Genomic DNA, 57671 nt, shown 5'->3' with positions numbered 1-57671 from the left:
GCTGGTTGCACCAAATACATAAATTTTCTCTTTTGCAGCGGTATTTTATTTCACATTGTCATTTATATCGATATCTGAATCTATCTTTGTATTTTCGCAGGCCCTCTGCAGAAACCTGATAAGGATGCATATTCCATTTATTAAATACCAGGGTACCGGAAATGATTTCATCTTAGTTGATGACCGTTCAAGGATATTTCCTGACGATGTGACTTTAATCAGTCATATGTGCAACAGGCATTTTGGAATTGGTGCTGATGGTTTATTGTTGCTAAGAAACAGTGATTCTTCTGATTTTGAGATGGTATATTTTAATGCCGATGGAAGTCCTGCAACATTTTGCGGTAATGGAGGCAGATGTATTGTAGCTTTTGCCCAAAGTCTTGAATTGATAGGTTATTCAACATCCTTTATTGCTGCCGATGGCATGCATATGGCACAAATTCTTGAAGAGCAGGGTGCTTCATCGGAGGTAAGTTTAAAGATGAAGGACCCGGAAATATATGAGTTTAATGATGATTCCTGTTTTCTGAATACTGGCACTTTTCATTTCGTGAAATTTGTGGATGATGTATCTCAAATCGATGTCCATGAAGAGGGAAAAAGGATACGGAATCTTCCAAAATTTGAACCTGCTGGTACGAATGTAAATTTCGTGCAGATCTGTGAAGGATATCTCAAAGTGAGAACTTATGAAAAAGGTGTGGAGGCTGAAACTTTGTCATGTGGCACCGGTGTGACCGCTTCCGCCATTGCCGCCTCACTTAAGTCAGGTGGGACAGATTTTCAGATTCAAACTCCAGGAGGCAACCTGAAGGTGACTTTCAGAAGAGATGGAACCAGGTTTAGTGAAATTACCCTACAGGGAAATGTATCACGAGTTTTTGAAGGTCAGTTTAGCTTTTAACAAAATGATAGGAACGCATATTTCACTTCGTGCCCCTGAACCAGCCGATATAGATACACTCTATAAATGGGAAAATGATCCAACTATATGGCACCTGGGGAATACACTTTCTCCTTATTCAAGATTTGAAATTGAACAATTCGTGCTGAACTCCAGTCATGATATCTATTCTTCAAAGCAACTAAGGTTTATGATTGACTGCCTTGACTCCAGCACCAAACAAGAACCAGTAGGCAGTATTGACCTGTTTGATTTCGATCCACACCATCGAAGAGCGGGAATTGGTATCCTCATCGATGAGAAATACAGGAAGAATGGTTTTGCTACAGAGGCACTGGAGCTACTTTCCGCTTATTGTTTCAACACCTTAAACCTGCACCAGCTTTATTGTAATATCGAGAATACCAATCAGGATAGTATCCGGCTTTTTACCAGGCTTGGTTATAAGACTTGTGGTTTGCGAAAACAGTGGCTTCTTAGAAACCAGGAATGGACCGATGAACTTATGCTTCAGTTGATAAATCCAAACGAGTCGATCAGTAAAACAATCCAGCGATCCCTGTTATAATGACAAATTATTATTCTTCAGTTATTCATAAGGAGCAGCGAAAAGCGCGCCTCAAAAGATTCTTCAGGTTCGGCATCCTCCTTGTACTTTTAGCATTCGGAGCCATTGCATACTTAGGCTATACCATGCTATACAAATCCAACGTCTGGCTGAACGGGCAGGAATCTTATGGCTTGAAAATAAGCTCCACGGAAAAATGGGAACAGTTAACAGACCATTTATATAAAAATGGACTCATTATCCATCGCAACTCATTTGAGTTTGTGGCCAACCTCATGAAATACCCTGATCATGTAAAGCCCGGATACTATCTGATTAAACCCGGAATGAGCAATCACCAGCTATTATCGAAGTTAAGGGCAGGAAGACAAGACCCTGTTAAACTTGTATTCAATAATATCCGTACAAAAGAAGACCTTGCCGGTCATATTTCGGAACAAATTGAAGCCGATTCCGTTTCGTTAATCAAACTCTTGAGTAACCCGGAAATAACCGGGAAGTTTGGCTTTACTCCTGCAACCATTTTAACGATGTTCATTCCAAATACTTACTCAGTGTATTGGAATATCAGTCCGGAAAAATTCCTTGACAGGATGTTCAAGGAGTATAATTCCTTCTGGAATGAAAAAAGAAAAAAACAACTCACTGACATTGGACTTACCCGCTTAGAAGCGATGACACTGGCCTCCATTGTTGAAAAGGAAACGAACCGGAATGATGAAAAGCCTGATGTTGCTGGTGTTTACATGAACCGAATTAAACAGGGATGGCTACTACAGGCTGATCCTACACTGGTATTTGCTTTAGGGGATTTTTCCATTAAAAGAGTTTTAAACATTTATAAAAAAATAGATTCTCCCTATAACACTTATATGTATATAGGACTTCCGCCCGGCCCTATATGTATGCCCTCCGTTTCTTCTATTGATGCCGTGCTTAATTACAGACAACACAATTACATGTATTTTTGTGCAAGGGAGGATTTTTCCGGGTACCATAATTTTGCGGTCACACAGCAAGATCATGAATTGAATGCCCAACGGTATCAGCAAGCACTGAACCGACAGGGAATAATGAAATAAGTTATCATTTCAGGCATAGCACTTTTTTCAGGATCCTTATTGTATCTTTTCAAGGAAATATGGAATTTTGGAACTATTAATCAGTGTGCTTATGTTTGATCTGTGGCTTCAAATGTTTCTTTGACTCTTAAGTTTAATTTCCATCCCGTGGCCAGATTCAAAACGATATTTTTGACCATAAATATCCTGTTACTGTCATTTGCTTTGCATGCTCAGCATGACACGGTGATTCAACAAGAATTACCGTCTAATGCAAAGAAACTGAAGGCTGTTATCATCTCTGAAAGTATATTGGGAATTGGCTGCCTTGGCGGGTTATATGGACTTTGGTATGCTGATTATCCCCAATCCTCTTTCCACTTCATTAACGACAATGATGAATGGTTGGGAATGGATAAAGCAGGCCATATGATGACATCCTATTATATGGGGAAGGTTGGCTATGAAAATCTAAAATGGGCCGGAGCAAAAGAGAAAAATGCCATCTGGTATGGAGGCCTGACAGGTCTTGCTTATTTAACTACTGTTGAAGTTTTCGATGGATTCTCAAAAGAATGGGGAGCATCCCCCGGTGATATGCTGGCCAATAGTCTTGGAAGCGCTTTATTTATAAGCCAGCAAATGTTTTGGTCGGAGCAGAAGATCATACTCAAGTGGTCCTTTCAATTAACAGATTACGCTCAGTATAACAAAGCCCAATTAGGCTCAGGAACGGCACAACGAATGCTGAAAGATTACAATGGTCAAACGTACTGGTTATCAGGAAATATCAAAAGCCTGGCAAACATGCATTCAAAATTTCCGGCCTGGCTTAATGTTGCTATAGGTTATGGTGCCGATGGTATGATTGCACCTAAAACGAATCCAGACCAAATCCAGGGAATTCCGATCCCTGATTTTAAAAGAAAGCATCAGTTCTATCTAGCGCCTGATATTGATCTTACCCGTATTCCAGTCCGGTCAAAAACCTTAAAACTGGTATTAAATGCCATTGGTTTTATTAAATTTCCGATGCCAGCCCTTGAGATAACTAATACAGGGATCAAGTTTCATCCCCTTTATTTTTAAGCACTTATAAAAGCAACAAATGACATCTCCCGGATCAAAATTCTTCCTGAGTATTATCCTGATGACAGGAATTAGTTATTCCTCGATCGCACAAAATCAGGAACTTAATAAAAAAATTCAGTCCATTGTAGAGGGTAAGAATCTGAAAGCAGGGGTTGCTATTAAACTTATAGAAACAGGTGATACTATTTCTATAAATGCTGCTGATCTTTATCCAATGCAAAGTGTATATAAGTTCCATTTGGCACTTGCTGTTTATGACAAGGTGCAGAAAGGCGAATTTTCTATAAATGATTCAATTTATATAAAAAAATCCGATCTCCTTCCCAATACCTGGAGCCCAATCAGAGATCGCTACCCGGAAGGAAATATTAATATGAAGTTATATGACATTTTAGGCTACACTGTTTCTCAAAGTGACAATGTAGGGTGCGATATTTTATTCAGATTACTGGGTGGACCTGAATATGTCAACGATTTCATCGCCTTGAATGGGATAAAGGATATTTCAATCAAAGCTACGGAAGAAGAAATGCACAAAAGCTGGGATGTACAATTCATAAATAGCAGCACACCCTGGGCCGCAGTTTTACTCCTGGAGAAATTTTTTAAAGGTGAAATAATCAATGGGATAAATTACCAGCTATTGTGGGATCAAATGGTTAATAGTTCTACAGGCGTTATGAGAATAAAAAACCGGTTACCTGAAGGAACTATTTTAGCTCATAAAACGGGTTCATCAGGCACAAATTCAGAAGGTATCACTGCAGCTACAAATGATATAGGTATCATCTGCCTACCTGGGGGGCGACACCTTGTTTTGGCCGTCTTTGTGACAAATTCACGGGAAAACAGCAGTGTGAATGAAGCTGTGATTGCAGATATCGCTTATGAAGCATATTCCTATTTCCTGTCAAAATAGAGAAGAAAACAGGTTTTAAGGTTATACATTGAACCGGATATGGAGAATATCCCCATCTCCTACCACGTAATTCTTGCCTTCCACAAAGAGTTTCCCGGCATCGCGACAGGCGTGCTCTGTCTTATAAGTCATGAAATCATTATATTTCATCACCTCCGCCCTGATGAAACCTCTTTCAAGGTCGCTGTGGATCACTCCGGCAGCCTGTGGAGCAGTCATTCCTTTATGAATGGTCCAGGCCCTGACTTCTTTGGGGCCGGCAGTGAAGAAGGACTGTAGGTTCAGCAATTTATAAGCTGAACTTACCACTTTGTTAACACCAGGTTCAGATAATCCGGCATCAGAGAGGAAAATTGCGCGGTCGTCGGCATCTTCCAATTCTGCAATCTGTGCCTCCAGTTCAGCAGCAATCATCAGCACCTCTGCATTTTCATCCTTAACAGCTTCCAGGAATTGCGTATAATAAGCATTTCCGGTTGCTGCTGATCCTTCATCCACATTACATACATAAATAACCGGTTTGTCTGTAATCAGGAACATATCAGCAATATGCTTATGATCTTCAACATGCACAGGGGCTGTTCTCGCTGGCTTAAACTCTTCAAGATGGGCCTTATAAACCTGGAGTACCTCCATCGTTTTCCTTGCATCCTTATCTCCGGCTTTGATGAGTTTTTCTGTTCTCTGGATTTTCCTTTCCACCATCCCCAGGTCTCTGATACAGAGTTCAAGATCAACGATTTCTTTGTCTCTCACAGGATTTACATTGCCTTCAATATGAGGGATCGTATCACTGTCAAAACAGCGAATCACATGAATCAGTGCATCAGTCTGTTGAATATCAGCCAAAAACCTGCTGGATCCACTCTCTGCCTGACCTGATCCTTTAGTCAGACCTGGAATATCTACAAGGTCAACAGTAGCAAAAACTACTCTGACAGAACGGATGAGTTTGTCAATTTCCAGTAATCGGGAATCCGGTACATTGATCTGACCAATATTTGCTTTTTGAACACCCGGTTGATTATGAACCTTAGTATTCGCTACACAGTTAAAAAGAGTGGTTTTACCCGTATTGGATAAACCAATGATGCCACATTTTAATCCCATAATTACCTTAAATTTGAGTGCAAAGGTATGAACTAAGCAAGAAGGAAGAAAATAATACCTGACAGGTTATCTAAAAAGGTTGAGATTATACCTTTCTTCCACAAACTTAAAATACCAATACAACCGTCTGTTGAGTTCCAAATCATAGATAACTGAGGTGCGATAATCAATATAGGATTCAACAACCCTCGCATACCTGCCGGTTGTAAAATAATAATTCCAATTGGATACAGCCCTGCCATTATAAGCCTGGTAAGTATCATTGGTTCTGTCAAGTGCAGGTGAATAATGCAATTCATACCATAAGTCAAACTCAGGATCAATGATTAGCAGATCATATTCTGTACTATCCTGGATATTTGAAACATCAGTTTTCACTGAAACTGAAGAATGATGAACCGGAGAGCATGCCCAAACCAGCATTATCATAAAAACTAACTGGAGTATCCATTTCATATTGATATTATTTATCTTCTTGTTGGTATTCATGAATACATTCCGGGCTTGAAATTTTGCAGGCTGATAATTTTCATTCAATGATAATCCTAACAAGTACTACAGATTCCACAGGGCATTTGTTCAAGCCTATGTTAACTACAAAGTTACTACCAGAATCCCGCGGAATCCAAACTTTTCAAAAAACACCAGCATATTTGTAATTATCAGATAAAAGTGACTTTTACGTAAATATCAGTATTTCTTCCTTTATCATCGCAACAGGATATCTTATTCATCCCTGCAACAGGGGTAAAAAACAGTGTTTCTGAAACACTGGCATCTTGTAGAAATTTGTTATTAATATACCAATAAACTTTCGTGACATCTACCCCTGCAGAACAAGCCAATTGCAACTTCTGATCTGCATCAGCATATAGAATATATTCCTTATTTCCATTAAGAGAAGTGATTACCGGATCCTGGTCCTGGTAGACACGATTACAGGATGAATTATGAGGAGGTATCCTTTTGTAAGGAATGCGTTCAAGGTTATAGAATGTTAGTAACTGAGGCCTGTAATTGGGATAGAAATCACTCCGATAACCACTGGCAGGAAGGCAACTCCTGCAATATGATTCTGTGCCTGAAGGATTGGTAAAAACTTCCAGCATGTGATTACATTTCCGATTGGAAGAAACAGCCGGGATGTAGTAATCCATCACAATATTCTCGCAAAAGTCGTTGGGCGGCAGACCTGATTCAGAGCATACCAACCTGAAATCAACACCTTCTGGCTGTTTAAACCATTTAGGATTTTTTTTGTATGTTAATTGATTAAATATTTTGAATAAGATGGGAGCAGCTGTCTCTGATCCTGAAAGATCTGCGATGCCGGTGCCATCAAAATTCCCTACCCATACCCCTACAGTATATTCAGGATTATATCCAATGCTCCATGCATCCCTTCTACCATAGGATGTGCCGGTTTTCCAGGCAATATGGGGTAAGTGAACGGAGTTTTCAAAGTAATTTGGCAAATCCGGCCGTTTGAGATTGGTCAGCATCTCTGTTATCATCCAGGAGGATTGCGGACTAAATAAAGTGTCTGTTCGGATTTGCTTATCTTCTTTACAGTATTGGAGGGGATAATGCCTGCCATCCCTTGCCAGAGAAGAATAAAGGTTAGTTAGTTCTTCGAGTGTAACTCCGCAGCCACCCAGGACAACTGAAAGTCCAAGTTTATCTTTTCTTTTTGAAATCCAGCGTAGCCCTCCCCTCCCAAGTTTCTCAACAAATAACTCCACACCCAGCCTGTTTGCCAGGTCCACAGCAGGGATATTTAGTGAAAGCGCCAGAGCCTGAGTAGCCGTGAGTTGTCCCCGGTATGTTTCATCATAGTTTGAGGGCTTATATCCTCCAAAATTAATGGGAACATCTTCCAGCATACTTTTTGGAGTTATCAATCCTTTATCAATTGCCATTGCATAAAGAAAGGGTTTCAAAGCGCTGCCTGGCGACCTCAGTGAAGAGACTCCATCCACCTGTCCAGAATACAATGATTCTTTAAATCCTGCAGAACCGGCATAAGCCAATACTTGTGAAGTTGTGTTTGAGATTACGATTACCGCACAGTTGGTAATACCTTTCATCCTGAGGCTGGCAATCTCAGTAGCCATTAATTTCTCTACCTGATCCTGCAGATTACGGTCAATAAATGTATTCAGTATCAAATGCTCCGGGAACATTCTAACGAGTTTCTCGGCATAATGAGGAACAAGGCGTGGTGCGGGTAGCCTGTGTGCAGTAAGAGGTTCTGTTAATGAAGCGGTTAATTGAGATTCATTAATCCATCCCTGTCCGGATAATCTTACCAACCAATGATTCCTCTCTTTCAGAATCCTTTCATTATTTATACCCAGCCGAAGGTGATGGGGATTATTGGGAATAATTGCCAGGGTTACAACCTGGGCTGTACTTAAGGTATAGGGTTTCTGGCCAAAGTACAGGAAAGATGCGGCTTTAATGCCTTCAATATTACCTCCGTATGGCAAAAGATTCAGATACATTTCAAGAATCCGGGATTTGGAATAATGCATTTCCAATTGTACCGCCCTGAATATTTCGATTACTTTGCTTAGGTATGTGCGCTCCCGGCGTTCCAACAACCTGACCACCTGCATTGTAATGGTGGATGCTCCTGATATTCTTTCACCCCGGCTAAAATTTTGCCAGACAGCCCTGCCGATTGAAAATATATTCACACCGGGATGATACCAGAACCACTGATCTTCTTTCTGAATGATCGTTTTTACCAGGATTGGGTTGACTTCCTCAAGTGAACAATTCATCCTCCATTTCTGGTCAGAAGAAAGAAAGGCATGGAGAAGTTCCTTGTCACGGCTGAGCACCTGGCGGGAATAATCAATCCTGACAGTAAAGGGAAAACAAAGGTCCAGGAAAAAGAAAACAGCAAATGCTATCAGGACAATACCCACTCCTGATTTGAACCAATGAGCGATACCCTTCTTTTCGGCACTGATGAATGAAATCGCTGATCCCCTGAACCTGATCATTTTAATGCGGAAATAATGCCTTCATTACCTTGCACAATTCGTCCGATGACTGAAGCATTGAGCACCTTTTTCGCATGAAGTGCATCGATGAGTGCCGGAGCAGATTCTTCAGGTATTGAAATCAACAGGCCTCCTGAAGTTTGAGCATCACAGAAAATATAACGTTCGAATATATCCAACTCATCTGACCACTGAATCCATGTAGAATAATATTCAACATTCCCTTTGGTCCCCCCTGAAACAGCTCCATCTTCAGCATACTTATAAATTCCTTCCATGAGAGGCAACTTACTGAAAAAGACTTCTGCATTCACTTTACTTCCCCTGGTCATTTCACTCAGGTGACCTAAAAGTCCAAATCCGGTCACATCTGTGCAGGCATTCACAGGAAAACCGGATATCACTTCCGCAGCCATCTTATTCAAAGTCTTCATACTTTCTACAGCTTCTTTCCTTGAATTATCAGTAGAGATTTCCTTCCTGATGGCAGTAGATATAATTCCAGTACCCAGGGATTTTGTGAGGATCAGGACATCCCCCGGCTTTGCGTTACAATTCATCAGAATTTTTGCAGGATGAATAATCCCTGTGACAGTCATACCAAATTTGGGTTCTTCATCATCGATGCTGTGTCCTCCAAGTATACTGATGCCGGCTTCTGCTGCTTTATCTGATGCACCTCTCAGTATGGCTTCCAGCACATCTCCGGATAATTTCTTAGAGGGAAATGCAACTACATTCAAAGCGAACAAAGGCTTTCCTCCCATTGCATAAATATCACTCATGGCATTAGCTGCAGCTATTGCTCCAAAATCATAAGGATCATCTACTATTGGGGTAAAAAAATCAACGGTCTGCACGATGGCCTGCTCATCATTAATTTGATAAACGGTTGCATCATCGGAGGTTGAGGTCCCTACCAATACAGCTGGATCAAGCGGAACCGGGAGATTTTTCAGTATTTTCTCCAGGTATTGTGGTCTCATTTTGCATCCACATCCCATTCCATGTGAAAAATGAGTGAGTTTTATAGTTTCATTATGATCTGCGTTCATGGATATTCATTTGTGACTTAGTAAAATCAAGAATTTTCCTGGCATTCATTTTCATATCCGGCGAATCCAGCCGGATTTCAAAGACCTTTTTAAATGGCCGTTTTTTCAATGCAAACTCATAGGTCTTGTCATAATATTGCAGCACAATCTCTGCCACCTCTGACAATTTTCCACTTTCCAGGGCTTCAAGTGCCAGTTTATTCTGATAAGTACCCATCCCCTGGCAGATATGCAGAATTGACTCCTTTAACAGGGATTTATCGAAATGGGAGTATTCATTCATAAGTCGGGAGACCCTGATTTCCAGTGGCAATATCAGCCGGATTAAGGTTCCGTTCTGCATGCTTGCCCTGAATGTATCAGGAAGGTAAACTGTCCCCACTTTATGGCTCTCATGCTCAATCCATAACGGTTGCTGATTGTTTTTTTGTGCCCAGCAAACGTAAAGATCATTTTCAAACTGCTCTGTTGAGGGTTGGACGGATTGCCCGAGATGGCCGAATGACGAACCTTTATGGTGAGCCATTCCTTCAAGATCGATGGTTTGTTCTCCAATCTTCTCTAATTCGCCTAGTATTTCAGTTTTCCCACTACCGGTCATGCCTCCCAGCAAAAATATACCAGGAGAGGTCTTGAAACTTGATCTGATGAATTTTCGATAAGCCTTATATCCACCTTCAAGGAGAAAAACCTCATAACCCAGTTTTTCGTAAAACCAGGCCAGGCTTTCACTTCTCATTCCCCCTCTCCAGCAATGGATTCCAATCTGTTTAGCTGTAGTAATTTTTTCAATTTCCGATATAAAACTTCCAAATTTCAAACCGACGATTTCCATACCTTGTTTTACAGCGGGATCCTTCCCTTGCTTTGCATACAGAGTCCCAATAATGGCCCTTTCATCATCTGTAAAAAGAGGCAGGTTAAAGGCTCCTGAAATATGTCCGATAGCATATTCCCCTGGTGACCTGACATCGATGACAGGCCATTGATTACTGAATGAAAGAAATTCTTTCGGGTTAAGAATCCGGGGCATTTCTATTAAAATTTGACATACATTATGCAAGGAATAACTGATCGATTCACCCTGCCTGATAGACCTATTCTACAATCCTGACATCAACCTTTTCATCATCAATATAAACCAGGTACTTCATGATATTTCGGTAACCCATATCACTCAAGGCATCAGCATAACGTTGAATTTGTTTCAGATGATCTTCAAGAGGTTTGCCAGTCTTAAATTCCAGCAGGCTTACCTTTTCATTGTCAATAATGACCTGGTCAGGACGAACAACAGCTCCATCCGGCAAAAGTACACCTCTTTCGGATTGAATGGAAGCTTTACAAGCAAACAAGGGGCTTAAAAGTTCATGATTCAGTACAGTTCTCACCTGCCGGTTGAGTCGCTGTGCCTGACTTTCGGTAAGTTGCGCATTCAGGCAAATATTTTCTAATGTCTTGTCGATATCCTTTGATGCACTCACTTTTGAGAGTGAATCATGCACAAGTTCTCCCCATGCTTGTTGATCACCTGCATTAACCCCTTCCCATATTTCAGGTGCCCTTTTTGCAATATTGATCCGTCCATGCCATGAGTTGGAAATAAAGTTATCAATAGTAGGAACCGCAACTCTTTCTATATTTTTTTCCTTTTTTAGAAAATCTTCTTCTCCATAATGGTAAATATTTCCACTTACTGCCCAATTCTTATTCGAAGCAATTAAGTAGTCACGAAGTAGTCCCGGCAGCGACATTGATTCCGATTTATTTTTCGAAGGGAGTTTTGAAAGCACATACAAGCGATCTACCGGCCGTGTAAATGCAACATAAATCATATTTATCATGTCCAGAAGTGATTTATTACGCTCAGTTCTGTACTCTTCACCATATCCAACAGATTCAAGTTCCGATATCACAGGTAACAAAGCTACTGGTAAGCCAGACAATACCGGGTTTGTTGGCTTGATCCATACTTTATCCATTGTAGTCTTTAGAAATTCTGTTGCAAAAGGCCAGATAACAACCGGAAACTCAAGACCTTTTGCTTTATGGATTGTCATGATACGCACGGCATCAATACCTTCCGGAACAATCACACTTAATTTTCCTTTATTCTCATTCCATGCTAACAATAAATCCTGCAATTCATAGGTTTCCTTCTGGGAATAGCGGTTCACAAATTCAAGGAAAAACTGAATGTAGGGGTCATAGGGTGCCAGGTCCATTTCAAATACTCTGAGAACCTCCTCACACATATCATATAAAGGCAATCTCAAGAGTAACTTACGTGAAAATACAATCCCAGAATTTAGCAATACCTGTTCAAAATCATTTGATTGAATGAGTGAACCCAATTCCTCCGGTTCGTGCTTCAATTGTTTATTTAAGATGAGATATATCAGGACCGAAGAGGTGGAAATCATATCCCCGGGATTAGAAAGCATAGTAAGAACTGAAACAATAAAATTCACTTTTGGTGAAGAAGACAATAATAAAGCTTCCGTAGAAACCACGCTGATACCCTGGTTCATCAGGAATCGGGCTACTGCACATCCCTGTGCATTGGAGCGGGTGAGAATTACCTGATCAGAATAAGAATAACCTTTCAGTTTTAAATCATTGATAATCCCAAGTATCCTGTCAAGAGTCATTTCCTTGAAACTCTGTGCATCACCGGCTTCCAGGAAATCAATACTTACAGTTCCCCCGGATCGGCCTGGCACTGGAATTTGTTCCTGTTTGTCGTAGATGGAACGAAGTGAATCATCAAGTTTTTGAGAAACAAACTCAAAAAACTCATTGTTGAACTCAATAATTGCTGGCAATGACCTGAAATTACTATTCAACAGTTTCTCATCATAATTGTTCCTGAGTGCATGCCTGGCATCTGCAAATACTTCCTGATCATAAGCTGCAGGTAAATTGGGCAAGAGCATAAACTGCTCCACTTGTCCGTTCCTGAAACGATAGATGGCTTGTTTCTCATCGCCAACAACCAGGTTAAACTGTGCAGTAGCAAGGGAATTGGTAATTAAAGGGAGCAGGTTTTTCCACTGGAGTTCCGAAGTATCCTGGAATTCGTCCACCAAATAATGCTTATATTTTTCACCTGTTCGCTCATAAATGAAAGGCACAGGCTCCCTGATGATAATATCCGTTATCAATTTGTTAAATTCAGATACATGCAGAACATTCCTCTCTTTCTTAACCTCTTCCAGCTCTTTTTCAATTGCACTGATCACCCCTAACTGATATAAGTTCCGGCTAACGAGTTCCAGTAATTTAAAACTACTATACTCCTTGTCAAGCAATTTTTCAATCTGCAAATATTTCTCAAGCAGATCCGGTTTGATTCTTTGGATTGCTTCACACTGAATGATATCTTTTTTATTTCCGATCCATGAATCCTTTTGAATTGTATCAACAACGCGACTGTTCGGAAGCTTCACCTGACCATTGGCAATCGCACTGAAAAATGAGCCTATTCCCTGTCGTCCGAAATAAAAGGATTCAATTTCAACATGATTATTTTTAATGATCTGTAATGCTTCTTTAGCCGGGGAGGCAATGGATTCCCTGAATTCCGCATGGAATTTCCTGACCTCCCTGATAATGATCAATACCTTTGCAGGGGTTATTTCCTTGAGTTGAGAAGCAAATTTGTACCCATCTTCGGAGAACAGACTTTTACCAGCCAGCCTGATATCAGTTTCAATGTGCCAGTTTTTTTCATCCTCAGCTTTCGATTCAGTGAACTCAATAAGGATACGAGTCAATTCAGGATCAATACCTGCCTTAGCGATCAACCTATCTGTGGCATCAATCAGAAGTACATCCTGATCCATCTCAATCTCAAAATCGACCGGGAGGTGAAGATCATGAGCAAACGTCCTGATAATTCTTGAAACAAAACTATCGATCGTCCTGACAGCAAAATCGTCATAATCATGCAATAATGCGGATAGCACCTCCCCTGCTTTAAGAGCAACCTGTTCCGGCAGAAAACCAGTTCGTTCAGAAAGGTCAGGCAGCATAAATCGTATGGCTGCTGAATCATTGAATTTCTCCGGGTTACTAAGATGCAACAGGCTGGTTACAACCCTGTTCTTCATTTCATTGGCAGCCTTGTTTGTAAAGGTAATGGCCAATATTTGCTTGAAATAAGATGGGTATGAAATAGCCAGAAAAAGGTACTCCCGCACAAGCGTGTAAGTCTTGCCTGAACCTGCTGATGACTTATATACTATGAAATTTTTCATAACCGGATAATTCCTAAAAGTAGAAAAAAAAGCATTGCCATTAATAGCGGGTAATTCCAATTCAATGTTTTCATTCCATATGAAAACCCGGACAATCAAAAACCAAAATAGAACAATGGAAATAACATTTATAGTTCGATGAATAAAAAAAGTGGGTTAATACCCACTTCTCCTTGAAAAACCAAACCACTTAAATTTTAATGAAGGAATATCTTCTTTAATCTGAAAACATTATTGTTTTCCTTCATTCTTTTACTATTCGTTCTTTTTTGTTCATTTCGAGGGAAACGGCCCCAGGCTCCTCATTACTTTTGAAACTTATTGTATAACAGGATGGTGAAGATTTCAGATCATTACCGGCAACATTCTGAAATGTGAATGTGATAACCTCCTTACCGTTTGAGAGATGATCCTTGATCACAGCTGTAAGCTTTTCAATCATTAAAGCCAGGTCCTTTTCCAGGTTTTCAGCTTTATACTGAGAAGAAACTTCTCCAAAAGTGATATTTTCCCCTTCAACTTTGATCAGGTCTGAAGGAAGTCTGGTATAGGTGGTATTTCCCGGGATATTCTCGCTGACGGTATTAGATTTATTCCTGTTTTCATCATCTTTAGCGACAAGTGTAGTATTCACCGGAATATCATCAATATACGCTTCTTCAGGCATTTTACCAGCCATTATGCTATTTGAAAGCAAGTTGGCTTCTGCAATTTTATAAGTATCGAATGGGATGTCACTAATATAAGCTTCATCAATCATTGCTTTGGAAGTCGAAAAAAAAGCTGCCGTTTCCAGGTAGCTTTTATATATAGTTTCAGTATTGAAAGGGATGTCGTTAACATAGGCTTCATCCACCATTTTGGTAATAAAATTTGGTTCAGCTGCAAAAAGGGAAGAATTTACGGTGAAGAAACCAACAAACATTAAGAGGCTAATTGTTTTCATGGTTATATGTGTATTTAGTGGAAATTCTTTTGGTTAAAAATCGGATATATGACGTGACCTATTTGGAATAGTTACATCAAAACACCTCACAAGAGATGTTAAATTAAAACTCAATATTGAAATTGATTATTTGCCGGTGGCAGCCTTGCGTTGCATTCCGAAGAGTTCGCGCAGGTTATCGAAATCTTTACGATAAAGGATACCTACTCCTTGAGTATAAGGAGCTTGACCTGTATAGAGGTCAATAGAAGTATTGGTTCTATTGAAAGCTTTAACCCTGAATCGGCCATCCTCAGTTATTTTCACTTCCACATTCACATCTCCAATCCATTGATTGGAGCTTTGGCTGTTAGCGATGGTATTAGAGGTTGTCATCCCAAAGGTACCATCAACAACTACTCTATCGTTGAAGAATTGTGTAGACAAAGCAAGTTCCAGTTCCTGGGCTGACATTTGGTCTCCTGGCCGATAATTCACACCAACATCAAAATCTTTAGAAATCTGTGACAGCCAGTTATTTAGTTGATTGCTGATGATACTGAAGGAAGAGATACCCAGTCCTGTTGCCGTAATATTTGAGGACTCACCTGAAGAAGTAAAACTGTTCAGAAGCAGCAGTGATATCATTTGTTGATTCATTGCCACTGAATTGGAAGTATCAATTGCACCAAATACCCATCGTTGTGTTTCCGCATCAGCGTCGGGCATAGCAATACTAAAATGAATGTCAGGATTATACAGACTGTTGGTAAGGGAGATGACACAATCGACCGGTATTCTTTTACTGGTGGCTTCAAGCGGAACAGTACTTAATCCAGCCAGGTTCGTCTTGATTTTATAAACGGCCTGCAAGTTAATATCGGCATCGTATGGGCTTCCATTAAAAGTAATGGTACTTCCTTTCCTGATCTCAAAAGTTCTGCTGAATATATCCTGGAAATTAAAAAGGAAGGAGCCTTTATCCATCACATATTGCCCATGCATTGAATAATTCCCTTTACTATCGAGTCCCATATCCACAGCTCCGTCACCTTTAACCTTAATATTTCCCATCCTGTATGGCAGTATGAGCTCAAGGTTAGCATCTTTTGAAACATCCAACTCCAGGTGAAGACTTAAATTGGAAGGTTCCGGAGGTGGACCTGCTTTTGGATCGTCTTTACTTTCCGTGTTGACGTAATAAATGTAATCGTTCTCCGCAATAGTTACATCTGTATTGATAGGAATAAAGACATCAGTTCCTTTAACCGATCTGGCCTGTACCGATAGTTTAAGGTCGTTAACAGGCCCTTTCAATTGCATTTTACCATTAGCCCGGGCCTTCCCATAGTACATTTCAGCGGGAGAAAAAGTAGTATTTAACACCGTTAGATTATTGGATACTACATCGATGTCAAGAAACCAATCTTTAAAGGCATGATGGCTGATTTTTCCTGATGTTGAACCGGTATTTCCAACAGAATCGGCAACATTAATATTTTCAAACCACATCAGGTCCTCGGCAAAATTGAAATCACCAGTGAAAGAATAGCTGGTTCTCAGATAATCAATCATCAACTCGGAACGCATAAGTTTGACTTTCCCGGTAAGGATCGGGTTCTCAAATGCACCGGTGAGAGTAAGATCTCCGGAACCGTAGCCTTTCATTCGTGAAAATAGCCCTATAAAAAAAGGCTGTAATACTTTCAGCTTTATGTTATCAACTTTCACACTGATATCAAAATTATTCTTAGATCGTTCAGTATAAATTGCCCCTTTAGCAAGCAAAGGATAATGAACTCCTGCATTCCCCTGGTAAACAATTCGGGTATCCAACATAATGGCTTTCTGGGTATTATCCCATGAAGAGTTAATTTCGGCATCACCAAGGGCTTCATGGTTAAATCCCAGCTTATTTACCAATAAGGATGCCTTTATGAGAGGAATATGGAAAACATCTGATAATGCAAGCGTTCCATTCACATAACCATCAAAATCGATTCCCCATGGCCTGGTATACAAATCCAATTGTGATATGTTGAAATGGTCTAACCTGATAAAGAGCTGGTCAAGAGGGTCATCTGTAATCCTGCCATCAATTGCTATAGATTGATATTTACTGGCAATTTGTAAATCCATTACCTGAATGGATGTAGTATCTATCAGAATTTTATTACCCGCTTTAATGCTCCATAGTGTATCGTTAATATTTATCCCTGCCGAATCAAGGCTTAAGGCAAGCATGGGGTAAGAACTAAAGCTGAGAGATCCTCCAAAATCAGCCCTGTTTTTATCAGCAGTATCAACATCATTCCATACCACTCTGAATTTTATGGTATCATTTTGAGCAGTCGAGAATAGTTTAAATTGCTCAAGGTGCGCATCAGGCGTTTCTTCGTCATCATCCGAAAGAAGGGTAATATCACGGCAGTTCATTTCAACTCCCAATTTCCCACCTTCGGAAGCACCTTGAAGAGACCAGTCCTCGAAAGTGAATCCATTCAGCCGGATTGAAGGGGATCGTCCATTTACATTGACCAGGCCTTTAGATGGGTCAAAGCCGCCAGAAACTACAGTATTGGGATCAATTTGCAATCCCGGTACAAAAATATCTGTCAAAGGTTTGGTGTTCCTGAGTTGAATGGTATAATCGAAACTCCCTTTTACTTCACGGGGGAGTGATGGGGAAACCAGTGCAATGGCAGGCAGATAATCCGTAAACACCAGGGTGAGATACTCAGTAAGGTCATCAAATGTATATTGACCGGAAAATACTGCATCGGCAAAATCTGACTTAAGTGTCATCCTTTTCCCATTGTTACTCAATGATTGAGTAAGCAGCATCAATTGATTCATTACAATGGTATGTTTATTTTCTACATAAACGGTATTCTCAAAATTCAGCGAGCCCATTAAATTATCCAGTGTATTGCCCCTGAAATCCAGATTCATATGTGTAGATATCATGGAACTTGAATCTCTCTCCCAGAGATTTAGTTTAGTCAGCATGGCATTTCTCAGGTCTGCCTGAAAATTAAAAACCGGCAAAGAATCAGAAATATCAACCATTCCATTGAAATCAAGGTTGATCAATTCATCCTGCAGCAATATCTTCCCGCTGAATTTCTGGCTATTGAAACTGCCGTCGATAGAGAGTTCATCAAGTTCGTTGCCTATAAGCCAGAACTGATCCACCTTACCTTTTACTGTTAAATCAGCTGTTTTGGCAGAAAATCCTTTACCATTCACGGAGGCATTCAGATTCAATGTCCCAATTTCTTTTACATTAAAAACCTTACCCAGGTCAAATCCAGCTGCCTGAAGATGTCCGTCATATTCGATCCTATTATCTTCATGATTTTTGCTTAAAAGAATATCGGTTGTTATGACACCTGCATCAGTATAAAAAGTAGCATTAGAGACAAAATCGTTAAAGAAGCCGGTAAATTTCCCGACGATTCTAACTGAACCCAGTCTTGTTACTTCAACCGGTACTTTAATGGATTCTAATCCACTGGAATAGGGAAGTGTAAAAGACTGAACATCCTTGTAGTCTGTTTTAAATTCATTCATCCTTAAATGAATGAATGTCTCTTCTATATGTGGCAGTCCGGTCATTTTAAGGCTCCCTGAAAAGGCAGTTCCTTGTCCATAGGCAAGTAATATTTCCTTACCGTTGAACGATGAAATAGTCCCATTAAATTTCCCGGAAAGTTTCACTGATTCATCCATTCCATCCAGTTCGGGGGCAAAGCAAACCAGATCTCTCAGGTCAAGTTGTGCCTGTTTGATATTAGCCCTGATATTCACACTATCAATAAAATCGTTGAACCCATTCCAGTTATGATATTGCAATTTAAGGTCAAGTGAAAGTTTGCTTTTATCAGTTGTAATCAGAAGGCTATCTGCGATAATTTCCCGCGATGTTACAAGTACGCGGGTTGAGAAGTCTTCCAGCGAAAATCCGCATTTCTCTTTGGCTGTCAATTGCTTGATTTCTGCTGCAATAGAATCTCCATTAATATTCAATCCCCTGATGTGAAGGTCAATTCCGGCGATATCCAGATCATCATAATCCATGCCTTTTCCCGGAGAAATCCTTTGTTCATTCCTATAACGAAACCGGGTATCCCTGATATCAACTTTTTTACAGCTAAATACCCAGGGTTTGGAAGCAGTTGAAATCGTATCCTTGGAAGAGAAATAATCCAATAAGAACTGCAAATTCAGTTCATTGGAATTCTCATAATAAACCAGGCGGACATCAGCCCCCTGCAGATTGACTGAATTAAGTTTAATCCTGTGTTGTTTCAGATCAAAGTCAGGCATCCCTGTTGAAAGGCGATGGAACTTTATAACCGGCATTTTTCTTTTGTCGAGAATATTCACATCAACCAGGACAATCCTGAGAAACCAGCTGATATCAAGTCCTCCCACCTCAACTGTTGTATTCAATTCAGTGGAAAGGTAGGAAGCAACGCGGCTGGCAATGTAGGTCTGAACAGGGGTTGTACGAAATAAGGCATAGAGGAATACAGGCAGTAAAACAACTGTCAAAACAATCCAGGTCGCTATTTGCTGTGCTTTTTTAATAATTTTGCAGCTTAAGATATCTGAGGATAGGCTAAAATGAATGCAGGTTTATCCTTTCACAATGTCCAATAATTATGCCTGTCTATATACTGGGAATAGAATCTTCTTGTGATGACACTTCAGCCGCTGTGTTAGATGGCACTGTAATGTTATCGAATGTCATTGCCAATCAACAGGTTCACCAGGACTTTGGAGGAGTTGTACCCGAGCTTGCATCGAGGGCTCATCAGCAAAACATCATACCAGTAATAGATAGAGCACTTAAGACTGCAAATGTACATAAAGAACAGCTAAGTGCCATTGCTTTCACGCGTGGTCCCGGACTTCTTGGGTCATTATTGGTTGGAACATCCTTTGCCAAGGCGTTATCCCTGGGGTTGAACATTCCATTGCTTGATATCAATCATTTACAGGCACATATTTTATCTCATTTTATTCAACCAGGTCATGAGCAAAAGAAGGTTCCTGCATTTCCTTTTCTGTGTCTGACAGTTTCAGGTGGTCATACGCAAATTGTGGAAGTAAGCGACTATTTTGAGATGAAAATCATTGGAAGTACTATTGACGATGCAGCAGGTGAAGCTTTTGATAAAACAGCCAAAATATTAGGACTCCCTTATCCAGGGGGGCCATTTATTGATAAGCATGCCAGGGAAGGAAATCCTTCTGCCTATAAATTTTCAAAACCAGTCATTCCCGGCCTTGACTATAGTTTCAGTGGATTGAAAACTTCGTTTTTATATTTCCTCAGGGATCAATTGAAAAAGGATACGGATTTCATTACGAATCATCTGGCTGACCTATGTGCTTCCATTCAGTCAACGATTATTGAAATTCTCCTGGAAAAGTTAGTAAAAGCCTCAAAAGAAAGGGGAATCAGGGAGATTGCAATTGCAGGGGGTGTCTCTGCCAATTCCGGTTTGAGGAAGGCGCTGCTGGATCTTGGAGAATTAAAGGGCTGGAATGTTTACATCCCTGAATTCCAGTTCACTACGGATAATGCAGCTATGATAGCCATAGCCGGCTATTACAAATTCCTCACAGGCCATTTTACCGATCAATCTGCTACGCCCTACTCCAGGGGAGGGATTTAATACTATTAGCGGTAAATACAGAGGTATGATGTATCAGAATCACATCGTACTTCAAATGAAACACCTTTTGGAACGATGAATTCTTCAAAAGGTTTATAAGCCTTCCATTCAATTTCACCAGGTAATTTCACCCACAATTCCCCGGAAGTGATCGTCATATATTCAATGGATGAAGTCCCGAAAGTGTATTCGCCTTTTGCCATTACTCCAATGGTTGCTGGATCTCCATTAGCAATGAAAGCTATTGACTTCACCTGACCTTCAAAATACTCATTAGTCTTAAACATAATGTCTGATTTTTAGAAGCTGCAAATCTATTAAAGCTATTGAAGACAGTAACAAAACTTATAATTATTTTATGTATTGATATAGCGCTACGATGGGGGAATCGCCGGAAAAACAAAATCCCCCTGGAAAAAACCAGGGGGATCTGAACTAAAAGAATATAAAAAAATGCAAAAAAGTAAGGATGTTGAGTATATTGTGTTGGTAATTACATTTTTAACAGAAAAAAAATCTCCAAATAGAATTGAATTAATTAATGTAAACGGATCGCCGGGAATATTAAATAGCCGGGCAAAATATGAACCTTTAAATTCTCTTACAAGAAGAGAAAAATCAGGAACGGAATATTAACAATTCGATAAGCAGTGTTCTGGAAGAGAAACTTATCATACGCCGGCGATACCGTTTATTCCAAAAACCAACTCATCCTATTGGAAAAATATTTTCTGTAAGCAAGGAACGAAAAAATCAGATGCTTAATTAGTGCTGATTATCCACTATTTCATAGTATAAATTTAAGCAAGAAAGTTATGTTCCCTACTTTGAAAGCGGGAACTTTATTATTCTGTAATAAATTAGGGAGATTCTGTTAAATGCAGGTGAAATTCCGTTTTGAAAATAGATGAATTTCAGATAATACCTGAGAACATATCAAGGATATCCTGCTTTCTGTCCCTTGCAATGGGTAAAACTGTCCCATTTGACATGATGATTTCACTGGGAATTTTCCTGATTTTGGATACATGGGCTTTATTGACAAGATAAGATTGATGGATTCTGATAAAGCCGAAAGATTTCAGTTTTTCTTCGAAATATTTGAGATTATGGGTATCTGTAAACTTCATCTCAGCACTTCTTGGGTCTAATTGAAACAAGTCAGTATAATTCCCATCAGCTTTGCAGTATAAGATCGATTCCACATCCACAAGTTTATATTCATTGTGTTCTGTAACAAGTATCTTATTATTCTTTTGGAAACTATAGTCTGATATTAAGCCTAATCTGCGTTCATTATCAATAATCTGGGCCATTGCCCTCTCAATAGCTTTACTCAATTCAACTCCATCCACTGGTTTCATCAGGTAATCCACGGCATGAACCTTGAAAGCCTGAACTGCATATTTATCGAATGAGGTGATAAAAATGATATGAAGATCCCGATATGGCAATTTCTGTAGCATCTCAAAGGAGTTCATATCTTCAAGTTCAATATCCAGGAAAAGGATATCAAATTTTAAGGTTGGGAGGTGTATCAGCGCTTCTGTTCCTGAAAAAAATTCTGCTACTACCTTGACTTCAGGGCAGTAAAGTGACAGATTCCTTTTGAGGATATCATGATGAATCGATTGATCATCAATAATGACAGAATGAATCATGGAATTTAGAAGAAATTTTATCAAAAATAAGCAATTTCCGCAACAGGATACAAACCTTTATTTAATGACTTCAAATCGTTCAGGGAGTCCTTCTTCAATGGAATTGAATATCCTGTTATAATGCATCTCCCTTCTTGGATTTTCGGTATCCTTGATGTTTCTTCTTATGTAATCATTCATGAAGTAGTCGAATAGCATATCCGCAATTTTTTTAGCAGAACCGGATGCCATAGAATAAATATCTTCAAGACCGATTTTAGCCCTGTCATCATTAAAATAAAATTGTCCCCTGTAATACTCTAGTGCTACGTTCATATTCTGCTCATCTTCGATGAAGCCACTTAAAAACAGTAATTGCCTGGCTCCGAGAACGGTATTCACCGGACTTACTTCCAACCAAGAATTCAAAGAAACTGTGTAGACCGGGTATTGCATGCTGTATTCCTCATCATCATCGTTGTATCCATAGACAACCGAAGAGGAATAATCCTCTTCTATCTGAAGTTGTGCCAGGGAAACGACCCATGAGGGCTTTGGGGAGGAAAGGAATTGATCAAGTTCTTTATCAAGAGATACCTGATAACCCATTTTGAATAATTCCTCAAGTAAAGAATTGGTAAATGCTGACAGAAATACTGAATCAGAAATATACTGAACGAATGTGGAGGAAAAATAAGCCACGGAATCTTGCTGTTCCGGGTCAGGGTACAAAGACTCATTAATATAAGCCCCTGAATTCAATTTATAGAGAAAATCAGTAGGTGATACCAATACGCCTTCCCCCTTATGATTCCTGATGTACTGGCGTGCCAGTTTATGTTCTGCCGTACAGGAGGACAGCAAGTACAATAAAATCAGGAATACCAGAACATTACTGTTCATTGATATCTGCAAGCATTTGTTCGGCAAATGCCTTTCCATATTCAACACATTGCTTACTACTTTCCCCATGAGGTGTAAACTTAACAAATACACCCTGTCGGAAGTATTTTAACTTCAGGTTCAGGAGATTTGATTCCATCATTTTAGAAGCCTCACCACTCCATCCATATGAACCAAAAGACCCTGCCAGCTTTCCTTTATCACGCAATGGGTTAATGGCTGCAAATAACTGGTATACCGGCATCAGAATATTCTGATTTATGGTAGGAGTACCAACAATAACTCCCGTGCAATTCATCATATAATATTCGATTTGCTCATATGACATCTTTTCAATATCATGCATTTCGATGTGGATATTAGCAACCTCCCTGACTCCATCAGCGATTAGAGCAGCCATATCCCTTGTGTTATGATAGGCACTCACGAAAGGGATGAAAACCATGGGTTTCTCACCTAGTTTAACTGCATCGAGCGCCAGTTGTTCAGTCCAGTCGACATATTTTTTCCAGTGTGATCTGAGGATCGGGCCATGGCCAGGGAGTACGGCATTAATTTCAAGAGGCCTGATTTTGGCAATGGCTTTCAGCATAAAACGGCTGAAAGGTTTAAGGATCACATCAAAATAGTATTTGAAAGCGTCATTCCAATAACCAACCTGATCATCATACATTCGGCTGTCACAATAATGTGCCCCAAATGAATCGCAGGTAAATAGCAATTTATCTTCTTCAAGGTAGGTATAAATGGAATCAGGCCAGTGGAGATTTGGGGCACCGATAACGCGGATATGCTTATCCCCCAGATCAATCACATCCCCATCCTTAACCTGAATATGAGGGAAATCGTGACCTAACATATGGCCCAGGTACCTGATGGCATTGCCGCTGCCTACTACTTTAGCGTTGGGGGCAATTGCCAATAACTTCTTTAAGCCACCTGAATGATCAGGTTCAGTATGATTCACGATGATAAATTCCAGCTCAGAAGGGTCACAAAAGGTCTTAAGTTTTGCAAGAAATATGTCGAAGTATTTATCTTTTACGGTTTCAACTACGGCTTTGCGGGTAGCGTTAATAAAGTAAGAATTATAAGTAGTTCCGTAGGGTGTATGCATTACGATATCAAAAGTTACCAGTTCGCGGTCTAATACACCAATCCAATGAACATCCTGAGAAATGGGTAGTATCTTATTATCATTCATAATTGTCTATTTTTTTTATTTCCTTAATCAGTTTTACTCTAATTATGGCCATTTTTAAAAAAGTGTCATTTGCACAGGGGTGCCTGAGTCATCCTCTTCATCATCGGGGAAGTCAGGAGGTGGTTTAATGGAACTTTCATCAATCGGACCCGGGACCAGGTGAGTTTCATCTTCATCAGCCTCAACTATCTCATCTGCTTCCTGTATATCAAGAGCTTCATCTTCGTCTTCATCAATTTCATTATCTGTTTCTACAGGCAAAGGTTCAAGCCATTCAAATGCCAGCAATGGTGCATTTCCGATCCGCTTTCCTTTTGCTTTCACACCCATAAGGTCAACAAAGGTCTCCAGCTCAATGGTTACAGGGGTTTCAACAGGTTTCTTCAAGCCTTCATTATTGAAATCAACTTTAAGAACAGGGCGATGGACGGTGACTACTGCTTCCATTCTTATACCCTCTTCTTCAGGGAGGAACAGCGTTTTTTTATCAGTCGCTTCAACAAGGAATCGTTTTGCGAACCAAGCATTTTTCGAAGGGCTGAAGTAGATGGCAGTGACAGGTTTTTCGGGGATGAACTTTTCAATGATGATCATATCTTCATCGAAGTGGTTCGAAAGGTCAAATGTCATGAGCCTGAAGTGCCCTGTTCGGGTAATTACGAGTATGCGGTCATCTTCCTTGAAGGCTCCAAGTTTCTTCCCCCTCATATCTGTATTGATGCGCATCACTGTATCATCATACCATATATCCCTGGCTCCCAGTGTTGAAAATCCTTTTTCAGCCTGGATAATCTTTTTCACCGCATTCTTACTCAGGATATTCCCCTGGGAACTCCTGCCTTTTATTGTGAGTTCAGCAAAGTCGAAATCAAAATTCAGTTTCTTTAATCGGGGTTTAGGTTTAAGAGTAACCCTGATTACTTCTGCCTCACCGTTTTCGTTTGCAGTAAAATAAATGATTTTTGAACCAGCAGTACCTTTGGTGATGGCGTATTCCTTATCGCGAACGATGCCAGTAACTGCAAAACGTTTTACGTAGATTGCACCCATCCTGCCATCCTGATAAGCTACATTATAAGTGGTTCGGTCATCATTTTTCTTGAAAACATCGATATGGATAACATTCTTACCCACGAAGACTTTTTCAGCCACTTTAGATACGATAAAGGTACCGTCTTCTCTGAAAACGATAATGTCATCAATATCTGAACATTCCCTTACGAATTCATCCTTTTTCAGGCTATAACCAGCAAAACCTTCAAGCCGGTTGACATACAGTTTCTGAGTAGCGGCGGCAACAGCAGCAGCTTCTATTGATTCAAAATTCCTGATTTCCGTTTTCCGTTCTTTTCCTTTCGCATATTTTCGTTTAATTTCCTCAAAAAATGCGATGGCAAATTCAACAAGATGTGCAAGGTTGAAACGAACTTTCCGGATTTCATCCACAAGATGCATCATCTGTTCATCTGCTTTTTTCACATCGAAACGGGTGATATTGCTCATTGGCTTATCGATGAGGCGCTTGTAATCCTCATTTTCAATAGGCCTGTAAAACTCACTGAAGTAAGGCTTGAATAGCTTATTCAATACCTTACAGACATTTTCAAACGAATTTGCATTTTCATAATCAGGATTTTTGTACATACCATCCTGTATGAAAATTTTCAGCAAGGAACTGAAGAAAACTTTCTCTTCAAGTTCTCCCAGTTGAAATTCAAGTTCTGTTTTAAGAATATGGACCGTTTGCCAGGTGGATATTTTCAGTATTTCTGTTACGCCAATAAAAACTGGTTTACCATCCATAATGACACAAGCATTCGGAGATTCCGAGCGCTCGCAATAGGTAAATGCGTATAATGCATCAATGGTTTGATCAGGGGATACACCAGGCAGAAGATGAATCAGAATTTCAACAGTACCGGCTGTATTATCATCAATTTTCCTGATTTTTATTTTCCCTTTTTCATTGACTGCGATAATACTTTCGATAAGATCTCCGGTAGTCGTTCCAAATGGGATTTCAGAAATAACCAGTGTTTTTTTATCCAGCTGGCTTATTCTTGCACGAATTCTGACCCTTCCCCCACGCAACCCATCATTATACCTGGAAAAATCCGCCAATCCGCCGGTAGGAAAATCAGGCAATATCTCGAATTCTTCCCCTTTAAGTACACAAATGGAGGCATCGATGAGTTCAATAAAATTATGGGGCAGTATTTTTGAGGCGAGACCTACGGCAATCCCTTCAACACCCTGAGCCAGCAGCAATGGGTATTTAACAGGTAATGTGACTGGTTCCTTATTTCTGCCATCATAGGAAGCTTTCCATTTCGTGATTTTAGGATTAAAGGCTACGTCCAGTCCAAATTTTGAAAGTCTTGCTTCAATATATCGGGGAGCAGCGGAGCTATCCCCTGTTAAAATATTTCCCCAGTTCCCTTGGGTATCAATCAACAGATCCTTTTGCCCCAACTGAACCATAGCATCACCAATAGAAGCATCACCATGTGGATGGTATTTCATGGTATGCCCGATTACATTGGCTACTTTGTTATAACGTCCATCTTCAAGTTCATACATGGAATGCAGGATGCGACGCTGAACCGGTTTTAGTCCATCTAATACTTCAGGGACAGCCCTTTCAAGAATTACATAGGAAGCATAATCCAGAAACCAGCTCTGGTACATTCCCGGCAAGTAAGTAATATGATGCAATGCCCCGACCTCTTCTACTTCTGGTGCAGGGAAATCATCCAAATCCTGGTTATCCTGCGACAACTCCGGATTCGTTTCTTCAGCTTCGTTTTCAATTTTTTCGTCTTCTTCCATGATGAAGAAAGGATAATTTAATTATGTAAGCGGTTGTTGATTATAAGCTATGCTGTATTTTCATTTTCACATCATTTTTGCATCCAGTTACTTCCTCCAAAATCGGAGTAAAAGGATCTCTGCAAGCAGGAAAGCCAATGCAGCAAACACAAAGTATTTCCATAGCCGGGTTCCGAAATTCATTTCTTCAATAACTTCATTCAGAGGCTTATGAGCAGATTTCAATAGGTTAAAGGATGCAGGTCCGATCCTGGAAAATGAAGCTTCAATTTCATCATTGGACATACATTCAGGGTTGCTTTCATCCCGGTTATAGTTAAAAGCAATTGCGCTAATTGTATCTGACTGATTGATAAGCAGATAATGTCCTGCAACTTTCACCTGGTCATTAATAAAAATATCGGACGATGAACCTGCGCGCTTTTGTTCAGGGATCATTTCAAATTTGCCATTCCAGGATCTGATTTTGAACACATTATCTCCATCAAGAAAGGCCATGTTCAGATGAATGGCATCATTTCTCCCTATTGTATAGGATAACTTCATTGGTGGCCTGCTGATAAGTGCTATATTATAGAGTGTCGGGACAAATAAAGCCTGTTTTGGGAAATTGCTGAAGTCACTATTCAGTGTAGTGGCAAACTGAAAAACTTGTCCGGATAAAGTTTGTGTAACAGTCAGAAAATCTCTTCCGTTCAACATTTTCATTAAGCTCTGAGTTGCATTGGCAGAGGATGTGACAATCGGGAAATGCTTTGACACTGAAGGCATTTCAGTATTTTCGGGCAAGGACTTTACCCCGGCAGAAGTTTCAAACACATCTCTATAAACCGGGTGGTCCTGGTTGAGCCTGGTTACCATAGTATTTACAGTATCCAGAGCAAGATATGAAGGGCATTTTAGAGATGACAGGAATGAATTATATGAATTCAGGTCAGGAGAAGATGCCGGAATGATAGCAATTGACCCTCCGTTTTGAATGAATCGGCTTAATTCCTGCATCAATCCGCTGGAAAAAGCCGGTAATTCATTAAGAATAATCAGGCTATAGCTGGAAAGCTTTGCGTAGTCAAGTGTTTTCTCCAGGATATTTGTTAGTAGAAGCGTCGAATCCTGTGAAAAAAGTGTGTTAATAAACTTATTTTCATCTTTGCCATTAATGGAAAGCACACTCAACGAGGATGTTACATTGAAAGAAAAGAAGAACTGATCATCATAGGTAAGTGGGTAATCCACAATTTGAACAATTCCATAATGTAAACCGGCCGCAGAATTATTGAATGGTATCCTGAGGTTCCCGGAAGCACCAGCTTTCAGATCAATACTGGCAACAGCTCTTTGTCTCCCGTCAATGTCAAGTTTTACCGGTATTTTTTCAAGATCTTTCCCTGATTTATTGATAATTCTGGTGTTAAGGATGGTGGCTTGTCCAACTTGCTGGAGTGGCAGGTCGAACCAGCAGGAATCGATAAAAACATTAGATTGAATATTTGCATTCACAGGTACAAAATACACATTCAAGGCAGTGTCGGATACTGAACCCATTTCTTTGTAAGAAGACTTTTGGAAATCAGAAATGATAAATGCATTTTTTCTATCTGTATTTCTTTCAGTGAAAACATCCTGTTGTCTGCTTAAAAGCTCCGCTATTTTTCTGGAAGATGGAGAAGGTTTAACTTCTTCGAGAAGGGTGAGGAATTCATCACGAGTCATGAACCGCTGATGACGGCCTTCGAAATCATTTGTAAGTAATTGAAAATTATCCGAAGCTTTATATGCTGCAACTATTTCTTTAGCTTTCTGTTTTGCCTCATCCAATAAAGTTCCGTTACTTCCAACGGCTTCCATGCTGAATGAATTATCAACAAAGACACTTATGTCATTTTTAGCTGCAATGGCATTATTATCAGGAGAATGAGGGATATAAGGCTGGGCAAAAGCAAGAACCAGTGCAGTAATTGCAAGAATTCGCATCAACAGAATAATCAGATGCCTCAATTGGGAACGTTTCTGGGTTTCCTGTTTGAGTTGCTTTATAAACCTCACATTGGTAAAGTACACCTTCCGAAATCTTCGAAAATTAAAAAGGTGTATTACGATGGGAATACTAATGGCAAATAAACCAAATAGAAAGGCCGGGTTTACAAAATGCATCCTAAGTTGTTAATCACAATGAAGCATCAAATTTAGCGAATTCAGGCGCTTCAAAAAGGATTTGTGTATAAGTTTTGGGAACAATTCCATGAACATAAAGAGTACAGTTGATTTTTAGCTGGGTTCAATCCCAAAATCAAATTAGTTGTACAGGTATATGCCATGAAAATTGAGAAAGCCCTTGATCCTGAGTACAAGGGCTTTCGGCAGACGTAGAATGTTAAGGGTTACTCTTATCTAACCTTATTTTCATTCAATATTTAAAGATATCCAGTTCCTGTCACCTGACAAAAAATGATCGATGGATCACTCTGTTAATTTGGTGAAATTGCCTCAATGTACGTTGAAATCAATGATTCCATTTCACCGAATTATTGTGATCAGTAAAACTCCTGATGATGAAAAATTATCGCGGATTATGAATTGGAAAAGGCCAATAACGGCCTGGGATGCTATATTTTAATATTGAACAATTGTTATCAGCCCTTTTTTAAGGTAAAAGCGAATGTGGAACCCACACCAGGAGCTGATCTAACATTAACAGTCTGATCGTGGGCTTCAATGATATGTTTTACGATGGCCAGTCCCAGGCCTGAGCCACCCTGACTTCTGGAACGATGTTTATCTACCCTGTAGAACCTTTCAAACAGACGGGAAATATGCTCTTCTCTGATACCAATACCATCATCGGAGACTTCGATGAGTACATTTTCATCCATCTCGTAGAAACTCACCTTAGTGCGTCCATTTTCCTTACCATACTTGATAGAATTATCGATCAGGTTGCTTAAAACTTCACGAATTTTCTCCCTGTCAGCAAGTACTGAATATTCCCCATAATGATCATTACCAAGTATGAGAGAAATATTGGCGACAGATAATTTAGGTTCTAGAAACTCGAATACTTCTTTAGTTAGAGTAACCATATCGAAACGGGAGATAACAGGTCGGGCTTCACCAGATTCAAGTCGGGAAATAATTTCCAGATCCTCAACGATAGTGATCATTCGTTCAATATTCTTCTGTATTTTTTCGAGGTAATCCTGGTTAATTTCCGGATCATTCATTCCACCATCGATGAGTGTCAGTGTAAATCCTTGCAGGTTAAACAAAGGTGTTTTTAACTCATGCGACACATTTCCCAGGAATTCCCGGCGATAGGTTTCAAGTTTTTTTAGTTCATCGATTTCTTCACCTTTATCATGAACCCACATCATTACCTGTTCATTTACAGAATTGATGATATCCCCTTTTATTGAAGCACGCAGTTCTCTCTTTTCATCCTTGGTTCTTTTCAGGCTGTGTATTGATTTGAAGATGAGCTTAATCTTATTATAGATAAATGTTTCAAGGAAGTATTTGATGAGAAAGTACTGAGCAACAAAAAGCAGCAATTCTGAAATGATGAGCGACAACCAGGGTAAAGTCAGTCCGGTAGAAAACTCAATAAAAAAATAAGCAATGTTTGACAACAGCAGAATTGCTGCTGAAATAATCACTGCCAGAATCCTTGCATCAGAAGTCCTGATCATGGTATAAACTTATATCCAACCCCTTTTATGGTCCGTATATGATCGCTCCCTGTTTTCTCACGGATCTTTCGGATATGCACATCAATGGTTCTTTCACCGACAATAACATCGTCGTCCCAGACACGTGACAGAATTTCATCCCTGGTAAACACCTTATCAAGTTTAGAAGCCAAAAGGTACAATAATTCAAATTCTTTTCTGGCTAATTGAATTTCACTCCCATTTCTATACACCAGGTATTTTTCCTTATCAATTTGCAAGTCGCCTACATCCAGTATGCCAGATTCATCTTTAGCCTGCTGATGGCGTCTCATCAGGGAATTGACTTTGCTTATAAGCACAGCAGGTTTGATTGGTTTTGTGATAAAATCATCTCCCCCGGCATCCAGGCTGAGAATTTGGGTAAAATCTTCATTCCTGGCGGTAAAGAACACTATTAAGGTATCTTGCAAAGCAGCAATCCTTTTAAGTTCGCGACAGGTTTCAATACCATCCATTTCCGGCATCATGATGTCCAGTAAAATAAGCTTGGGAAGGTTTTGTTCTGCTTTTTGCACAGCATCGCGGCCATTATCAGCTGTGATCACTGTATAACCTTCTTTACGTAAATTATATCCTACAAAATCCAGGATATCAGATTCATCATCAACAAGAAGGATTGTATTGAGAATATTTGACATAAGACTAATCTTTGAAGTAATTTAATACTTTCCTATTTCTTTAATTTGCTGTGTTTTACAATAATGGCATCAAAATAGAAAATCAATTCTTCTGCAATATTGGTAATATGATCACCTGCTCGTTCAAGTTTTCTGATGATAGAAAAGGCATCCAGTAAAGTAGCAGCATCATCAGGTTTATTTTTTAACATTGTGCAGATAATTGCAGGGATTTCTGCATTCATTTTATCCAATTGTTCGTCTTTCCCGAACAATCCTTTAACCATTTTACGGTCTGCTTTTTCGAATGCCCCTAGAGCTTCCTGAATCATAGTCTGGGCTATAAAGAACATTTCAGGAATATGCGTCGTCTCAACAAGTTCTGCAGGCCACTCTTTATCAGCCTTTTCGGCTGTTTTAGCAATAGCATTTGCATAATCGCCTATCCTTTCAAGGTTATAATTAATTTTCAATACAGAGAGCAGGAATCTCAGATCGATAGCGACAGGGTTTTGCAACATGATTATATTTTCGCAATCCATATCGATTTTAAGTTCGAAGGCATCCACCATTTTCTCGTTGGCCCGAACTTCCTTTGCAAGGTCTTTATCCCCATTTATCAATGCCAGTCGAGCCATTTCCATCTGGCTAGATACAAGGTTCCACATCTGGATGAGGTCTTCTCTAAGTTGTGTCAGATTTGAATCTAAATGTGTCATGATTTTATTTCATTAAATTATCACTTTCATTATTTTACTGGTAAAAATCTACCAGAGCAAACCATTTTCCTGATCAACCAAATCTTCCGGTAATATAATTCTGGGTTCGTTCCTGGCTTGGATTCAAGAAAATTTTCTGAGTAAGATCGTGTTCGATGAGTTCTCCGAGGTAGAAAAAACCTGTATAATCGCTTATTCTTCCAGCTTGCTGAAGATTATGGGTAACAATCAGGATAGTGAATTCTTTTTTCAACTCAAATATGAGTTCTTCAATTTTCGCGGTGGAGATGGGATCAAGAGCAGAAGCCGGTTCATCCATGAGTATAAGTTTCGGCTCTACTGCAAGTGCGCGTGCTATGCAAAGTCTTTGTTGTTGTCCGCCAGAAATCGCCATGGCTGACTTTTTCAGATTGTCCTTCACTTCATCCCAGAGAGCGGCTTGTTTCAGCGAACGTTCGACTACTTCATCGAGTGTTCTTCTGTCGTTAACACCATTTACTCTTAAGCCGTAAGCAACATTTTCATAAATAGATTTAGGGAATGGGTTAGGTTTTTGAAAGACCATCCCGATTTGTTTCCTGATTTCATCGATTTTCACTTCACGTGAATAAATATTCTGTCCATCAACAGTGATAAGACCTTCGAGCCTAAAACTGCTGATCAGGTCATTCATTCGGTTAAAGAGTCTGAGGAAGGTAGATTTACCGCATCCTGATGGTCCAATGAGTGCTGTCACCGTATTAGGCTCAAAACTCATATTGATATCTTTCAATGCAAGATAATCGTCATACCATACATTCACTTTCTTTGCTTCAGCCTGTATCATTATTCTATTTTACTTTTATTTCTCTACAAATTAATTGCATCAACGCTGTTATAAAACTCTAAACCCAGATTTTTCCTATGGATTTTTATTTATTAATCCATTTTGACTCTTTTTTGCAAGCGGCGGCGAATAAAACTTGCCGTAGTATTAATAATAAGCACAATTGCGATCAGAACGAAAGCAGTACCATAGGCCATTGGCCTTGATTCTTCCATGTTTGTACCACTGGTTGACAGCACATAAAGATGGTAAGGCAGGGCCATTACCTGATCGGATAATCCGGTTGGTAATTTGGGCAGGAAATAGGCTGCTACCGTAAATAAGATAGGAGCAGTTTCCCCTGATACTCTTCCGATAGAGAGAATGAGCCCAGTAATAATATTTGGATAAGCTACTGGCAGTACAACCCTTCGAATTGTCTGCAGTTTTGTGGCTCCTAAGGCATAACTTCCCAACCTTAAAGAGTCATCCACTGATTTCAGGGCCTCTTCAGTTGTCCTGATTACTACAGGTAAGGTAAGAAGTCCGAGAGTTAGAGAACCCGCAATAATTGAGTCACCGAATTCAAGATAATTCACAAACAAAGCCATCCCAAAAAGTCCGAATACAATGGATGGAATGCCGGACAAGTTATTGGTCATAACCCTGATAAACCTTTTAAACCAGGAATCTTTCAGGTATTCATTGGTATAAATTCCACTAAGAACGCCAATTGGAAAAGCAAATACCATGGATCCAAGGACCAGGCATCCTGTTCCAACGATAGCAGGGAATATGCCACCCTTTGTCATTCCGTCTTCAGGCATAGACGTAAGGAATTCCCAACTGATAACGGAAATCCCCCTAACGGCAATAAACCCCAGGATTGAAAAAAGTATTCCTACGACAATGAGGCTTACCAATCCAAAGGATGTAAATGCCACTTTCTGTATTAATTGCTTCTTTGTCACTTTTTGTAATTGAAATTATTGCCTCAATATGAGTTAATTATAGTTTCAGCCACTATCTTTTTCTGTTACTGTTTTTAATAAACTCAACAGTGAAATTGATGATAATGGTAAAGATGAACAGTACGATCCCAAGAGCAAAAAGGGCTTTAAAATGTAGGCCCCCGTATGGTGCTTCACCTAGTTCGGCAGCAATGGTAGCAGGTATTGTTCTTGCTGGGACGAGGAAAGAGTGAGGAATATTGGATGCATTACCTGTTACCATGAGTACTGCCATGGTCTCACCGATGGCTCTGCCAATTCCAAGAATGATGGCTGTTGAAATTCCGGATTTTGCATAAGGGATTACCACCCTGACCAATGTTTGCCAACGGGTAGCACCTAAGGCAAGACTTGCTTCCTTTAGTGATTGGGGAGTTGTACGTATTGAATCTTCGGTAATTGTGATGATAGTTGGCAAAGCCATGATACCCAGAACAATACTTCCTGCCAGCACTGTTTCTCCCACTTCAAGTTTGAAAATTTGCTGAACCAGTGGAACAATAATGATTAAACCGAAAAAGCCAAAAACAACAGAAGGAATTCCAGCCAATAGTTCAACCACAGGTTTCAATAAATTCCTGACCTTCATACTGGCTACTTCTGCCATATATAAAGCAGTTGCAATACCTAATGGTATGGCAAACAATAATGCTCCAAGAGTAACCATAAGAGTACCCACGATCATAGGCCAAATCCCATAACTAGGGATAGGTTCAGAAGTTGGATACCATTGTTGTCCGAATATGAAATCCCTGAGTGATATATCTTTTACTTTTATTGTATGCCCTCCAAAATTCTCAGGAAGATTTTTTTCGGAGATGTACATGATTGCACCAGGGTTTTTCCTGATAAAATCGTCAAACTTCATTGGAAGAAATTCAAGATTGGCACCAAGTTCTTCTTCTGAATAATATGTAGTGATGTCAGATGTAGTAAAGAGGATAATACTGTCATTGTTTCCACCAACATCCTTCCAGTTAGTGATATCCTGGTTAAAGATTAATTTTACCTGGGTGGCATTTAGTTCCTTGATAGGATTTACTTCACTAACTTCAATTACAAAATTAGTCTCGAGGGGTGATGCCTGAAAGATCCCAATCCCTTCCCTGAAGAGGAAAACAATGATCAGGATGACTGTTAATGAAGTAATGGTGCTGCTGGAAAAAAGCACTCCTTCAATAAAATGTTCAAATACTTTCCTAAATTTTTTTCATTCTGCATCCTTCTCGTTCATTCTATTCAACCTTAACAAATAAATTTACTCCTTTTCAGTTTTGTATATGAACTAATACAAAAAAAATCTGGTTTTATTCTTTCTAACTAATTGCCACATTTTGATAAGAATAAAAAAGGAAGGAGTATACAATTAGTAATTCCTTCCTTTCAAACCTCAATTTATAAGCTATTTTTATCACACATATTATTTAACCGGCACATAGCCTTCATCCAACACTATTTTTTGTCCTTCTGCAGAAAGTATGAAATTCAGGAAAGGCAGAATAGTCTTTTCAGTTTTTACCAGGTAATAATAGTAAAGAGGACGGGTAATAGGATACTTTTTACTCTTAGCATTTTCAACACTTGGTTTTACAAAAGTTTTGCCTTTATCATAGGAAACATCGATTGCTTTTACACTTTTTTCAAGGTAAGCTAATCCCACATAACCAATGGCTCCTTTAGTCTGGCTTACACTCTGCACAATTGCACCGGTGGCAGGCATTAACAAGGCAGATGATGCATAGTTTTTCTTATTCAGGACATGTTCTTTGAAAAATTCATAGGTACCAGAACTAGTTTCCCTTGAATACACAACAATCTTGAGGTCATCCCCTCCTACTTGCTTCCAGTTTGTAATTTTGCCAGTAAAAATCCCCTCCAATTGCTCGCGTGTTAGTTTCGCAACCTTATTTGAAGGATGAACGATAGCTGCCAGAGCATCATAAGCAATAATGGTTTCCTTGAAGGCTTTACCGGCATCATTCAGTTTCATTTTCTCATCAAGTTTTAAGCTTCTTGATGATTGTGCTATATCAGTAGTTCCGCTTAGTAAAGCTGAGATACCAACTCCCGAGCCACCACCCGTTACCATGATTGAAGCATTGGAGTTTTTCTTCATATATACTTCTGCTTCTTTTGTGTCAGAGGCAAAACAGTGTCACTGCCTTTTACCTTAAAACTCACCTTTTGAGCTTGAATGGAGGTTGCAAAAGCAACTACCATCATAAACAAGATTAAATTTTTCATCGTCATTTTTTTTACAAATTACCTTCTATTTTATTATTTCAATCTTAAGCCAATGTTAATTTTATATTAACTCTGACTAGAATTTATACTGGACTCTCAGCGTAAAAATATTATCTTTCAAGTCCTTCGAGTAATTATTTACAGAATTTGTGCCAGAGATACCTGTAGTTTCGTTCTTAACAATTTCATAATAAGCCATTAATTTCACCTGGCTATTAAAACGATAATTCCAACCTAATCCTATTGTGGTGTATTGGATATCAGCATTGCTAAGTCCTGTAGATTTCCCTGCATCCGATTTACTTTTGATTTCATTACCGGAAACCTTAGTATTGGGATCGAGCCAATCATATTTAAACACGAACTGGTGTTTTGACTGTCCGATGGATTGAATAAAATACACATATCCCCGGTGAATTGCCTGACATAAGTATCATAATCAGGAGCGGTTCCCGAGGCTATGCTGTTACTGCTGGTTTTTCCTCCTGGTTGGTCGCCCATCAGGTATTCAGCACGGATGGTTGAAATCCCTATTACAGAGAAAAGGCTGAGTTGAAGATCAACCCCGGTATATTGTCTTTTTGCAAACTCAAATTTGTTGGAACTGGTTGAATCCACTAAAAACCCTAATGTTGAACCGTCGGTCATTGTTCCCGGGGTATAAATGAATTTAGTACCCTGGAGAACGCTTCCATTGTAATAAGAAACACCCATGCCATATTTAAATGTTTCGGCGCGGTTTGCTTTTGAAAATCCCAATCTGCCGATGAAATCCTTTTTCTTATCAAATTCACTGTTGATTCCATTTCCTACGAATAAACCTGCATCCAGGCGGATAAAATCGAATCGGCTTCCTTTCATAGGCTGTAAAGTGATCTTAGCACCTAAATCACGTTCACCCGGGAAAAGTGTTTGGAATATCCTGGCACGCTCCGGTGTTTCGCGGGCACTGGAGGAATAAGTAATTTCATATCCAAACGGACGGTCGAAAACGCCTGCAGTTAAAGTAGCAAACTGGGCCCAGGGTTCGCGAACAGCAATATATGCATCTTTAATCGCAACTCCTTTTTCTGTTCCATCCAACTGTAATACATAGGTAGAGAATTCATTCTCATAGGAAAACTTTATTCTTCCTCTTCTAACCGCAAAGCGATTATCGCTATATTTTGGCATCGCACCACCCGAGAAAGCGGTAGAAGAACCGATTGTATCAGCAATTTGCCATTGTCCCTGGATATAACCGGTAATTTTCAATCGTTTCAGCATTTCCACATCTGACTTCACGGTCTCAATTTTCCCATTCAATGTATCAACAACCTCCGGAACGATAACTTCTTCCTGGGCTTTAAGGATCAATGAAGAGAATGAAAATAAGGTAGTTGCTACAATTAAAAGCAAGCTTTTCCTGCATAAAATATTCATACTATTGTTTTTTAGTGGTTTGACACTGCAAAGTAAAGTCGCCTATCTTACCTGTTAATTAATTTCGTATTACTATAATGTTAACTCCTTAAGGATATAGTAACAATTGCTTGATAATTGAAAAGCCACTTAAACTATGGGTATACGCTGATACCAGTTTAAGTGGCCGTTCATATCCTGAGAAGATCAGGAGTAAAAAAGTTCTATTGAGTTTTTAGCAGTTTGTAAGATTTCATTTTATTGCCGATTACAATTTGGGCGAGGTATATCCCGGGATTAAGAAAATCCACATTTAACGATTCATTTACCTGGTAATTGGATTTGCTGAGCCTTTGGATACCACTTACATCATATATGCGAATTTGATCAATTTGTTGCAGGCCCTCATCAGAATAGATTTGCAATTGATCTTTATCCATAAATACTCTAAGTGGAATACTTGAAAGTTCTTCCATACCAACCTCATAGAAGTGAATCACGAAACGGCCTGGTTCTGTAATACCATCTGAAACAAATATATAGGAATCGGAAGTTCGGATATTCATAAATGAACTCTCCACTTTATCTTCAAGAGTGAAACCCTGGTCGGGAAGAAAAGAGCCAAGTCCGCCAAATGAAATTTTATAAGTTCCGGGTACTGACAGCTTAAAGATGAGAGGAAGTGACTGGTATGAAGGCTGAGTGTTGATTGCAAGTTCGTTGTTATCAGATGAAAGCGTATAAACCTGGGGATATTGATCTTCTCCAAAAAATTTGAATGCATCAAATTGCGCATCGAAATTATTGGAGGCCTGACTGTTTATATTCACGAAAGTTTCATCAAAATGATCCGGGTCAGACTGTTTTTCTATTTTCACAGTGAAAAGATTCTCGACACTTTCGATCGATTTCTGGTAAGGAAGGTTGCTGTGTAACTTTGAATTTGCAGGAATTGTCAATGCAGCATTTTGTGAGTTACATCTTACAAAGAATCCTTGCATTGAAGGGATAACGCCATCAGTAAACGAACCAATCTGACCATTCCAGCATACATATTTATATCCATTCCATGCATAAATTGAGTAATCCAAATTATTTTTCACCCAATCTCCCTGATTCCAGGCTATCGCAGAAGGGAAAGGATTTCCAATCAGGTTCATTCCTTTCATTTTTCCTGCCAGAGGATTGGAAAAATCGAGGTTAGTGATCACCTTATTATTTACAGCAAAATCGCCTGAAAAATTCAAGGTTACTTCACCTGAGCCAGAGGCCCTGTATCCTGTACCTGTAATTAATTGAGTATTTGTGTTCAAAGGAGTCCAGTTGCCTCCATTTTCGAGGTATTCTTCGGTACCAACTCCGGCAAGAGTCCCGGCGGTTACACTCTCAACAGGCGAAGATATCAGATATTTTCGTCCTACTCCAAAATCCATGAATTGGTCAGCCTGAAAACTACCACTTCCAATCATTTCCCTGTTTACTATTAATGAGCCTGTTCCTGTTTCATTGGATGAAATTAGAAAATTGCCCTCATTATTAAAGGTACTGTCAATGGTGAGTGAAAAACCCGGAAGAACATTCAATTGAGTGTTGTTACTGACAGTGAGCGCCTTACATACGGCATTCGATTCTACCATAAGAGTGCCTGTTTCTAAAAGAGCAACTGTACCTTCACCAGGAATTCCGTTGCTCCAGTTAGCGGCTGTATTCCAGGAACCTACTCCATTCCATCTGGAGATGCCTGAACCTGAAGAGGGTGTAACCTGCCCATTTATGAATTGTACGCCTTCAATTTTGTTGTATGCATTGTCCAGGAACTCACATTTTTCAGGTATAAACTCTAATGTTGTGGTTCCACCTAAATATAGAAATGAAATTTCGAACAATATGGTATTGTCAGGTATACTCAATGGATTCAGGCCTGGTTCGATCCAGTTGGTGCTATATTCCACTTCAGTTATTCCATAAAACCATTGTTCAACCGGTACAAGGGTATTGAAATTCAGGGTTGAATCATAGGTCAGATAGCTGCTCGTATAGCTGATATGTAATTCCATTGCAGTTATGGGAATACCAGCAGTGGATGCATCAACGCCTGTGACAGAGATTGGCACATGAATGATGGTACCGGGATCAGCTTCAATAGTATTTCCGATTTTCACAGTAACCTGCGCCTGAATAAATGTGAACAAACTCAAGGCAAACAATAACAAACTCGTCTTTCTCATTTTATCTTCCATATTTAGTTTTTGTATACTCAAAAAGCTTTACCAAACACATAAAAAGTGTTTGGTAAAGCATCTTTCAATCTATGTTCAGCTTCGTTTAATTAGAACTCTCTTCTTTCTTGTTTAACAATTTAACTTTCCTGAAACCATAGCTAACAGCCAAAGTCATAAGGATAGCAATTCCACCATCGATGGGTGCATTTCCCGGTCCACCACCCATAGCTACACCACCATTATTTCCGGTATTTGGTGTTGGGGGTTGTGCTTGCACAGGCTCAAGTATCAGAGCAGCTGCAACCAGTACTATTGCCACTAATATATTTCTAGATATTTTTTTCATTGTAGTAAATCTTAGGTGTCGAACACTAAATTATTTAACCAGCACTTTTGTGATGAATGTATCTTCACCAGATATGATTTTCACGAGATAAACCCCATTTGCAGCATACCCCAGGTCAATAGTATTCAATGAATTGTCTGACAATTGCATTGAAGTAATTTTCTGGCCTGATACTGAATATACTTCAGCAACACCGCTAAGGTTTGAAACGATTATATTCTTACCATTGGCAAAAACACTGGAATTTGCTCCCTGATTGGATTCCAACCCTGTTGATTTTTCAAAACGGATTCTGAATCTTTCGGAATCACCTGTCATTGCTTCGAAAGTGTATTCAGGTGTGGATCTCAGATCAATGATACTGCCTGTTGAAAGATCTTCTATAAATAAGGCAACATCTGCACCGAATGAGGTTATATCTTCAGCTTTTAACTTATAAGTACCAGCCACTCCGATTTTAATACCAAGTGGGATATTCATATTGTAAACAATCTCTGGTTGAACATTTATTGAGAGATTGTCATCAGAAGTGGTTGAATAAATCTGAGGCACTTCTTCATTCATGCTCATTAGTTTATAGGCATCGAATTCAGTATCAAATTCAGAAGTTGAATTAGCGTCAAACATAATTACAGCTTCATCAGTGTATGAATTACCTTCAATACGCAACCTTAGAAGGTTAGCTATACTTTCTTTGTAGTAAGTCTGTGAATTATGAACAAGTGAAGCTTTAGGTATTACAATGTTTGGGCCTGATCCGTTGGCATGAACAAAGAAACCCTGCATTGCCGGAATATACTGAGTACCGCCGTTTGTGCCGGTAGTTCCATTCCATGATGCGTATGTTGTACCGTTATAATAGTAAACTGTAGCATCGATCTTGGTTTTAGTCCAACCTGTACCATTCCAGTTCAGAGAAGCCAGGTAAGGATTTCCTACCAAATTCCAGCCATTTGCAGAGGTATAAGAGGTTGTTGGATTATAACTGTTTCCTGCATTGAACCCTGGATTGTCAGTAATGGCGAAATTCAAGGTTTGATTCAGGTTATAATTTACTACATAACCATATCCTACCTGAATAGGTTCAGTAAACGAAACCAGGTTAACCCAGGCTCCTGTTGGTTCATTCCAACGGTATGCCCAACCTGAATTGGCAGGAACATACAAGGTATTTACTGTTGTACCCAGACGAAGAGGAGTTGAGATAAAATGGTTCTTACCACCGGCAATCCATCTTTTCACACTTCTTTGACCAGTAACATTGAGGGTACCATTGTTGATAAAGGAACCTGTGCGGGTATTGCTTGCATCTGAGTCCAGTGTAAAATTACCAGGAACTGATACTGTTACACCACTATTGATTGTTAAGGCTGCACCAGCATTTACAGTCAGGTTTTGGCAAATCATATTTGAATTATCCATGGTCACAGTACCGGTTCCAATAACTGCATTTGAACCTTGTCCAGGCAAACCATTGCTCCAATTGGCCACAGTAGTCCATGATTGAGCAGTTGCGCTGTTCCAGGTGGTAATAGCTGCAGGCGCTGGCAGGGCAACTGAGCCATTTGTCCAGGTAGCTGTTGCAATTACGTCGAAGTTAGCATCCATAAGTATGGTCTGATTTCCAACATTCATGAAATTAAGGGGAGATGTCCCACCTTGTTTTGCCATGAATTGAATTTCGAACAATACAGTACCATTAGGAATATTATAAGGAAGAAGTGTTGGTGAGCTCCAGAGCCCAACAAACTGATTACTTACACCATTGAAATTGCAATCGCCAACAGAGAAGCCAGAATACAGGTTTGTGTAACCAAAGTATTGGACAGCGCTGGTATAGGAGATATGCATCTCCAAACCAACTATACCGGTACCACCATTGGTGGCATCGCAACCAGTTACAGTTACTGGAACGGATATTACCTGTCCCTGGGTAGTACCATTTACAGTACCCACAGTAACTGAAGGCTGGGCTATAGCTGCAATCATGACTGAAAGCATGAAAGCACAAGTTATAAATATCTTTTTCATTGCTTTGGGTTTAAGGGTTTTCAGTCTGATTATTTAGCAGCAGGAACATAACTATTGTTTACATCACCACCACAAAGGGCTTTGATATTCTGAACAATGCCCGATCCTGATATAGTGACTGTAGGATTATCATATACATAATCTGAAACGGTCCATTGTGCAGGATTCAATAAGGCAATTTTCTGACGGAGATAAACAACGTCGGCAACAGTTACTGTTGAGCTCTTATTAACATCACCTGCTTTAAATTGCAAAGCAGTAGGAGTTAACTGACTTGCGATAAAACGGCGCAATTGGATAACGTCGGGAAGACCAACACCACCCCATGATTTAGTAGTATTTGCATCGAGGACATAAACACCATCAATGGTATTGAAAAGGAAGTTACCACTTGCATCGGTGGTAGCAGTCTCGAGTATAGTACCAGCCTGTGTTTTCAGATAAACAGTTGTTGAATTTAGTGGAGTACTGGCAGTATTATCGTAAGTTAAAGCACCTGTCACAGTCCTTGACCAGACTGAAGCGCCCCATACTGGTGAACTCGACAGAGGAAGGAAGTTTGGAGAAGTAAGGTTGAAACCATCAATAATCTGAAGGTCGGCAGCTGTTGTATAGGTTGCGTTGTTACGATCAGGTGAAGAAGTGCTTAGGAACCAATTCTGTTCGTCGGTTGCTGACCAGGTTTGACCTGAAGGAACAGCGAAATTGGTGGCCATCCCTGCGAGGAAAGAATTTTCAATTTGCAGATTGTTTGCGTTGGCATTAGCCATAGTGTTATTGCCATCAATATAAAGACCAACAGGCCATCCGAGGAAAATTGAATTATGTATGTCGATATTTGTATTTCTCCTAAGGTGCATACTACGTTTGTAGTTTGAGTTACAAGCGGCACCCACTGTTGGTTGAGGACCAAAACTGCTTACATTGCTAAAAGTAGGATTGGTTAAAGGAGTTAAAGCATCACCGGCAGCATTGTTATCAGACTCAAAGGAATTTGAACCAGAAATATCTGCAAGGTTAGGATCTCTAAGTGTAACAGCAAACTGCACTTTACCCCGAAAACCATTGTCAGTGTCAAAGTCGTCGTCAAGTCCGGCAAAAGCCACAAGATGTTTTGCATTTACAGTACCACCAAACCACTCGTAAGAATCATCATTTGAATAGGAAACCTGAACATAATCAATACTGGTGCCTGATCCAACTCCCCCCATCGTTAAACCATTTATCTCATTATTGGCAGCAAAGGCATAACCTGGATATTCAATTCGTACGTATTTTAATGAACCGGAGTTATCAGCATCGTTTGTACCTCCATATAATGACCCAACACCACCTTCGATTGTACCTTGACCACCGGTTAGGTTAACTGTTGCATTTCCGCAAAGGATTACACCGCCCCAATCACCATTGGCACGAGCACCAGCAGGCTCTCCGGAGGTAAAGATGATAGGTTCTGTGGCGGTTCCGATAGCATTCAGTTTACTACCACGTTCTATAATAAGGGCACTTCTGTTTGTTTTGTCGCCACGGAGAATTGTGCCCGGGTCAATTGTTAAGGTGGCATTATTCTTTACATAAATCCATCCGTCGATTTTATAGATGGTTTTTGCAGGAAGGAAGTTTGGAGCAGTAAGGTTAAAAGGATCTACAAGGGTAAGAGCAGCATTACCGGAAAGTACCTGGTTATGACGTGAAGGATCGTTATACCATGTTTGAGCTGCAGCAGCATTCCATGTTTGTCCAGAAGGCACATCAAAATTTGTGGTCATACCAGCCATGATGCAATTCTCCATTTGCAACAGATTGCTGTTGGCATTTGCCTGGGTATTATTTCCATCAATGTATAAACCAACCGGGAAACCGGAGAAAACAGAGTTGTAAACACATAATGTTGTATTTCTGCGCAGGTGTAAAGCCCTTTTAAAGTTTGAATTAAAAGGTGTTGAAGGAGTAGCTAATGGGCCGAAAATACTCACATTGGAGAAAATAGGGTGTGTACTTGGGGTATTTGTTGAACCTGAAGCATCGTTGTCGGACTCGAAACCATTTGAACCGGAGACATCAGCAACAGCAGGATCTCTGAGTGAAACTGCGAACTGAATTAATCCCTTGAAACCAAAATCTGTATCAAATTCATCATCCCAACCACGGAATGCGACAAGGTGTTTGCTGTTAACAGTTCCGCCAAACCATTCAAAAGAGTCGTCACCGCTATAGGAAACCTGAACATAATCAATAGTAGTACCACTGCCTACTCCACCCATTGTAAGACCATTAATTTCATTGTTAGCAGAAAAAGCAATACCCGGGAATTCAATACGTACATATTTAAGTGTCCCGGAATTGTCGGCATCATTTGGGGTTGAACCTCCTCCAAAGTAAGAACCAACTCCTCCTTCAATCTGAGCCTCACCACCTGCTGGGTTTATGGTAGCACGACCACATATAATAACACCACCCCAGTCGCCATAATTCCTGGCACCAGCAGCAGAATTGGAAGTGAATACAATAGGTTGAGCAGCTGTACCTTCGGCCATTAGTTTACCACCACGTTCTATAATCAACGCTCCCTGATTTGTGAGATCGCCCCTGATAATTGTACCTGGCTGAATGGTAAGAGTTGCTCCGGCGTCAACATACACCCATCCATTTAATAAATAGGTGTTTGTGTTAGTCCATGTAGTATTCGTTGTAATATGTCCGGCTGGAACAACAACGGTTGCTGAAGGGTAAACCGTTGATTGTGGGTTAAAGTTAGCCCAACCTTGTGTCCAGTCGTAAGTACCGAAAGCCCCAACAAAATTTACCTGCTCAAAAAAACTATTTGACAGGTTTGCATTTGAGAAAGAGGCATTACCCACCAAAGGAGAATTACTTGATGACCAACGGGTATCCGTTGTAATTTCGTTGGCAGCAACACCTGGTGTTGATGCTCCATTACCTATGGTAACAGTTGGTGTTGGGTAAATTGTCTGATTAGGATTGAAGTTTGACCAACCCTGTGTCCAGTCAGATTTACCAAAAGCGCCCACATAGTTTACTTTATCAAAGTAAGAATCTGTGATCTGGGCGGTTCCATACACACAGGCCCAAACGATGAGCACAAGAGAAAGAAGATTTTTTTTCATAATTTTTTTATTAGGGTTTAGGTATTGGTTTGGTGGCAAAAGTATACTCCGAGTATTACGAGAAAATGACAATATGTTATTGATTTGTTAAGCAATTACAAACGCAGAAATATATCCTCCAATAACTTCTCTGCTAGCCTGTAAAAAAGCCGGAAAGAATAATTGACGGAAGAAGGAGGTGTCTGTATTAATAATTAAGAATTAATAATTAGTTCATTCGATATTGACATGGCAGGAATAGATCAGAAGTAATTTCGCGTGCCTGTCTCTAAGGCAATCTTTCAGCTCCGTCCATAAATGATATAAAAAGAATGCCTGATAAAGGGCCATCAATTCTTAACTCACTCCACTTTTCCTATAAATAACTTAGCAATGAAAAATCCTGATAAGGAATTAAGACGGAATTTCAGAAGACACTACAGGCGAAAACGATGGCAAACACTTAAGAGGAAAGTGTTTTCGATATTTGGGACTAAAAAATCGTCAGCAAATTCAGCAGATTTCAAGCGTCCTATGAGAAATTTCGGGAATGAAGCAATCATAGTTAAAAGAAATCGCAACCAGGCATTTAGGAAGGCATTAATTTCGGTAATGAAGAGCTCAGATTTACGAAATCATTATATAAAATCACTTTACTTTTCCCTGTTAGCAGCTATTGTAAGCTTTATATTTCTCTATTCAGTGTACGAACTGACTACTATTTCAGTGGCTCGCCTTTTCTCAATTCCTATAGGCTGGAATGCCTTTCAGTTCACGTATCCATTAGCAACAGGCTCCCCTCTTTACACAAAGTATGCCCTGATAATTATTTTTCTATCGGGGCCCATTATTTGCCTGGTATTATCACTTGCATCCCGATCCCTCTTTCTTGGCTCATCAATAAAACATCATTTTACGCGATTGCTTTCACTCTGGATTTGCGTTCATGGGTTTAACCTGTTTTTTGGGTCTGTTATCGTTGGTATCATCACACGGACAGAAGCATTATATGCTACAATGTGGTTTTTCATGAGTAGCACTTATGATCTGGGTGAGATGATCCTGTTACTGATCAGTATTTTTATGCTTTTGATTTTTGGCTATTGGATAACTCCTTTGTTCCTTGCGACCTCAAAAATTGCATTTTCAATTCAGCCCGGCTATAGAATGATTACTCTCTTCATGGAAATAATAATTCCTTTTCTGATTGCTGAAGCAGTCCTGATTACAATTTCTTTTCCTTCTCTTTATCTGCCTTTTATCCTTAAAAATAGTTACTTCAGCCATCGTTGTAGTACCCATTGTATTTCGGTATGTAAGCATACCCAAAGAGATGCTATTCCGGTATGGCATCATGCAAAATGATTAATCATTATTAATATGCTCAGATCCAACTGATATGAACACTGTTGCTTCATAGGGCATAAGAACAAGTTTATCCATTAGCTCAATAATGCCTTGCTTTCGGTGGGAAGAGTGTAAAACCTGCATTTTTTGAGATGAAATTCCTATTTTTTTCTGAAACCGGGAAAAATTTAGAGTAATAAGAAATACTTCCTCTTCGGTTTTTCTGTAGTAAGCCATTATACTTTTATTCCCATTGATAGCAGGAATCCACTCCCCAAATTGAAGGCCTTTGTTATTCTTCCTTATTTTAATAGTTTCATATAAAAATTCAGCAAAGAATTATCATCTGCCAACTGATCCTGAATATTACGTGAAGGATAATCATTATTCACCGGAAGCCAGGGTTTCACTTCGCTAAACCCAGCAAAATCAAGGCTATTCCATTGCATAGGAGTGCGACTTTTATCTCTGCCACTATAAAAAGGCCAGTATCTTTTCCCCAGAGGGTCCATTAAGTTCTTGCGGTGAATCCTGGTGTTTCGCATGCCAATTTCATCCCCGTAATATAATACGGGTGTACCTTTTAAGGTCAGTAAAAGAGTAGCGATGATTTTCGCCTTTTTATCCCTGTTCCAGCCAAAACCAAAGCGGTTGATGTATCTTGATAAATCATGATTTGACATGACATAGCATGGCCAACCATCCTGTGGGATATTCTGAATCCATCTGTCAATGCATTTAAAGTACTGAACAGCGCTCCACCTGCGAAACATGATAGAGAAATCAAAGGCCAGGTGTAACAGTTGTTTTTACTTCCCAGGTAACTAGCCACCAGTGATGCATCGCCAGGGGGAGGAGTATATATTTCTCCAATAAGTAACCTATTCTCGTAATTATTAATTAGTTTACGTAGTTGAGCAACAATTTTGTAGGATTTGGGGCGATTACGGGTGTAGGATTTACTGTTTCTCCCTTTAAATAACGCCAGGAAAGGGGAATTCCTGAATTTTTTATCTTTAACAACAAGGTTGATCACATCTAATCGGAAACCATCCACACCCATATCCAGCCAGAAGCTAACCTGGTCGAAGAATGTTTGTTTCAACTCCTTATTTCTCCAGTTGAGATCGGGTTGGTTATTAAAAAAAGAGTGGTAATAATATTGTCTCCTTTGTGGATGGAAAGTCCATGCGGCACCTCCCGTTGCAGATTTCCAATTATTTGGTCTGGAATTCCCAGTCCCTGTATGCCAGATATACCAGTTGCTTTTAGGGTTATCAGGGAAGAGCTAGATTCCATGAACCAGGGATGTTGGTCGGAAGTGTGGTTCATAACAAGGTCCAGAACCACTTTTAATCCAGCTTTATGCGCCTTTTCCAGCACCTGAAGTCGTCCATGGTTCCGAATCTTGGATCAATAGAGCAAAAGTCAGATATATCATAACCAAAATCATTAAAAGGAGATTGGAAAATGGGTGAAAGCCAGATTGCATCAATACCCAGATTAACCAGGTAATCCAGGGAGTCTATGATACCTTGAAGATCACCAAATCCATCGTTATCTGAATCCTTGAAACTCAGAGGATATATATGGTAAATAATCCCATGTTTCCACCAAACCCAATCTTTATTCGAAAGCTGGGATACCATAATAAGAGTTGTCTGATTTTATCAATCCGACATCAATCATAAGTTTATCCATGATTTGAGTGGAGCTATAATCTTTTGACCTTTCCAAAGCGGATTTCCTGAGATTGGCGTGTATTTCAGGTTGCCGGAGGTATTCAGCAATCGCATTTATAAATCCATGCGTAGTTCTGACCAGGAATCCATTCACTCCATGCGTTAAAATATCTTTTGGACCTTTAGTATTATAGGCTACAACCGGTAATTCACAACTCAGTGCTTCCAGAACTACACAACTAAATGTATCAAATTTTGAAGGCAGCAGTAGCAAGTCAGAACAGGAATATATTTTCGCCAGGGATTCATGATCTTTCCAACCATAGAATCCTGCATCGGGAATTTTTACTTTCAATTCTTCTTCAGCAGGCCCTGTGCCTACAATGATCAATTTAAGGAATGGAAACTCCTGCTTAAGTGTTTCAAAAATCTCTGGTAACTCGAGTACACCTTTTTCTTTACTAAGTCTCCCTGCATATAAAAGGACTTTTGATTCCGGCTCCAATAACAGCGTTTCTGCTTTTGAAACATCCCTTTTATAGAAGCATGGTTCAGCCCACTGTGCCGTATTACAAACAGACGACTCTCTGAACTCCATCTTTTCCAGTAAGCCATAGTTTTTGATCAGTATTCAAAACAAATAGTTTATCGAATAATTTGTAATATGCTCTTATAATTCTTTTTACACGATCATTACTTGCTTTATCGAGAGTGAGTACCTTTTTCACAAACGTAATCCAATCTGTGTGAATGTAAAAAAATGCCGGAATGGTATAAGCATATTTCAGGTATAAGGCTGCAAGTCCCATTACTCCTTCGGTTGAGCACATTACCCTATCATATTCTCCTTTTTGGAATACAGTATTCAATTCAAGGAAATTGGGTATCCTGAATGGTTGTTGTTTATAGAAAGGTAAAACGAATTCGTTAATAGGTTTGATTACTACCAGGTGATCCTCTGATTTAACGTGGTTGCTGCAAACGAGGATATCGATGGGAAGGTTGTTAAGCTGTATATGTTTTAGGATGGATTTGAGAACAGTTGAAACCCCGTTTGCATCATCATAGGTATCAGTAAGCCATAACATACGTTTGGGATGCTTCAATTTTCCTAGAGCTTCGGAAAAATCGTTCATGAGTTCCCTTGATTTGTATAATACATGGGAGCTGGTAAAATGAGCGCTAAGGATAACTGTAGAAGCCAGGAAAGGAAATGAGAGTCCATCAAGGAAAGATGCAATATCCGGTACTTTCATGGAGGAATCGGCAAACGTGGTTGTTTTTTTACCATCATTTAGAAATGATCGCAGTTCACTTGGCAATTCAAGTTTTTCCAGTAATCCGGCCAGGTCAATATCCTGAAGTTTATGTTCTTTGCCAAGTACCTGCAGTTTGATTGAAAGCCGGTCACTTAAAACTTTCATCAGGTTGCTGAAGATTGCAGAAATTGACTCCTGGTAAACAGAGGCCAGTTCAGTTTTCTGTTCATTATAATGATGAGCAATTCCGGTTACTTCATCAAATACAGGTTTGTAAACCTTAGGGACAAACCAGCGCTTTGTAAAATGCGGAGCCTGGCCCGTCAAACTCTCATGGAATAACTGGATAAAGTTCATGGTAACCTTATGTCTCCGAAGTTCAGCAAAACCATTTGAAACCAGCATAGCAATCATTTTCTGATTCAGCGAGCCTTTATGGAGAATCAATCTCATCAGTCCGGGATCTTTTCCATTTAGTGCAATCTGGCTAAAATAGTCCAGGAAAGTAACTGTCATTCTTTCACTATGATGGTGATTTCCATATGGAGCCATCCTTCCTTCCCTTATAGCCTCCAGACAAAGGCTGGATAAGGGCTCTGATTTCTTTCTTTCAGATAACCCCGGAACGTATAACCTTGTTCCGGTCATACCACAAAAAATTCCCATATGGCTATCAGATCCACCAGAGTAGCTCTTTTTTATTGGGTTTCTGCAGTATTGCTCAGGGTTAATGCCAAACGATTGTGAGAGTTTTTGAAGTTTATCTTCATTAAGTGTATCAATCCAATGTTTGACCAATAAGTTCTGCCAGGTATCCCTCTGTCCGTTCAGTACTTCAAATCGCTCAAATAGTAAGGCTAATTTGTCAAAAAATACCAGTGGTGGACTTCCTGAGGATTTATAATAATATAAAGGGTGTGCCCATGTTGTGGGAATATTTTCTGCAGCGGTATATTCGAGAAAACTATAAAGGTTTTTCCTGAGTTTATTAAGTTTCAATTCCTGGTCAGGAGAAAACCCATAAGTAAGAACATGGATCCCTGTATCAAAATCGGGAACAGTACAACTAAACTCCGCTCCAACCAAAACATCTAATCCTTTATCCAACAATTCGAAGCAAGACCTCGCATTATTATGATTTGTAATTGTAAATGCGTCTGAACCATTCCTCGCAAGGCTTTGGATTAATTTATCTGTTGGAAGCCAGGTTTCTGGCACATTTAATATTCTTCCTAGTAACTCATCAGGTATATTACTGTTATAATCATGGCAATGCAGATCAATATGAACTTCTTCATGCTTAGGAAAAATGAATTGCTCCGATTCCAGAAACAGAGTAAGTTCAGAAGCTAAAGTTTGATTAAATTGGTTGTCCAAAGCAAGTACAATTAGATCGTTGGTTAAGCTGTAATAACGAGTGAGTACCCTACTCCTTTCCTGGTGTGTATAAGCTCCTTCCCTATTTTACTTCGCAGCTTTGCAATATAAACATCAAGTATCCGGTCATCTTCATTTTCCTTACCATTCCATATATGATCTATGATTTCTTTCCTGGTGAATAATTTGCCTGGTTTACTGGCAAACAACAGCAATAAATCAAATTCTCTTTTAGCTAATTCAATTGAAATACCGGCTTTAGTAACCGAATAGCTTTCAAGGTCAATGGAAAGGTTGTCGAAATCCAGAATATTTCTTGTAGTGTGACCATTGACTATGGTCTTCACAACATTATGAATAGCTCTTTCCATCAATTCCGGCATAACCGGTTTCTGCAGGATTTCATCAACAAAAGCTTTCAATACCGAATGATTTAAACTCTCTTCATTTACCGAAGTATGTAATATGGTTGCTACATTCTTCAGAAGCATACTGGTTTTAATTTGCTTACATACTTTCAGCCCTAGTTGTTCAGTATTCATCAAATCAAGGATGATAACATCGGGATGAAAAACCATTGCTTTATTCCAGGCATCTATCCCATTACTTGAGGTTTTTACTTCAAAACCAGAATTCTCAAGATGTTTTGCATAGAAAAACATAATTTCCAGATCAAAATCAGCTAGCAGTATTCTATATTTATTCACGTTTGCCATTTTTACACTTTAACAGGATACAAACATCCTAATCAATTGTAAATTATTTGTTAAGAAGATATTAAGAAATATTTTTTGACCATTATTCATCCCTGCAATCAAAATTTTAATTTTTAGCCTCAAAGGATAAGGGGATTGATTACACGTTCCTTGATGGTATCAAAAAGTTTAGAAACTTCTATCAGCAAGCCCAAATATTCTAAAAAGTGAATTAATTATTAATTAATAATCCGGTAATATGCATCCGGTTTTGCGGACTTACTTTTGTTGAAAATCCAAAAAAATGAGAAAACTCAGCATTATTTCTATGATTATATGTGGTTTGCTCGCTCTCAGCACCTCGATGAGTAATGCAACCAATGAACCAACCAATAATCCATCTACAGCACAGACTACCCTGAGTGGAAAAGTATTAGATTCCAGGTCAGGTGAATCGCTTGCCGGTGTAGAAGTAACTATAATGAACACTACGATTAAAACTTATACAGATCTGGATGGCAATTTCAATTTTAATAACCTGCCAACAGGCACTTATGATGTAGTTTTATCAATGATTTCATATGATAAAAGCCTGTTAGATGACATCAAAATTGAAAAAGGAAAAAATACAGCTGTTGATATTAAATTGAAATCAGCTAAATAAGCTTCCATATCATCATTTCATGATGCTTAGCTGCCAATCAGGCAGCTTTTTTTTGTCCCATTCAAGTTCCTTATACCTTTCAAACATATCAAGTTTATTGGAAAATTTTCTTAATCTGATAGAAGCTAATTAATACTGAATCTGCGATGATAATGCTTCCCATTATCATCGCAGATTATATAATCACATTGCTTTCAGATTTGATGCCTTCGCAACATGAATTTGTTGCGTTATAAATGACAATAATGTTCTATTCGGAAATCAATACTACTATTATATTTAGTTTAAAATGACGAAAATGAATTGAATAATATCCTGAATTATAGTGATTTTGACCTTTGCCCCGAAGGGGAGCCTTTGGCTCATTTTCACATTTAACTCATCACTAGTATTGGCGCTCCATGACTATTTTACCTTCTTCATCCCATATCATCCATTTACCTACTTTCTCTCCATTGCTATAGTACATTTCATAAAGTAACTTACCCTTATCACTCCAGATATGCCAGATTCCATTCTTAAGACCATGTCTGTAATTGGCTTCTGATACTTTTACACCTTCTCCATTATACACATACCAATTCCCATGTTTCTGGCCCTCAAGGTAAGACCGTTGTTCATTAATTTTGCCATTTTCAAAGTATTGTTCTGTAATACCATCATCAAGTCCATTCAGGATATTCTGTTTAAGTTTGATATTCTTGTTGGGCCAATATTCAATATATGTACCACTATATAACATCCCTTCCATATAATAATACCCTTCAACATTTTCAAGCATTTGTGCCTTGACTCCCAATGTGACTGCAACCAACATTATTATGAATAACAATTTCTTCATCTTCTCTTTTTATTAAATTTTGATTTTTGGAGGATTCGTCTGTCTACAGATTTAAGGTAAAAGTATCCACTGCCAGAGTACTATTCATTAAGAAGATATTGTATTAATATTAAGAATTCGATTCAACAAAATGGTTAACAATATGAATATAGACACTTAATACAGTGCTAACATAGTTGGAAAATGCTGAATATATCTTTGCTGCAAAATAAGAATTTGTGGGAAAAAGAACCATTATTACGATTATTCAACTGCTATTCATACAGTTCACTTTATCTTTTGCTCAAGGCACTATCCAGGGCACAGTAAAGGACATCAAAACTAATGAAACCATTCCAGGGGCCAATGTTATTATAGTTGGTACTCAAACCGGTGCAACCACTGACCTCGATGGGAATTTTACCATTCCGAATCTGAAAGCCGGAGCCTATTCTGTAGCGATCTCCTATATCTCTTACAGGACAGATACAATAAGAGGTATAAAAGTTCAGAATGGCAAGGTTGTAGTGATTGATCATTTTTTGCAGCAGGTAACTCAAGTACTTGGAGGTGTGACGGTTGTTGAAAGAAGAAGAACGAATACTGATGTTTCTATCATCAGTTCAATCAAACAAAGTAACCTCATTGTTTCAGGAATTTCTTCACAGCAAATACAGCGATCGCAGGACAAAGATGCTTCTGAGGTTATTAGAAGGGTGCCCGGGATCACCATTATGGATAACCGATTTGTTGTGGTTCGTGGTTTAATTGAACGGTATAATTCTGTGTGGTTGAATAATTCTTCCACCCCTTCTACTGAAACTGATCAAAGGGCATTTTCATTTGATGTAATACCCAGCAATTTGATTAATAATATACTAGTGTATAAAACACCGGCGCCTGAATTACCAGCTGATTTCGCCGGAGCAGCGATCCAGATTTTCACAAAGAATTTACCAGAAAAGAACAATATATCATTTGGATATTCAGCTACTTATAACCAGGGAACTACTTTCAAGGATTTTGAAAAATACAAAGGAAGTAAAACAGATTGGCTGGGCTTTGACAATGGCATGCGATCATTACCGGGCAATATCCCTTCCACAGAAGAGATGATTCAAATCCAGAGCTACAACTCCGGCACTTTAGAGGAGCAAGCAGCCAAGAAAGCCCGTATGCTTGAAATTGCTAAATCATTCAGCACGGTATCCTCTACATCGCAAATAAAAGCTCCATTCGACAATAGGTTCAATGTTGATATCTCCCGACTATTCAATCTTAAAACAATAAAAGTCGGGAATATTACAGCTCTTAGTTATAAAACTTCCTATGATTCAGAAAGAATTGAACGTTCTTCTGTTGAATCCTATGGAACCACTAATGAAGGAGTGACCTATTCAAAGAATTATTCTGATGATCAATACAGTCATTCCATTGAAATTGGGGGCCTGCATAACTGGTCAGTATCCTTTGGTAAAAACATCATTGAATTCAGGAATCTACTGAACCAAAAAGGAAAATCCACGACAACGATCCGAAATGGACTGGATCACTACAGAGATGACAACAAAATCTTCAAAACTCAATTAGGGTATGTAAGCAAGACTATATATTCAGGCAACCTGGGAGGTGAGCATAAATTTGGAGATGATGTCTCAACCTTCACCTGGAATGCAGGGTATTCGTATGCAAACCGGGTGGAACCCGATGTAAGACTGATAACCTATTATTCAACAAAAACATCTGATACTTCCTATTATCCCAATCAGTTGGAATATTCATTTAATCCAAATTCTGATGCCAATGCCAGATTATTTTCGAGAGTACAGGAACATATTGTTAACCTGAATCTCAACTATAATCATAAAATTGAGATAGGGAACTTCACCTTGGAAATTAAAATCGGGTCATTCATTGAAAACCGTAAGCGTGATTTCTACATAAGACCTTTTGGCATTGTATGGGCTAAACCAGGGGTATTCAATCAGACCATACTCATGCAACCTATTGATAGTGTATATAATATATCAAATTTCAATTTTACTGACGGAGTGATGTATAAAGAAGTTTATAACTCCAGGTACAGGTATAAAGCCAACAACAGTCTTGTTGCAGGGTATATATCATTAAAAATCCCTGTTACCAGTTTCATCAATGTATATGCCGGTGTAAGAGCGGAAAAGTATCACCTGGTTTTATCCGGATTCCAATCAAAAAATGATTCATTGACACCCAATATTACCTCCGATACCTTGAATTTCTTTCCATCAGCCAGCATGACCATCAACCTCTCCAAGAAGGTCTTATTCAGGCTGGCTTATGGCAAAACCATCAACCGCCCGGAGTTCAGGGAAATGGCGCCATTTGCTTTTTATGATTTCCAGGAAAATGTGGTGGTTTATGGAAACGATACGATCAAATCCTGTTATATAAATAATTATGACGCCCGCCTTGAATGGTATCCCAGTCCGGGTGAAATGATCTCCATTGGTGGATTTTATAAAGAATTTCAAAACCCGATTGAAGCCACCTGGACACCAGCTTCAAGCGGTGAATGGGACCTACGTTACATTAATGCAATCAGGGCAAAAAGCATTGGATTTGAACTGGACATCAGAAAGAGCCTCAGCTTCCTGGGAACCAATAATAACTTCTTTAAAATATTAAGAAATTTTACCCTCGTTGCTAATGCGTCACTCATTCATTGCAAGGTTGAAACAGATCTGGACTTTGTACGCGACAATAACAGGCCTATGTATGGGCAATCACCTTTCATCATCAATACAGGTATTTACTATCAGAATGAGAGTGGCGACCTAGCGCTTAGTGTGCTTTACAATATTTTCGGTAAAAGAATTATAGGGATTGGAACACCTGAAAAGCCCAATTCTTATGAAATGCCCAGACATAATCTGGACTTTACACTCATCAAAAAAGTGGGTAAATCTCTTCAGATTAAAATAGGTGCAAAAGATTTGCTGGATTCAGAATATCTAACCCAGCAGGTGATGACCTCAGAAACATTAACTGAGGATGCCAAAATCAAAGTCAAATCATTCTATCCCGGAAGAAGTTTCTCAGTGGGCCTCTCCTACTCCCTTTAACCCAAAAACCCAAAAACCCATATTCCCATGAAAAAATCTTTCTTTACTCTTTTATTTTTGGCAATGGCGATTTCAGTTTTCAGCCAGATTACTGTTTCGCTGCCAACACTTACCCCAACACCAGGCTCAATTATCACGGTTCCTGTAACACTCTCAGGAGCAAGTGTATCAGACACTCTATAAGCGCGGCTGACATCAGGTTTACCTTTTGATCCTTCCGTATTAAGCTTTATAGAATTCAGTAATTTTTACTCTGCAATGCCTCCAGCCAGTGGTTTTACTCAGGAAACAATACTTCAGGGCTTATTTCAGCCAACTGGATAGAACCCTAATCTAGCACATTAGAAGTTCCGGACAATACTGTTTTGTATGAAGTCAGTTTCACCTATTTGGGAGGAAGTAGTAATCTGGGCATCTCTTTTGCGGAATTCCTTGATGCCAGCTATAATCAACTGCAGGAAACATCCTTCAAAACGGAAGCGTTTCTCCTTTTGTTCAAGCAGTTATTACCTTAACCCCCCTACATTAACCTCCACACCAGGTTCAACTTTTAATGTTCCCGTTTTACTATCCGGAGCAAACGATTCAGGCACTCCCATAGTAGCTTCTGATATTCGTTTCTCTTATGATCCTTCAGTACTAACCTTCACCGGTTTTACCAATTTTTATTCAGAAATGCCCTCCAGTGAATGGTTTTATTCAGGAAATAATACCACAGGATTAATCTCAGCGAACTGGATTGAGACAAGTCTGCTTCCTTTAAGCATACCCAACAACACCGTTTTATACGAGGTTACCTTCATTTACAATGGAGGCTGCAGCAACCTGGATGTAACATTCACCGAATTCCTCGATGAAACATTTGAACCTGTTACTAATAATATTAATCAGAACGGAAGTGTAACAGCTACTGATAAAAACCTAAATGTCAGGTTATTCCTGGAGAGTTTATATGCAGGCGGTAGCACAATGAACCCGGCACAGGGTTTGTCAGGTCCTGAATGGGGAGCAGGTATTGCGGACCATATTACCATTGAATTACATGAAAGTGCTTCACCTGAAATTACTGCCTATTCATTTACAGATATTGAGCTAGCTATTGATGGTTCAGCTATCATACCCATGCCCGTTGGATTGGCCGGCTCTTATTATATTGTGGTTATTCATAGAAACAGTATCGAAACCTGAGTGCTTCACCGGAGTAATTGATGGTAACTGTCCTCCCTCTTATGATTTTACAAGCAATGCAGAACAGTCCTTTGGCGATAATCTCAAAAATGTTGGAGGAGTTTATATTCTTGGGGTGCAGATGCTACCCAGGAT

At 39.4% G+C, this 57671-nt stretch carries 43 protein-coding genes and 2 pseudogenes; 12 read left to right on the top strand and 33 right to left on the bottom strand.

Annotation, left to right across the window (positions count from 1 at the left end):
* The first annotated feature begins 124 nt into the window (after nt 1-124).
* The 5 genes from IPH84_13425 to bla all read left to right on the top strand — a co-directional run bounded on the left by IPH84_13425 (nt 125) and on the right by bla (nt 4547).
* Nucleotides 125-907: a diaminopimelate epimerase gene (locus IPH84_13425; GenBank protein ID MBK7174202.1), complete on the top strand. Its 783-nt coding sequence runs from the start codon at nt 125-127 to the stop codon at nt 905-907.
* 4 nt (nt 908-911) lie between these two features.
* Nucleotides 912-1475 (top strand): GNAT family N-acetyltransferase, encoded by a 564-nt coding sequence (locus IPH84_13420; GenBank protein MBK7174201.1) that lies wholly within the window; start codon nt 912-914, stop codon nt 1473-1475.
* Nucleotides 1475-2557, top strand: a complete 1083-nt coding sequence (gene mltG / locus IPH84_13415) for an endolytic transglycosylase MltG (GenBank protein MBK7174200.1) — start codon at nt 1475-1477, stop codon at nt 2555-2557. Before IPH84_13420 ends, mltG begins: the two co-directional genes overlap by 1 nt.
* A 225-nt stretch (nt 2558-2782) precedes the next feature.
* Nucleotides 2783-3625: a DUF2279 domain-containing protein gene (locus tag IPH84_13410; GenBank protein MBK7174199.1), complete on the top strand. Its 843-nt coding sequence runs from the start codon at nt 2783-2785 to the stop codon at nt 3623-3625.
* Nucleotides 3626-3644: 19 nt separating this feature from the next.
* Nucleotides 3645-4547, top strand: a complete 903-nt coding sequence (gene bla / locus IPH84_13405; protein ID MBK7174198.1) for a class A beta-lactamase, subclass A2 — start codon at nt 3645-3647, stop codon at nt 4545-4547.
* 21 nt (nt 4548-4568) lie between these two features.
* Here the strand turns inward: bla and ychF are convergent, their stop codons facing one another.
* The 8 genes from ychF to IPH84_13365 all read right to left on the bottom strand — a co-directional run bounded on the left by ychF (nt 4569) and on the right by IPH84_13365 (nt 19464).
* A complete protein-coding gene (ychF, locus tag IPH84_13400) occupies nt 4569-5657 on the bottom strand; it encodes a redox-regulated ATPase YchF (GenBank protein MBK7174197.1) in 1089 nt (362 codons plus the stop codon).
* 66 nt (nt 5658-5723) lie between these two features.
* Nucleotides 5724-6113 (bottom strand): hypothetical protein, encoded by a 390-nt coding sequence (locus IPH84_13395; GenBank protein MBK7174196.1) that lies wholly within the window; start codon nt 6111-6113, stop codon nt 5724-5726.
* 206 nt (nt 6114-6319) lie between these two features.
* Nucleotides 6320-8668 carry a penicillin-binding protein 1C gene (pbpC, locus tag IPH84_13390; protein ID MBK7174195.1) on the bottom strand — a complete coding sequence of 783 codons (2349 nt, stop codon included), beginning with the start codon at nt 8666-8668 and terminating at the stop codon, nt 6320-6322.
* Nucleotides 8665-9723, bottom strand: a complete 1059-nt coding sequence (gene selD, locus IPH84_13385) for a selenide, water dikinase SelD (protein MBK7174194.1) — start codon at nt 9721-9723, stop codon at nt 8665-8667. The genes pbpC and selD overlap by 4 nt, the downstream gene beginning before the upstream one ends.
* On the bottom strand, nt 9707-10756 hold the full coding sequence (gene mnmH / locus IPH84_13380) for a tRNA 2-selenouridine(34) synthase MnmH (protein MBK7174193.1): 1050 nt from the start codon (nt 10754-10756) through the stop codon (nt 9707-9709). Before mnmH ends, selD begins: the two co-directional genes overlap by 17 nt.
* 64 nt (nt 10757-10820) lie before the next feature.
* Nucleotides 10821-13982 (bottom strand): UvrD-helicase domain-containing protein, encoded by a 3162-nt coding sequence (locus IPH84_13375; protein ID MBK7174192.1) that lies wholly within the window; start codon nt 13980-13982, stop codon nt 10821-10823.
* A 244-nt stretch (nt 13983-14226) separates the two neighbouring features.
* Complete coding sequence (locus tag IPH84_13370; GenBank protein ID MBK7174191.1) at nt 14227-14928, bottom strand: hypothetical protein; 702 nt, start codon at nt 14926-14928, stop codon at nt 14227-14229.
* Nucleotides 14929-15054: 126 nt separating this feature from the next.
* Nucleotides 15055-19464 (bottom strand): translocation/assembly module TamB, encoded by a 4410-nt coding sequence (locus IPH84_13365; protein MBK7174190.1) that lies wholly within the window; start codon nt 19462-19464, stop codon nt 15055-15057.
* 110 nt (nt 19465-19574) lie between these two features.
* On the opposite strand from IPH84_13365, the gene tsaD reads away from it, so the two are divergent.
* A complete protein-coding gene (gene tsaD, locus IPH84_13360) occupies nt 19575-20594 on the top strand; it encodes a tRNA (adenosine(37)-N6)-threonylcarbamoyltransferase complex transferase subunit TsaD (GenBank protein ID MBK7174189.1) in 1020 nt (339 codons plus the stop codon).
* Nucleotides 20595-20599: 5 nt separating this feature from the next.
* Here the strand turns inward: tsaD and IPH84_13355 are convergent, their stop codons facing one another.
* Entirely contained in the window at nt 20600-20881 is a 282-nt protein-coding gene (locus IPH84_13355; protein ID MBK7174188.1) for a pyrimidine/purine nucleoside phosphorylase, read from the bottom strand.
* A gap of 166 nt (nt 20882-21047) precedes the next feature.
* Between IPH84_13355 and IPH84_13350 the strand changes: the two genes are divergently transcribed.
* Complete coding sequence (locus IPH84_13350; GenBank protein MBK7174187.1) at nt 21048-21230, top strand: hypothetical protein; 183 nt, start codon at nt 21048-21050, stop codon at nt 21228-21230.
* 278 nt (nt 21231-21508) lie between these two features.
* On the opposite strand, the gene IPH84_13345 is transcribed toward IPH84_13350, so the two are convergent.
* The 17 genes and pseudogenes from IPH84_13345 to IPH84_13265 form a co-directional block, all read right to left on the bottom strand.
* Nucleotides 21509-22255, bottom strand: coding sequence for a response regulator transcription factor (locus IPH84_13345; protein MBK7174186.1), 747 nt, complete (start codon nt 22253-22255; stop codon nt 21509-21511).
* Between the two features lie 57 nt (nt 22256-22312).
* Complete coding sequence (locus IPH84_13340) at nt 22313-23137, bottom strand: hypothetical protein (protein ID MBK7174185.1); 825 nt, start codon at nt 23135-23137, stop codon at nt 22313-22315.
* Nucleotides 23127-24341, bottom strand: a complete 1215-nt coding sequence (locus IPH84_13335) for an FprA family A-type flavoprotein (GenBank protein MBK7174184.1) — start codon at nt 24339-24341, stop codon at nt 23127-23129. Before IPH84_13335 ends, IPH84_13340 begins: the two co-directional genes overlap by 11 nt.
* Before the next feature lie 54 nt (nt 24342-24395).
* Nucleotides 24396-27170, bottom strand: coding sequence for a DNA gyrase/topoisomerase IV subunit A (locus IPH84_13330; GenBank protein ID MBK7174183.1), 2775 nt, complete (start codon nt 27168-27170; stop codon nt 24396-24398).
* Between the two features lie 87 nt (nt 27171-27257).
* Nucleotides 27258-29324, bottom strand: coding sequence for a BatA and WFA domain-containing protein (locus tag IPH84_13325; GenBank protein ID MBK7174182.1), 2067 nt, complete (start codon nt 29322-29324; stop codon nt 27258-27260).
* A 479-nt stretch (nt 29325-29803) separates the two neighbouring features.
* On the bottom strand, nt 29804-30817 hold the full coding sequence (locus IPH84_13320) for a sensor histidine kinase (GenBank protein MBK7174181.1): 1014 nt from the start codon (nt 30815-30817) through the stop codon (nt 29804-29806).
* A 35-nt stretch (nt 30818-30852) separates the two neighbouring features.
* Nucleotides 30853-31536, bottom strand: a complete 684-nt coding sequence (locus IPH84_13315; protein ID MBK7174180.1) for a response regulator transcription factor — start codon at nt 31534-31536, stop codon at nt 30853-30855.
* Between the two features lie 32 nt (nt 31537-31568).
* Nucleotides 31569-32234, bottom strand: a complete 666-nt coding sequence (gene phoU, locus IPH84_13310; protein ID MBK7174179.1) for a phosphate signaling complex protein PhoU — start codon at nt 32232-32234, stop codon at nt 31569-31571.
* A 73-nt stretch (nt 32235-32307) separates the two neighbouring features.
* Complete coding sequence (pstB, locus tag IPH84_13305; protein ID MBK7174178.1) at nt 32308-33060, bottom strand: phosphate ABC transporter ATP-binding protein; 753 nt, start codon at nt 33058-33060, stop codon at nt 32308-32310.
* Between the two features lie 92 nt (nt 33061-33152).
* A complete protein-coding gene (gene pstA / locus IPH84_13300) occupies nt 33153-34010 on the bottom strand; it encodes a phosphate ABC transporter permease PstA (GenBank protein ID MBK7174177.1) in 858 nt (285 codons plus the stop codon).
* 52 nt (nt 34011-34062) lie between these two features.
* Nucleotides 34063-35229, bottom strand: a complete 1167-nt coding sequence (gene pstC, locus IPH84_13295) for a phosphate ABC transporter permease subunit PstC (protein MBK7174176.1) — start codon at nt 35227-35229, stop codon at nt 34063-34065.
* Nucleotides 35230-35469: 240 nt separating this feature from the next.
* Nucleotides 35470-36293 (bottom strand): annotated as a pseudogene (locus IPH84_13290) (phosphate ABC transporter substrate-binding protein).
* Between the two features lie 240 nt (nt 36294-36533).
* Nucleotides 36534-37715: a hypothetical protein gene (locus IPH84_13285; protein ID MBK7174175.1), complete on the bottom strand. Its 1182-nt coding sequence runs from the start codon at nt 37713-37715 to the stop codon at nt 36534-36536.
* 203 nt (nt 37716-37918) lie between these two features.
* Nucleotides 37919-39922 (bottom strand): T9SS type A sorting domain-containing protein, encoded by a 2004-nt coding sequence (locus IPH84_13280; GenBank protein ID MBK7174174.1) that lies wholly within the window; start codon nt 39920-39922, stop codon nt 37919-37921.
* Between the two features lie 97 nt (nt 39923-40019).
* Nucleotides 40020-40241, bottom strand: coding sequence for a hypothetical protein (locus IPH84_13275; GenBank protein ID MBK7174173.1), 222 nt, complete (start codon nt 40239-40241; stop codon nt 40020-40022).
* A gap of 51 nt (nt 40242-40292) precedes the next feature.
* Nucleotides 40293-42293: a T9SS type A sorting domain-containing protein gene (locus IPH84_13270; protein MBK7174172.1), complete on the bottom strand. Its 2001-nt coding sequence runs from the start codon at nt 42291-42293 to the stop codon at nt 40293-40295.
* 29 nt (nt 42294-42322) lie between these two features.
* Nucleotides 42323-45421, bottom strand: a complete 3099-nt coding sequence (locus IPH84_13265) for a dockerin type I repeat-containing protein (protein MBK7174171.1) — start codon at nt 45419-45421, stop codon at nt 42323-42325.
* Nucleotides 45422-45793: 372 nt separating this feature from the next.
* Between IPH84_13265 and IPH84_13260 the strand changes: the two genes are divergently transcribed.
* Entirely contained in the window at nt 45794-46765 is a 972-nt protein-coding gene (locus IPH84_13260) for a hypothetical protein (protein MBK7174170.1), read from the top strand.
* Nucleotides 46766-47049: 284 nt separating this feature from the next.
* Here IPH84_13260 and IPH84_13255 read toward each other — a convergent pair whose 3' ends face one another.
* The 6 genes and pseudogenes from IPH84_13255 to IPH84_13230 form a co-directional block, all read right to left on the bottom strand.
* Entirely contained in the window at nt 47050-47520 is a 471-nt protein-coding gene (locus IPH84_13255) for a hypothetical protein (protein ID MBK7174169.1), read from the bottom strand.
* An 83-nt stretch (nt 47521-47603) separates the two neighbouring features.
* Nucleotides 47604-48002 (bottom strand): annotated as a pseudogene (locus IPH84_13250) (hypothetical protein).
* Between the two features lie 97 nt (nt 48003-48099).
* On the bottom strand, nt 48100-48396 hold the full coding sequence (locus IPH84_13245) for a hypothetical protein (protein MBK7174168.1): 297 nt from the start codon (nt 48394-48396) through the stop codon (nt 48100-48102).
* On the bottom strand, nt 48374-49027 hold the full coding sequence (locus IPH84_13240; GenBank protein ID MBK7174167.1) for a glycosyltransferase: 654 nt from the start codon (nt 49025-49027) through the stop codon (nt 48374-48376). The genes IPH84_13245 and IPH84_13240 overlap by 23 nt, the downstream gene beginning before the upstream one ends.
* Nucleotides 48999-51065, bottom strand: a complete 2067-nt coding sequence (locus IPH84_13235) for a glycosyltransferase (GenBank protein ID MBK7174166.1) — start codon at nt 51063-51065, stop codon at nt 48999-49001. The genes IPH84_13240 and IPH84_13235 overlap by 29 nt, the downstream gene beginning before the upstream one ends.
* A gap of 23 nt (nt 51066-51088) precedes the next feature.
* On the bottom strand, nt 51089-51772 hold the full coding sequence (locus IPH84_13230; protein MBK7174165.1) for a response regulator transcription factor: 684 nt from the start codon (nt 51770-51772) through the stop codon (nt 51089-51091).
* A gap of 292 nt (nt 51773-52064) precedes the next feature.
* On the opposite strand from IPH84_13230, the gene IPH84_13225 reads away from it, so the two are divergent.
* Nucleotides 52065-52424, top strand: coding sequence for a carboxypeptidase-like regulatory domain-containing protein (locus IPH84_13225; protein MBK7174164.1), 360 nt, complete (start codon nt 52065-52067; stop codon nt 52422-52424).
* A gap of 385 nt (nt 52425-52809) precedes the next feature.
* On the opposite strand, the gene IPH84_13220 is transcribed toward IPH84_13225, so the two are convergent.
* On the bottom strand, nt 52810-53265 hold the full coding sequence (locus IPH84_13220) for a toxin-antitoxin system YwqK family antitoxin (protein MBK7174163.1): 456 nt from the start codon (nt 53263-53265) through the stop codon (nt 52810-52812).
* A 218-nt stretch (nt 53266-53483) separates the two neighbouring features.
* Between IPH84_13220 and IPH84_13215 the strand changes: the two genes are divergently transcribed.
* The 3 genes from IPH84_13215 (at nt 53484) to IPH84_13205 (ending at nt 57536) form a co-directional block, all read left to right on the top strand.
* Entirely contained in the window at nt 53484-56348 is a 2865-nt protein-coding gene (locus IPH84_13215; GenBank protein MBK7174162.1) for a carboxypeptidase-like regulatory domain-containing protein, read from the top strand.
* Between the two features lie 27 nt (nt 56349-56375).
* The gene (locus IPH84_13210; protein MBK7174161.1) at nt 56376-56531 is read left to right on the top strand and encodes a hypothetical protein; all 156 of its coding nucleotides are present in this window, start codon (nt 56376-56378) and stop codon (nt 56529-56531) included.
* 186 nt (nt 56532-56717) lie between these two features.
* Nucleotides 56718-57536, top strand: coding sequence for a hypothetical protein (locus IPH84_13205; GenBank protein MBK7174160.1), 819 nt, complete (start codon nt 56718-56720; stop codon nt 57534-57536).
* Nucleotides 57537-57671: the final 135 nt, after the last annotated feature.

Source organism: Bacteroidales bacterium, from assembly GCA_016707785.1.
In the GTDB taxonomy this organism is placed as follows: Bacteria; Bacteroidota; Bacteroidia; order Bacteroidales; family UBA4417; genus UBA4417.
The sequence above is the reverse complement of the archived record's forward strand: the minus strand, read 5'-3'. Positions and strand labels throughout refer to the sequence as shown.

Coding starts and splice junctions, on each gene's coding strand:
- IPH84_13340 (MBK7174185.1), bottom strand. CDS start 23,137: ATGAACAGTAATGTTCTGGTATTCCTGATTTTATTGTACTTGCTGTCC.
- IPH84_13355 (MBK7174188.1), bottom strand. CDS start 20,881: ATGTTTAAGACTAATGAGTATTTTGAAGGTCAGGTGAAGTCAATAGCT.
- IPH84_13345 (MBK7174186.1), bottom strand. CDS start 22,255: ATGATTCATTCTGTCATTATTGATGATCAATCGATTCATCATGATATC.
- mltG (MBK7174200.1), top strand. CDS start 1,475: ATGACAAATTATTATTCTTCAGTTATTCATAAGGAGCAGCGAAAAGCG.
- selD (MBK7174194.1), bottom strand. CDS start 9,723: ATGAACGCAGATCATAATGAAACTATAAAACTCACTCATTTTTCACAT.
- IPH84_13205 (MBK7174160.1), top strand. CDS start 56,718: ATGAAGTCAGTTTCACCTATTTGGGAGGAAGTAGTAATCTGGGCATCT.
- IPH84_13395 (MBK7174196.1), bottom strand. CDS start 6,113: ATGAAATGGATACTCCAGTTAGTTTTTATGATAATGCTGGTTTGGGCA.
- pstB (MBK7174178.1), bottom strand. CDS start 33,060: ATGATACAGGCTGAAGCAAAGAAAGTGAATGTATGGTATGACGATTAT.
- mnmH (MBK7174193.1), bottom strand. CDS start 10,756: ATGCCCCGGATTCTTAACCCGAAAGAATTTCTTTCATTCAGTAATCAA.
- IPH84_13425 (MBK7174202.1), top strand. CDS start 125: ATGCATATTCCATTTATTAAATACCAGGGTACCGGAAATGATTTCATC.
- IPH84_13240 (MBK7174167.1), bottom strand. CDS start 49,027: ATGGAGTTCAGAGAGTCGTCTGTTTGTAATACGGCACAGTGGGCTGAA.
- IPH84_13350 (MBK7174187.1), top strand. CDS start 21,048: ATGCAAAAAAGTAAGGATGTTGAGTATATTGTGTTGGTAATTACATTT.
- tsaD (MBK7174189.1), top strand. CDS start 19,575: ATGCCTGTCTATATACTGGGAATAGAATCTTCTTGTGATGACACTTCA.
- IPH84_13370 (MBK7174191.1), bottom strand. CDS start 14,928: ATGAAAACAATTAGCCTCTTAATGTTTGTTGGTTTCTTCACCGTAAAT.
- IPH84_13315 (MBK7174180.1), bottom strand. CDS start 31,536: ATGTCAAATATTCTCAATACAATCCTTCTTGTTGATGATGAATCTGAT.
- IPH84_13220 (MBK7174163.1), bottom strand. CDS start 53,265: ATGAAGAAATTGTTATTCATAATAATGTTGGTTGCAGTCACATTGGGA.
- IPH84_13245 (MBK7174168.1), bottom strand. CDS start 48,396: ATGGTATCCCAGCTTTCGAATAAAGATTGGGTTTGGTGGAAACATGGG.
- pbpC (MBK7174195.1), bottom strand. CDS start 8,668: ATGATCAGGTTCAGGGGATCAGCGATTTCATTCATCAGTGCCGAAAAG.
- IPH84_13210 (MBK7174161.1), top strand. CDS start 56,376: ATGAAAAAATCTTTCTTTACTCTTTTATTTTTGGCAATGGCGATTTCA.
- phoU (MBK7174179.1), bottom strand. CDS start 32,234: ATGACACATTTAGATTCAAATCTGACACAACTTAGAGAAGACCTCATC.
- IPH84_13285 (MBK7174175.1), bottom strand. CDS start 37,715: ATGAATATTTTATGCAGGAAAAGCTTGCTTTTAATTGTAGCAACTACC.
- bla (MBK7174198.1), top strand. CDS start 3,645: ATGACATCTCCCGGATCAAAATTCTTCCTGAGTATTATCCTGATGACA.
- ychF (MBK7174197.1), bottom strand. CDS start 5,657: ATGGGATTAAAATGTGGCATCATTGGTTTATCCAATACGGGTAAAACC.
- IPH84_13420 (MBK7174201.1), top strand. CDS start 912: ATGATAGGAACGCATATTTCACTTCGTGCCCCTGAACCAGCCGATATA.
- IPH84_13335 (MBK7174184.1), bottom strand. CDS start 24,341: ATGAATGATAATAAGATACTACCCATTTCTCAGGATGTTCATTGGATT.
- IPH84_13265 (MBK7174171.1), bottom strand. CDS start 45,421: ATGAAAAAAAATCTTCTTTCTCTTGTGCTCATCGTTTGGGCCTGTGTG.
- IPH84_13325 (MBK7174182.1), bottom strand. CDS start 29,324: ATGCATTTTGTAAACCCGGCCTTTCTATTTGGTTTATTTGCCATTAGT.
- IPH84_13270 (MBK7174172.1), bottom strand. CDS start 42,293: ATGAAAAAGATATTTATAACTTGTGCTTTCATGCTTTCAGTCATGATT.
- IPH84_13255 (MBK7174169.1), bottom strand. CDS start 47,520: ATGTTTCGCAGGTGGAGCGCTGTTCAGTACTTTAAATGCATTGACAGA.
- IPH84_13330 (MBK7174183.1), bottom strand. CDS start 27,170: ATGGAAGAAGACGAAAAAATTGAAAACGAAGCTGAAGAAACGAATCCG.
- IPH84_13260 (MBK7174170.1), top strand. CDS start 45,794: ATGAAAAATCCTGATAAGGAATTAAGACGGAATTTCAGAAGACACTAC.
- IPH84_13375 (MBK7174192.1), bottom strand. CDS start 13,982: ATGAAAAATTTCATAGTATATAAGTCATCAGCAGGTTCAGGCAAGACT.
- IPH84_13225 (MBK7174164.1), top strand. CDS start 52,065: ATGAGAAAACTCAGCATTATTTCTATGATTATATGTGGTTTGCTCGCT.
- IPH84_13280 (MBK7174174.1), bottom strand. CDS start 39,922: ATGAGAAAGACGAGTTTGTTATTGTTTGCCTTGAGTTTGTTCACATTT.